Raw genomic sequence first — 56,610 nt, forward strand, 5'->3', positions numbered from 1 at the left:
GCGTGCCCACATCGGCCCAGGCACCCGCGTACACCTCGCCGGTCACTTGCCCCCGGTCCATGGCGGCACGCAACAAGGGCGCCAGTGCCAGTGCCACGCCTTGGGGGTTGCCCGCAGGCACACCGCAATGGGCAAAAAAAGCTTGTTTGTACAGCGCGATGGTGCTGAAGGTGTACTTGCAAGCCGCCGCGCCTTTGGGCAAGTTGAGCACTTGAGCGGTGTCCGACAAACCAAAGTCGCCAGCCAGGTTGTGCTCGGGGTTGGGCACCAGCCACAAATGGGCCAAGGCAGCACTGGCCTCAAAACGCTGCACAGCCTCTGGCGCAAACACAAAATCGGGCGCAAACACATCGCCCGCAACCACCCAGAACACGTCATCAAGCAAAGGCAAGGCCCGCACAATGCCACCCGCCGTCTCCAGCGCCTGGCCAAAGTCTTGGCCTTCGTGCGAATAAGTCATCTGCACCTCGGGCAGGCCAGGCCAGGTGATGCGCTCACCCCATTGCGCCGAAATTTGCTCACCCAACCAGGCCGTGTTGGTCAACTGGCGCACAAAACCGCCCCGTGCGAGCGCCTGCATGGGCCACTGCATGAGGGGCTGGCCGCGCACGCGCAGCAGCGGTTTGGGGGTCACATCGGTCAGGGGACGCATGCGCTCGCCGCGTCCGGCGGCAAGGATCATGGCTTGGGCTGGAGCCGCACCGTTCGGGCGTGTTTGTGCAGAAGTTGAAATCGACATCACGGCATGTTGCCACGCTTTGAGGCGCTCACGAGACAGAACAAGCCCACGGGCTGACCCTAAACTGCTGACCCGCGTCCCACCCACCAGCTCAAGTCCGGTTCAGGGGTGGGGCCGTAGAAAGAGATTGTCATGACACGCCCGCTGCCTCCCGTCATCGCCGCTGCACAAAGCGCATCCCAACGCATGGCCGACCGCCACACCCCCTTTGTCATGAACGACTGGTACGTGGCCGCCTTTGGCCAGGAGATCACGGACCAATTGCTCGCCCGCACGCTGCTGGGCCGTCGTCTGGTTTTTTACCGAACCAGCGCTGGCCAAGTGGTCGCACTCGAAGACCGTTGCCCACACCGCTCCATGCCCCTGTCGGCCGGCACATTGGAACAAGACACCATCGTGTGCGCCTACCACGGACTGCGTTTCAACACCGAGGGCGATTGCATCGAGGTGCCCTCGCAGGCGACGTGTCCCAAAAATGTGGGCATCAGGGCCTACCGCACCCATGAACGCGGGGCCGTGGTCTGGATTTGGATGGGCGAGGTGGAGCAAGCCGACTTGTCCAAGCTGCCCCCACAAGACTGGATGGACAGCGACGACTGGGAGCGTTCACAAGGCTACCTCGGCCTGCAAGCGAGCTATGTGCGCCTGCACGAAAACCTGCTGGACCTGACGCACCTGAGCTTTTTGCACGCCAAAAGTTTTGGCACCCCCGATTACGCCAAAGCCGCGTTCGAAAGTGAAATAGGCCATGGCCAATTTGCCTTGCTGCGCAATGTGGTGCCCACCACCTTGCCCCCGGTGTGGGCCGTGCCCACGGGCTTGACGGGCAAGGGTCAAGCCGCCCGCATCGTGCGCTCGGAGTTCCGCAGCTTGGGGCTGCACGAAGTCTCGGTGACTTTCTACGACTGCCACCTGCTCGAAAACGAACGCCCGCACTACCGCATCCGCACCGCGCACATGCCCACCCCCGAAACCGCCACCAGCACGCACTACTTCATCGTGCACGGGCGCGACTTTGCATTGCAAGACCCGGCCACCACCCGCTTCATGCACGAGCAGTTGTTTGTGGCTTTTCAGGAAGATGTGGACGGCCTGGCCTTGCAGGAACTGGCCTTGGCCAACACACCGGCCGAGGATTTGTACGAATTTTCAGTGGCTGCCGATGCCCCCGCTGTGGCCATGCGCCGCTACGTGCTGGCACGTCAACAAAGCGAAGCCCAAGCCTGAGTCCAGCGCACAGGCTGCAAGCACAGCGCCACTCGATGGACAAACGCTAAAATCTCGGGTTTTCCCGAATTCTTAACCGGAGTTGCCCCCTCATGGCCAATCAACAACAAATGGCGAACGCCATCCGCGCGCTCGCAATGGACGCCGTTCAACAAGCCAACTCCGGTCACCCCGGCGCCCCCATGGGCATGGCCGACATGGCCGTCGCTTTGTGGGGCGATCACCTGCAACACAACCCCAAAAACCCGCACTGGGCCAACCGTGACCGCTTCGTGCTGTCCAACGGCCACGGCTCCATGCTGATCTATTCGGTGCTGCACCTGACCGGCTACAAACTGCCGATCGAAGAGCTCAAGAACTTCCGCACCCTGCACAGCAAAACCGCAGGCCACCCCGAAGTGGGCGTGACCCCCGGCGTGGAAACCACCACCGGCCCGCTGGGCCAAGGCATCACCAACGCCGTGGGCATGGCGCTGGCCGAAAAAATGCTGGCTGCCGAGTTCAACCAAGAAGGCCACGCCATCGTCAACCACCACACCTACGTGTTCTTGGGTGACGGCTGCCTGATGGAAGGCATCAGCCACGAAGCCGTGGCCCTGGCCGGTGCCTGGAAGCTGAACAAACTGATTGCGCTGTACGACGACAACGGCATCTCCATCGACGGCCAAGTGGCCCCTTGGTTCATCGACAACACCCCCCAGCGCTTTGCCGCCTACGGCTGGAACGTGATCGACGCCGTGGACGGCCACGACGCCGCTGCCGTGTCGGCCGCCATTGCCAGTGCCAAACACAGCGCCGACAAGCCCACCCTGATCGTCTGCAAGACCGCCATCGGCAAGGGCTCGCCCAACCGTGCAGGCACCTCCAAAGCCCACGGCGAGCCTTTGGGTGCTGAAGAAATCAAACTCACCCGCGAAGCCCTGGGCTGGACGGCTGAGCCTTTCAAAATCCCCAAAGAGGTCTATGCCGACTGGGATGCCAAAGCCGCAGGCAAAGCCCGCGAAGACGAGTGGAACACCGCCTTTGCCGCATACAAAGCCGCCTTCCCCGCACAAGCCAAAGAGTTTGTGCGCCGCATGAAGGGCGACTTGCCCAAGAACTTCAACCAGGTGGCATTTGACGCCGTGGTCGCCGCCCACACCAAGGGCGAGACCGTGGCCAGCCGCAAGGCCAGCCAGCTGGCCCTGGAAGCCTTCACCGCCGCCCTGCCCGAAATGCTGGGCGGCTCGGCCGACCTGACCGGCTCCAACCTGACCAACACCAAGAGCACCCCCGCCTTCCGCGTGGACCTGGCTGGCGATGTGGTCAAAACCGAAGACGGCAAAATCGGTCGCCACATCAACTATGGCGTGCGCGAATTCGGCATGGCTGCCATCATGAACGGCGTCGCGTTACATGGCGGTTACATCCCCTACGGCGGCACCTTCCTCACGTTTTCAGACTATTCACGCAACGCCATCCGCATGGCCGCGCTGATGAAGCAGCGCGTGATCCACGTCTTCACCCACGACTCCATTGGCCTTGGCGAAGACGGCCCGACCCACCAGTCCATCGAGCACGCCGCCAGTCTGCGCCTGATCCCTGGCCTGGACGTGTGGCGTCCGGCAGACACGGCCGAAACCACCGTGGCATGGGCCGTGGCGCTGCAAAACGCCCACCGCCCATCGGCCCTGCTGTTGTCGCGCCAAAACCTGGCCTACTCACCCAAGAGCGATCTGGGCGACATCAGCCGTGGCGCGTATGTCTTGTCCGAGCCCGAACACGTCGGCATGAAGAAGACCCACGGCGTGATCATCGCCACCGGCTCTGAAGTGCAACTGGCCTTGGCCGCGCAAAAACTGTTGGCCGAACGCAAGATCGGTGTGCGCGTGGTCTCCATGCCCAGCACCAATGTGTTTGACCGCCAAGACGTCGAATACAAACAAAGCGTGTTGCCCAAAGGCCTGCCCCGCGTGGCGGTCGAGATGGGCTCCACCGACGGCTGGTGGAAATACGGCTGCGCCGCTGTGGTCGGCATCGACACCTACGGCGAGTCGGCCCCCGCACCTGTGCTCTTCAAACACTTCGGCTTCACTGCCGAAAACGTGGCCGACACCGTCCACGCTGCGCTGCTCAAGGCCTGATGGACACCCCCATCACGAACCCATGCGGGTTCGTGATGGGGCCAGTCGGCCACTGACCGGCCGGACCGCATCAGCGTCATTTGGCTTGACTAAGTGCACAAGACAGGTCCGGGGATCAGGCCCATGCAAGGGTTTTGATTTCAAATCCGGTTACGTAACGGTTTAGTAACTTATCTCCTGAGGCTCTCACCATGACCATCAAGCTGGGTATCAACGGATTTGGCCGCATCGGCCGTCTGGCTCTTCGCGCCGCCCTCAAACACGGCTACGACGACATCCAGATCGTCGGCATCAACGACCCCAAGCCGTCCGACTACCTGGCCTACATGCTCAAGTACGACAGCGTGCACGGCCGCTTTGACGGCACGGTGGACTTCACCGAAGACACCCTCATCGTCAACGGCAAAAAGATCAAGCTCTCGCACGAGCGCGACGCACACAACCTGCGCTGGGGCGAGATGGGCGTGCACACCGTGCTCGAATGCACCGGCCACTACCTGACCGAACCCACCAGCCAAATGCACCTGGCTGCGGGCGCCAAAAAGGTCGTGATCTCGGCCCCGTCCAAAGACAGCATCCCCATGTTCGTCTATGGTGTGAACCACAAAAAATACGCAGGCGAAGCCATCGTGTCGAATGCGTCATGCACCACCAACTGCCTGGCCCCCGTGGTCAAAGTGCTGCAAGACAAATGGGGCATCAAGCGCGGCCTGATGACCACCGTGCACGCCGCCACCGCCAGCCAAATGACCGTGGACGGCTCGTCCCGCAAAGACTGGCGCGGTGGCCGTGGCATCCTGGAAAACATCATCCCCAGCAGCACGGGTGCCGCCAAGGCCGTGGGCGTGGTCATCCCCGAAATCAAAGGCAAGATCACCGGCATGGCGTTTCGCGTGCCCACGTCAGATGTGTCGGTAATTGACCTGACCGTGGAGCTCAACAGCGACGCCAGCTACGCCGAAATCTGCGCCGAAATGAAAGCGCAAAGCGAAGGCACCCTCAAAGGCGTGCTGGGCTACACCGACGAAAAAGTGGTCTCCACCGACTTCCGTGGCGAATCCTGCGCCAGCGTGTTTGATGCCACGGCCGGCATTGCGCTGGACAAGAGCTTCGTCAAGATCGTGGCTTGGTACGACAACGAATGGGGCTACGCCAAGCAGTGCCTGGAGATGGTGCGGGTGGTGGCCAAGAAGAAGTGAGCTTGACCGCCCACATGAAAAAAGCGCCTTCGGGCGCTTTTTTCATGGCAATGGTTCTCTGCAGGAGCGCCCCCGCCGCGATCAGTCCTGAGTGAAACCTTGGCGGTGTTTGCCGCTGTGCGCTGTTCGTCTATGGCGTGATCCACAAAAAATACGCAGGCGAAGCCATCGTGTCGAATGCGTCATACACCACCAATTGCCTGGTCCCTGTGATCAAAGTGCTGCAAGACAAATGGGGCATCAAGCGCGGCCTGATGACCACCGTGCACGCCGCCACCAATGGGGCTACGCCAAGCAGTGCCTGGAGATGATGCGGGTGATGGCCAAGAAGAAGTGATTCGCGTCAGATCGGGCAGGTGCCTGCGGCTGACTCAACTGCCGCCGCCCCGCCAGGGCTCAGAGGCGCTTCGTTTTGCCACATCGCCCCGAGGGGGAAACGGCATCTGAGTCATGATGTTTCTGCTTAAAGCGCCTTCAGGCGCTTTTTCATGGGCGATTGCTGAGCAACCCATCCGCAGCCTTCTGCGCAAGCATGATCGTCGGCGCATTGGTGTTACTGCTGACAATGCGCGGCATGACCGAGGCGTCCACCACTCGCAGTCCCGGCATGCCGTGTACGCGCATCGGCCATTAGTACCGCGTACGGATGGTCATGCAGGTTCTCGCCCACGCGGGACAAGTCTCGCAGCACCTCGATGCCCAGGCTTTGCGAGACGATTTCAGGGCAGGCCATGAGCGCAGTGCTTGCGGGACAGAGGATTAAGGCACTGGTGGCGGGCGGACTGGCTTCGAGCAGGGCCATTTGCATGCTGGGGTCTTTGTTCAAGCGGATTGCCAACACACAACCGGCCGATCCGCCCCGACGATCACACCATCAAACTCCCTGAAATGCACCGTCCAAAATTTTGTAAAACCAATGCAGTCGCTGGGACCCGTTACGGCTGTCGTGCATGCGTCAAACCCGAGGGCGTCCAAGCCCTCACAATGGCCAAAAATTTTGGGAAACACTATGTTGTCTTTCATTGGTATCTTTGTCCCCGCTTGGCAGAACAGGTTGAACCGATGAACAGCCCAACCGTCGACTCCCGACAAGGTTGGCACGACAAACGCTGGTTGTGGTTGCTAAGCCCTTCGATACCGCTGGCGTTCACGGGCTCTTTGTTGGCCTTTGTCTGGAGCGGTCATTGGTGGTGCATGCTCCTGGCCCCAATGGTCATCCATGTCTTGTTGCCCATGCTCGACCGGGTGCTTGGCGAAGACTTCAGCAACCCACCCGAATCGGCGGTAGCGCAACTCGATCAGGATCAGTTTTACCGGGCCTTGGTGTGGGCCTATGTGCCTGCGCAATTCATCGGCACCGTGTTGGGCGCTTGGATCGCGGCCACTCAGCCGTTGGCCTGGTTGGGCTACGCCGCTTTGGTGTTGACGGTGGGGGCCATCAACGGCATTGGCATTGGCACCGCGCACGAGTTGGGCCACAAGAAAGAAACCCTGGACCGGTGGCTGTCCAAGCTCGCCTTGGCACCCAGTGCATACGGCCACTTTTTTGTAGAGCACAACCGAGGCCACCACAAACGCGTCGCCACCCCTGAAGACCCAGCCAGCGCCCGCATGGGCGAAAGCTTTTGGGCCTTTTTGCCACGCTCGGTGTGGGGCAGCTTGCAATCGGCCTGGGCGTTGGAAAAAGAACGTCTGAACAAACAAGGCCTCAGCGTTTGGCACCGCCAAAACCACAACCTGCAGTCCTGGGGTCTGACGCTGCTCTTGTTTGGAGGACTGGGGGTGTGGCTGGGCTGGACGGTGTGGCCGTTTTTGGTCTTGCAGGCGGTGTATGCCGCATCCATGCTGGAGGTGGTGAACTACGTGGAGCATTACGGCTTGCTGCGCCAGCGCGACGCGTCTGGCCGGTATGTGCGCTGCGAGCCCGAGCATTCATGGAACAGCAACCACCTGGTGGGCAATCTGGTGTTGTACCAGCTGCAAAGGCACTCTGACCACCACGCCCACCCCAGTCGCCGCTACCAGGCGCTGCGGCATTTTGCCTCGGCACCCCAACTGCCGGCGGGTTACGCCACCATGATTTCGGTGGCTTATTGCCCGCCCCTGTGGTTTGCGTGGATGGACGAACGTGTGATGGCCCATTACGGCGGCGACCTGAGCTTGGTGAATGTGCAAGCGTCGGCCCGGCAGAGACTCTTGCGGCGCTGGGCTTGTTGATCTCACCCTCGGGGCGATGGGGGTGTGGTCTGCGAGGGTGATCGCGACGGGGGCGTCGCTCCTACGGGGGGAGTGCCCTGTGTTTTGTGGGAGCCCCGCCCTCGGGGCGATGGTTGGTGGTCTGCGAGGGTGATCGCGACGGGGGCGTCGCTCCTACGGGGAGAGTGCCCTGCATTTTGTGGGAGCCCCGCCCTCGGGGCGATGGGTGTGGTCTGCGAGGCGTGATCGCGACGGGGGCGTCGCTCCTACGGGGGGAGTGCCCTGTGTTTTGTGGGAGCCCCGCCCTCGGGGCGATGGGGGTGGTCTGCGAGGCTTGATCGCGGCGAGGGCGTTGTGCCTACAAAAGAGGGGTCATGCCAAAACAGCGGATTGGGGCGATCAACGCGCTGCCCGGGTGTGGGTCCGGCCTCAGGTTTCCACAAACGCCAGAACGGCCTCCAGCATGCGCTGCACATGGGGTTGTACGCCTGCGGCCACCTCGGGCAAATAGTCGAACGGCCAGCTTTCTTGCATGTAGCTGCATTGCGTCATTTCCAGCTGCACCGCGTGAATGCCTTGTGCCGGGTTGCCGTACTGGCGCGTGATGTGCCCGCCCTTGAAGCGGCCGTTGAGCACCGCCGTGTAGCCCGGTGCTGATTGGCCAATGGCCAGCAGTTGCTCGGCCAATGCCGGGTCGCAGCTGGCACCGTTGGCGGTGCCGAGGTTCAGGTCGGTCAAGCAGCCTTCAAAAAATCGCGGCAACACCGAGCGGATGGAGTGCGCGTCCCACAAGGCGGCGACGCCATGTTGGGCTTTGATGCGGGCCAGCTCTTGCGCCAGTTGCGCGTGATAGGGCTGCCAGACGGCTTCGCGCCGCGCGGCAATCTCGGCCTCGCCCGGCACATCGCTCGGGTCGCGGTACAGCGGCTGGTCGTCGAACAAGTCCACCGGGCACAGGCCCGTCACGCTTTGCCCAGGGTACAGGCTCGCGCCGTCTGGCGGGCGGTTGAGGTCGATCACAAAGCGCGAATGCGTGGCCACCAGCACCGAGGCCCCCAGCGCGTCGGCAAAGTCGTACAGGCGCTCCAGATGCCAGTCGGTGTCGGGCACGCGCTGGGCTTCGTCGGTCAGGCGTGCGGCCAATGCGGGCGGCACATGCGTGCCCACATGCGGCATGGAAATCAGCAAAGGGCGTGTGCCTTGGCGAAAGCGAAAAGGGGGTTCGGTGGTCTGAAAAGTCATGCTTGATGAGGTGACAAGGGTGAATGTTCGGGCAAGGAATCCAAGTGCTGCAAGGCCATGCCATCGACCGCCAAACGGCCTTGGCGCACGACGCTGCAGGCCGGGCGTTGGCCCAGCCAATAGGCGAGTTCTGCCACATCGCCCAAAGGCCACAGCACAAAATTGGCAGGGTACCCGGCTGCAATGCGGCCATGCGTGGCCTGAAGACCCAGCGCCTGCGCCGCATGGCGCGTCACGCCCGCCAAGGCCTCGGGCACTGTGAGGCGAAACAAGGTGCAGGCCATGTTGACCATGAGCAGCAAACTCAAAGCAGGCGAGGTGCCCGGGTTGTGGTCGGTGGACACGGCCATGGGCACGCCAGCAGCACGCAGCGCCGCAATGGGCGGCATGTGCGTGTCACGCAGGGTGAAGTAAGCGCCCGGCAAGAGCACCGCCACCGTGCCCGCTTGCTGCATGGCGGAGATGCCTTCGGCGCTCAGGTGTTCGATGTGGTCACACGACAGCGCCCCGAAACGTGCCGCCAGCGCCGAGCCGCCCATGTCCGACAGTTGCTCAGCGTGCAGCTTGACCGGCAAGCCCAGCGCTTGCGCCGCCTGGAAGACTTGCTCGGTCTGCGCCAGCGTGAAGCCAATGGTTTCGCAAAACACATCCACGGCGTCCACCAGGCCTTCGGCAGCGAGCGCCGGCATCATCTCTTCACACACCAGACGGATGTAGTCGTCGCTGCGCCCGGCGTATTCAGGTGGCAACGCATGGGCCCCCAAAAACGTGGTGCGCACCGTGACGCCAAACACCTCGCCCAGCCGCCGGGCCACACGCAGCTGTTTGCGTTCGTCCTCCAGCCTCAGGCCATACCCCGATTTGATCTCGATGGCGCACACACCTTCGGCGAGCAAAGCCTGCAAACGCGGCACGGCCGCGTCGAACAAGTCGTCTTCGCTGAGAGCGCGAGTGGCCTTGACGCTGGACACAATGCCGCCCCCGGCACGCGCCACCTCTTCGTAACTGGCACCCGCCAAGCGCATGGCAAATTCATTGGCACGCTGCCCGCCGTACACCAGGTGCGTGTGGCAGTCGATCAGGCCCGGCGTGACCCAGGCGCCTTGGCCGTCGTGTGAGGGCAGTGGCCGGTAAGTGTCTGGCAAATCGGCGTGCGCACCCACCCAGGCGATGGCCCCTTGTTCGACCACGATGGCAGCATCGGGCACGCTCAAAGCACCTGCTCCCAAGGCTTCGGGGGCCAGGTGCAGGTGGTGCCAAACGCCGTCGGCGCTGGGCATGGCGGGTGAATCGGGCAGATCGAATCGGTTCAAGGTCATGGTGATTTCAAAATAGGCTTGGACACGGACCTGGTTTTTTGCAGGCACGGTGACCTGCCGCTATCGCCCCGAGGGCGGGGCTCCTACATTTTTTGCAGGCGTGGTGACCTGCCGCCATCGCTCCGAGGGCGGGGCTCCTGCATCACATCGGGTCGCTGTGCACATCACTTGATCATGGGCAGCTTGAGCCCCTGCTTTTTGGCGGTGGCCACAGCCAGCTCGTAACCCGCATCGGCGTGGCGCATCACGCCTGAGGCACTGTCGTTGACCAGCACACGCGCCAGGCGCTCGGCCGCTGCGTCGGTGCCGTCGGCCACGATGACCATGCCCGAGTGTTGTGAATAGCCCATGCCCACGCCGCCGCCGTGGTGCAGGCTGACCCAGCTGGCGCCGCCTGCGGTGTTGAGCAAGGCGTTCAGCAGCGGCCAGTCGCTCACGGCGTCGGTGCCGTCTTTCATGGCTTCGGTCTCGCGGTTGGGGCTGGCCACCGAGCCGGTGTCCAGGTGGTCGCGGCCGATCACGATGGGGGCTTTGAGTTCGCCCGTGCGCACCATCTCGTTGAAGGCCAGACCGGCCAGGTGCCGCTCGCCCAAGCCCAGCCAGCAAATGCGTGCAGGCAGGCCCTGAAAGCTGATGCGTTCACGCGCCATGTCGAGCCAGCGGTGGGTGTGCGTGTTGTTCGGGAACAGTTCCTTGATCTTGGCATCGGTTTTGTAGATGTCTTCGGGGTCACCCGACAAGGCCACCCAGCGGAACGGACCCTTGCCTTCGCAGAACATGGGGCGGATGTAGGCGGGCACAAAGCCAGGGAAATCAAAGGCGTTGCTCACGCCATGGTCAAAGGCCACCTGGCGGATGTTGTTGCCGTAGTCCACCGTGGGGATGCCCATGGTCTGGAAGTCCAGCATGGCTTGCACCTGGGTGGCGCAGCCTTGGGATGCATCGGCCTTCAGGCGGGCGTGTTGTGCAGGGTCGTGTTGGGCGTCTTTCCACTGCGCCACGGTCCAGCCCGGTGGCAAGTAACCGTTGATCAGGTCGTGCGCCGAAGTCTGGTCGGTCACCAGGTCGGGGCGCATGCCACCGGCTTGGGCGCGGCGCACCAGCTCGGGCAAGATCTCAGCCGCGTTGCCCAACAGGGCAATCGAGATCGCCTCTTTGGCGGCGGTGTGGTGTGCGATCAGGGCCAGGGCATCGTCCAGGTCTTTGGCCTGCTTGTCCACATAGCGGGTGCGCAAACGGAAGTCGATGCTGCTTTGCTGGCATTCGATGTTGAGCGAACAGGCCCCGGCCAGTGTGGCCGCCAAGGGCTGCGCGCCGCCCATGCCGCCCAGACCGGCCGTCAAAATCCAGCGGCCGGTCCAGCTGTTGTTGTAATGCTGCCGACCGGCTTCCACAAAGGTCTCGAACGTGCCCTGCACGATACCTTGGGTGCCGATGTAAATCCACGAGCCAGCGGTCATCTGCCCGTACATGAACAGGCCCTTGCGGTCGAGTTCGTTGAAGTGCTCCCAATTGGCCCACTTGGGCACCAGGTTGGAGTTGGCGATCAGCACACGCGGTGCGTTGGCGTGTGTTTTGAACACGCCCACCGGTTTGCCCGATTGAATCAGCAAGGACTCGTCTTCGTTCAGGTCTTTGAGCGAGGCCAGGATCTGGTCAAAGCAGGCCCAGTCGCGGGCGGCGCGGCCAATGCCGCCATACACCACCAGGCTTTGCGGGTTCTCGGCCACTTCGGCGTCCAGGTTGTTCTGGACCATGCGGTAGGCGGCTTCGGTGACCCAGTTTTTGCAAGTGAGCGTGCTGCCACGCGGCGCACGCACCACGCGGGTCGGGTCGAGGCGGGGGTCGATGGAGGGGGTCATGGGGTCTCCTTGAGGGTGAGCAATGGATACATAAAAGGCGTTCAGCGCAGGCCGGGCAAATCAAGGCCCGAGCCGCTTTGCAGCAGGGCACCGCTTTTGACCATGTCGATGGCCGCTTGCATGTCGGGCTGGATGTGGCGGTCGTCGCTCAGATGCGCCACGCGTGTGCGCAGCAAAGCCATGGCGCTGGCCAAGGGCGCACTGGTGTGCAGCGGTGCATGAAAGTCACAGCCCTGGGCCGCGGCCATCCACTCGATGCCGATCACCGCCATGGCGTTGTCGGCCATGGGCAGCAGGCGGCGTGCACCGTGTGCGGCCATGGACACATGGTCTTCCTGGTTAGCCGAGGTCGGGATGGAGTCGACACTGGCCGGGTAGGCGCGTTGTTTGTTTTCAGACACCAAGGCGGCTGCGGTGACCTGCGGGATCATGAAGCCCGAATTGAGCCCTGGCTTGGGTGTGAGGAATGCGGGCAGCCCCGACAGCGCCGGGTCCACCAGCATGGCGATGCGGCGCTCGGCCAGCGAGCCGATTTCGCAAATGGCCATGGCGATCATGTCGGCGGCAAAGGCCACCGGCTCGGCGTGGAAGTTGCCGCCCGACAACGATTCGTCGGTGTCGCTGAAGATCAGCGGGTTGTCGGACACGCCGTTGGCCTCGGTCTCCAGCAACTGGGCGGCGTTGTGCAGCACATCAAAACACGCGCCCATGACCTGCGGCTGGCAGCGCAGGCAATACGGGTCTTGCACGCGTTCGTCGCCTTGCAGGTGCGAGGCGCGGATGGCGCTGCCGCTGAGCAACTGGCGCAAAGCCTCGGCGGTGGCGATCTGCCCCCGGTGCTTGCGCAGGCGGTGGATGCGGGCATCAAAAGGCGCGTCCGATCCCTTGGCTGCATCGGTGGCCAAAGCACCCGTGAGCAGCGCCGACTGGAACAGGCGCTCGGCTTCAAACAAACCGGCCAGTGCGTTGGCGGTGGAAAACTGGGTGCCGTTGAGCAGGGCCAGCCCTTCCTTGGGCCCCAGCGTCACCGGGGCCAGGCCCACGCTGGCCAGCGCCTGTTCGGCCGGCATGCGGCCTTGGGGCGTGTCGGCATCACCCACGCCGATCATCACGGCGGTCATGTGCGCCAGCGGGGCCAGATCGCCCGAGGCCCCAACCGAGCCTTGCCCTGGCACCACCGGGATGATGCCTTGGGTCAGCATGGCTTCGAGCAAGGCCAGTGTGGCCGGGCGAATGCCCGAAGCGCCTTGGGCCAGACTGGCGATTTTGAGCGCCATCATCAAACGCGTGATGGCCACCGGCGTGGCATCGCCCACACCTGCCGCGTGCGAGAGCACGATGTTGCGTTGCAGGGTTTCCAGGTCTTCGGCCGGAATGCGCACGCTGGCCAGCTTGCCAAAGCCGGTGTTGATGCCATACACCGGCTCGCCCTTGGCCACGATGCGGGCCACGCTGTCCGCACTGGCTTGAATCGCCGTGGCACAAGCCGTGTCCAGCACGGGCGTAGCGCCCCGGTAAATGGCGCACCAATCGGCCAAAGGCACCTGGCCGGGAATCAGTTTCAAAAATGGAGGCGTCATGTACTGGGTGCTGAGGGGATGGGTCATGACCGGCTTATTCAGCCGGCCTGTTGAAGTCGTGAGCGAAAGGCCTGTCGCAGGTGTGTTGGTGTAGGAGCCCACCCCGTGGGCGATGGGCGTGGCACACGCCCCTGAAACCATCGCCCACAAGGGGGGCTCCTACAGGAGAGGCAGCACGCGTGAAACGGAGGAAAGAACTGGCAAACATCATGGGCCTTCAGTTTCGTGCAGGCATCAGGTCGATATCGGGTTGCCACTGGCGCTGTACCGGCTGCCCAGCCGGTAGCGGCTGGCCGGGTGCAGGCAGCGCACCAGGGTCACCGGCACGCCTTGCGTCCAGGTGCGGCGCGTGAGCAACAAGCAAGGCTCGGCCGCGTCCATCTGCAGGCGCTGCGCTTGCTCGGGCGTGGGCAGCACCGCATCGACCACATGTTCGATTTCGTCAAAGGGCACGGTGCGCACCAAAAACTCGGACGGCTGCTGCTGCGTGAAATCTTGCTGCGCAAAGTCGGGCACCACCTGCGGGTTGACAAAGCGGTCTTCCAGCTGAATGGGCACACCATCTTCCAGGTGCACACACACCGAATGGAACACCGACTCGCCGGTGCGCACATTCAGGGCGGCGGCCACTTCCAAGGTGGCCGCCACACGTTCGACCACCAGCATTTGGCAGGCGTAGTCGTGGCCGCGTTGGCGGATTTCACTGGCCAGGTTGACGATTTGCAGCAAGTTGGCCTGTGGTTTTTGTTCGGCCACAAAACTGCCCACACCGGCCACGCGCACGATGCGCCCCTGCGTCACCAACTCGCGCAAGGCCCGGTTGACGGTCATGCGCGAGATGCCAAACTGCGCCACCAGTTCGTGCTCGGACGGCAGGCGATCCCCCGGACGCAGGGTGCCGTCCTGTATCTGACGGGCAATGTGGTCCTTGACCTGCTGGAACAAGGCCACTTCGCCCGAGGCCAGCCGCGCCGCACGCGCTTTGTGCGGGCGGTGGGCGGTGGCCTTTTCGTTGGCCTTGTCAGTCGCCGTGTTTGCGGCCAACTGGGCGGGAGAAGGATCCAGGCGGGTCATGAAGGGCGTCGGTTTCAAAGCAGCGCGAAAGCCGACTCAGTGCAGATCGGTGGCCATGGCTTCGGCACGAATTTCTTCGGTCAGCCGCGCCTTGAGGGCCATGAACTCGGGCGAGGTCTTGATCGTGTAATGCCGGGGGTGCGGAAAATCCACCGCCAGCTCGGTCTTGATGCGGCCAGGCCGGGCGCTGAACACCGCCACGCGGTTGGCCATGAAGATGGCTTCGTCGATGTCATGCGTGACGAACAACACGGTTTTTTGGGCGGATTCCCAAATGCCCAAGAGCAGCTCTTGCATCAGCACGCGGGTCTGGTTGTCCAGTGCACCAAAGGGCTCGTCGAGCAACAAAATTTTGGGGTCGTTGGCCAGCGCCCGTGCAATCGCCGTGCGCTGCTGCATGCCGCCCGACAGCTGCTTGGGAAAGTGCTGCTCAAAACCGCGCAAGCCCACTTTGGCGATGAAGTAGTCGGCACGTTCCTTTTGCTCACGCTCGGGCATGCCGCGTTCGCGCAGGCCAAAGCGGATGTTTTGCTCGATGGTCAGCCACGGAAACAGCGTGTAGCTCTGGAACACCATGCCCCGGTCGGCCCCTGGGCCTTGCACCGGTGCACCGTCCAGCAGCACCTGCCCGGTGGTGGGCTGGTCCAGGCCCGCCACAATGCGCAACAAGGTCGACTTGCCGCAGCCCGATGGCCCGAGGATGGTGACGAAATCGTTTTCGCGCACCTCAAAATCCACCGGCGTCAGGGCCTGGGTTGTTTGGCCTTTGGGCGAAACGAAGACGCGCGAGACGCCTTGAATGGACAGTTGGCTGCTCACAGTGAACTCCAGGCAAACAGGCGGCGGTTGAGCGCCTTGAACGCAAAGTCAGACACCAGCCCGATCAGGCCAATGACGATGATGCCGAAGATGATCTGGCCCGTATTCAAGAGCGCCTGGCTGTCGGTGATCATGTGGCCAATGCCCGAGGACGAGCCGATCAACTCGGCCACGATCACATAGGTCCAGGCCCAGCCCAGCACCAGTCGCAAAATTTCAGCAATCTCAGGCGCAGCACCCGGAATCAGCACGCGCTTGACAATGCCCGACGGATTGGCCCCCAAGGTGTAGGCGGCTTCGACCAGGTCACGCCGCGCCGCGCCCACACACACCGCCACCATCAACACGATCTGGAAGACCGAGCCGATGAAGATGACCAGCACTTTTTGCAGCTCGCCAATGCCGGCCCACAAGATCAGCAGGGGAATGAAAGCCGAGGCGGGCAAATAGCGGCAAAAGGACACAAAGGGTTCCAGAAAAGCCTCCACCCCTTTGTGCGCCCCCATGGCAATGCCCAGCGGCACGGCGATCAGGCTGGCCAAAATGAAGCCGGCCAGAACGCGCCAGATGGTCATGGCGATGTCGTGGGCAAAGTTGAACTCGGTGAACAAGAGGATGGCCTCTTGCACCATGGTCACCGGGCTGGCCAAAAAGGTGGGCGACACATAACCGCCCAGCGTGAAAAACGCCCAGACGGCAAAGAACAGGATGAAAAAGCCAATGCCCAGCACCCACCGCGACTGCGCACGCACCGGCTCCAGCGGAGCCAGTGCGCGGCGGCGTGGCCGCACGGTGGTCGGGCGTGTCGAAGTCGGGTGTGTGGTGGCCATGGCTTTACTTGATGAAGCTGGTGTCAAACATGGCGTTGAAGTCGGTCGGTGCCCTGCGGATCACACCGGCCTCCAGCAAGATGGTGGCAGCGTCTTTCATGAAGCTTTGCAGCTCGCCTGCAAAAAACTTCTGGTTGGCGGCTTTGTCTTGCCAGCGCAGGAAAGCTGAGGATTTGGCAAAGGCCTCGCCGGTTTGTTTGACGGCCGCGCCCATGATCTCGTTGGACTTGGCCGGGTCGGCCTTGATCATCTCCAGCGCGTCAAAGTAGGCATTGGCCAGGCTTTGTGCGGCCTTGGGGTTGGCCTTGAGCCACTCGGGGGCGCAGCCCACGGTGTCCATGACCATGGGGTAGTCGAGTGTGGTGGCCAAAATCTTGCCTGCCTGTGGGTTGGCGCGCACGGTGGACAGGTAGGGCTCGTAGGTCATGGCGGCGTCGTTTTGACCGGCCACAAAGGACTGTGCGGCTGCCTGGGGTGACAAGGTGCTGAGCTTGACGTCTTTCAGGCTCATGCCGTTTTTGCTCAGCATCCAGGCCAGGCCAAAGAAAGGCGCGGTGCCGGGGGCGTCCACACCAATGGTCTTGCCCTTGAGGTCGGCAAAGTTGTTGATGTTGCCGCGCACCGCGATGCCGTCTGCACCAAAGGACTTGTCCATCTGGAAAATCTGAACGATGGGCACACCATTGGTGTTCCAGGCCACATGCGTTTCCACTGTGGTGGCCGCGCACTGAATGGCCTTGGAAGCCAGGGCCAGGTGGCGGTCTTTCTGGGGGATCATTTTCAGCTCCACATCCAGGCCGTGTTTCTTGAACAAACCGGCCTTGTCGGCCAGGGTCAGCGGGGCAAAGCCGGTCCAGCCGGACATGCCCAAAGCGAGCTTGACCTCTTGGGCTTGCGTTGAAAAGGCCAGGGTGGCCGCGGTCGCACCGGCCAAGAGCAGCGAGGCGAATTTGACGTTTGACTTGCGCATGAAGGAACTCCTTGTTGTTGATCAAGCCTGCACTTCAGATGCCGCAAATCGGCACCTGAACGCAGGCACACAGCCATCACCGACACCCCATCAAACCTGTATAGACAGGATGGGTCCAAAAAAAATGCTGTTCGCGTGCAGGACACAACATCTTTCCCAACATTCGCACCAGCACTGTGCATCATGAGCCCAGACGCCCCAAAGGGTATCGGGAATTGCACCATCTTGCTGTCTATACAAATAGGTGTTATGGATGACCTTGAAGCACAGCAAGGCGCGTGCCAAGCCAGGTCTGCCAGCAGTTGTGTGGTTGCTTTGACCAGGCAGGAGCGACGCCCCCGTCGCGATAAGCCCCGCAGACCACCACCCATCCCCCCGAGGGCGGGGCTCCCACAAAAACCACCATGGCCCACAGCAGGAGTCGCCCCCCTGCGCGGATCAGACGGCCGCCGCCTTGATCAGGTCCGCAGCTTTTTCGGCCAGCATGATGGTGGGCGCGTTGGTGTTGCCGCTGGGCACGCAGGGCATGACCGAGGCGTCGACCACGCGCAAACCGGGCACGCCGTGCACGCGCAGCTGGGCATCGACCACCGCCAGGGGGTCTGAGCCCATGCGGCAGGTGCCCACGGGGTGGTAGATGGTGTCGGCGTTTTCACGAATCCACTGGGACAGCTGTGCATCGTTGTGCAAACTGGCCGATGCCCGCGATTCCCGGCCATAAGCGCTCAGGGCGGGTGCTTGCAAGATGCGCCGGGCTTGGCGCACGCCTGCGATCATTTGTGCCATGTCGTCGGCATGGGTGAGGAAGCGGGGATCGATCAAGGGCGAGGCGTTGGCATCGGTGCTGGCCAAGCGCACGGTGCCCCGGCTTTGGGGTTGCAGCAAGCACACATGCAGCGAAAAACCGTGGCCCCAACTGGGCGTGCGGCCGTGGTTGACCAGCTTGCCCACCACAAAATGCAGCTGAATGTCGGGTCGGGCTTGTTCGGGTGAGCTTTTAAAAAAGCCGCCCGCCTCGGCAAAATTGGTGGTCAACAGGCCTTTTCGCTGCTGACGCCACTGCCACATGCCTTGCAGAAGGTGCCAGGCCCCCATGGGCGAGACCCCAAACAATTCGGTGTGCGGCGCATCGGCCACCAGCACCACATCGGGGTGGTCGTGCAGGTTTTCGCCCACACCTGGCAAATCGCACTGCGTGGCCACGCCCATGGCCTGCAGGTGGGCCCCCGGGCCGAGTCCAGAGCGCATCAACAAGGCCGGGGACTGAAAAGCCCCCCCACTGACAATGATCTCGCGCCGCGCCCTCAAGCTGCGCTGGCTGCCGCCTTGCAGCACCTGCACTTGCCGGGCCACACCACCTTCGAGCACGATGCGCTGCGCGGTCACACCGGTCATCACCTGCAAATTGGGGCGCTGGCGGTGGGGGGTGAGGTAGGCCTTGGCCGCACTGAAACGTTCCCCGTTTTTGTGTGTCACCTGGTAGAGCCCCACGCCGTCTTGCCTGGCCCCGTTGAAGTCGGGGTTGTGCGCCCAGCCAGCCTGCACACCGGCCTCGACAAAGCGTTTGGAAAAAACGTTGGGGCTTTGCAGTTCGGCCACATTCAGGGGGCCGTTTTGCCCATGCCAGTCATCGCTCAGGCGCTCGTTGTGCTCGGCTTTTCGAAAGTAGGGCAACACATCGGCCCAGCCCCAGCCGGGGTTGCCCATGGCCGCCCAGCGGTCGTAGTCGGCATGCTGGCCTCGGATGTAAACCATCGCGTTGGTGGAGCTGGAGCCACCCAAGGTGCGCCCCCGGGGCTGGTAACCGGTGCGGCCCAGCAAGCCTTCTTGGGGCACGGTGCTCAAGGGCTGGGACACGCTGTTGATCAAGGGCATGGCCGCAATGCCGGCCGGGCAATGGATGAGCGGGCTGGTGTCGGGTGGCCCCGCTTCGAGCAAAGCCACCGTGACCGACGGGTCTTCACTCAGGCGTGCCGCCAGCACACAACCGGCCGAGCCCGCACCGACCACGATGTAGTCAAATTCCATGTGGATTCTCTCCCTGAAAATGGTTGTTTTTGTAGGGTCAGCTCGCTGGCAGGAGACCTCTTTGTGGGCCGTCTGTCACAGTCACGTCGCATAGCCGGGTGACACCTTGTCCGCCAAACGCAGCATGGCTGGCCATTCTTTCCAACCCAGCGGACTTCGTCCCTCGGGGTATTCCCGCAGTGCGGCTTTGTTGAAGCCCAATCTGCTGATTTGTTCGGCCACGCCTTCTGGGGGAAAGTTCAAGTCTTGCCCGCAGGCCATGGCGTCGAGTTGGGCCTGGCAGGCTTTTTCGAGGTGCCACATGCTGCTGAAGGCTTCGGCCACGGTGTAACCGACCACCAGCGTGCCGTGGTTGCGCAAGACCATGACCATTTTGTCGCCCAGGTCGCGGGCCAGTCGCTGGCGCTCGTCCAGTTGCACCGCCAGGCCCTCGGACTCGTGGTAAGCCACCTTGCCGTGGAACATCATGGCGTGCTGGCTCAATGGCAGCAGGCCGCACTTGAGCATCGAGATCGCCATGCCAGCACGGGTGTGCAGGTGCAGCACGCAATGGGCGTCGTCGCGTGCGGTGTGGATGGCGCTGTGGATCACAAAGCCGGCGCGGTGCACATCGTGCGGGCTGTCACCGACCTTCTGGCCATCGCTGTCGATCTTGACCAGGCTGGACGCGGTGATCTCGTCAAATGACCAGCCAAAGGGGTTGATCAAAAAGTGCTCTGTGCCGGGCACGCGCAGCGAAATGTGGGTGTAGATCAGGTCGGTCCAGCCGTGGTGGGCCACCAGCCGGTAGCAAGCGGCCAGGTCGATGCGGGCTTGCCACTCTTGGGGTGACATGTGTGGCGGTGCTGATGGGCGCTGGGCGAGCGCGGTGGCAGGGGTCATGGGGGTGTCACTCCGGTGAGGGTCATGGCTGAGCGGCTTGACCGACAGCTTGACTTTTCACTGTATCAGGGCGGGGCCAAACGGCTGCGCCTTGGGTGACGGCCGTCAGGACTTGGGGGCGTTGCGCAGCAACACGATGTTGCGGTAACCCAACCGGATCAGGCCTTGCTGCTGAAAATGCCGCAGTTGTTGGTTGACGCGTTGGCGCGAGGCCGAGGCCGCTTGCGCCAGGTCGGACTGGCTCACGCGCAGCATCAAGCCGTCAGCCACCTTCACACTGTTGAATTTGGCAATACGCTCCAGCGCAGCCCACACACGTTGCTCCAGGCTGTTCATGCCCTGGTCGGCCAAGGTGTCCAGCAGCTGGTTGATGCGCAAGCCCAAGATGCGCAGCAAATCCACCGCCACCACAGGGTCGCAGCTGATCAGATCGATCAAACGGGTGCGCTCGATGTGCAGCACCTGGGTCTGACCCACCGAGACCAAATCGGCTGGGTAAGTGGTCTCGGCAAACACAGAACTCAAACCCGATATTTCTCCGGGCAACATCCAGCGCAGCAATTGCTCTTCGCCTTCGGGCGTGGTCACGCTCACGCGCAAGCGCCCTGTGACCAGCAGCAAAGCGGTGGAGGTCGGTTGACCACGGCTGAGTACCACCTGCCCGTCGGTCCAGTTGCGCAGCACGCCCACGCTGTGCAGCGCTTGGGCTGAGCGGGGTGTGAGTGCGGCGTTTTCGGCCCAAGCCTGGTTGAAGACATCGGCATCGAGGGCTTGAAACACAGCGCTGCGCTTGCCGCTCTGTGGGGCTTTGGCTGCAGTCTGTTGGCGTGCCTGGGTCATGGTGAGTGAAGGTTTTGTCCGAATTTATTTTGAGTGCTTTCCCCTAAATTGTCACATCAGAAACAATTCGTCATCGCCATGGGGACTTAAATCGGGCATGCCGAGTTTGACGGTGATCAAGCCAGTACCCCAACCCCATGGAGACGACATGACCTTATCTGCCCCCGCCTTGCTGCGCACCGCCCTTGGTGCCCTTGCCCTGTCGCTGAGCGCCAACGCCATGGCGCAAACCCAGACCTTGCGCATCCAGGACTATCCAGGCCTGGGCAACATCATCACCCGTGTGGCGGCAGCCAACGGCTACTGCGAAAAAAACGGCCTCAAGTGCGAACTCAAGACCATTCCTGCAGGCCCCTTGGGCATCCAGACCCTGATGGCGGGCGACATTGACGTGGCCTTTGGCCCGGCCGAAGTGGTCATTCAGGCGGCCAACAAAGGTGCCGACCTCAAGATCATTGGCAACGCAGCGCGTGACAACATCTTCTTTTTGATGGCCGGTGCCCACACCGAAACCCCCAACGCCGCCAAGGGCTACCCCGCCGTGATGGCCGACCTGAAAGGCAAAAAGATTGGCGTCACCGCCCGTGGCTCCGGCGCTGAGTTCCAGTTGCTCGACCTGCTCAAGGGCGCTGGCCTGTCCGGCAGCGACGTGACCATCGTGCCCGTGGGCGCACCCAACACCGCCTTGCCCGCGATTGCCAACAAGCAAATCGACGCCGTGATGTTGTTCGCCCCCATGGACGGTTTCTGCGCTGCCATGAAGGTGTGCCGTGTTCTGGTGGACCCCCGCAAAGGCGAGGGGCCCAAAGAGATCACGCAGCTCAACGGGGCCTCTGGCCCGATGACAGTGCGTGGTGACTTTGCGCAAAAGAACAGCGCCACGCTGGACGCTTTTGCCAAGGCCATGCGCGAGTCCGAAGCCTTCATCCAAAACCCTGCCAACTTTGCGGCCGTGCTCAAGGTGATCAACGACACCTTCAAGATCGAAGGCCCTGCAGGCGCTGCGGCGGTCGAGGCTTCGCTGCGCAACTCGATTGGTGGCTCCCGCTTTGCGCTGGACCCCAAAGCCTTGCAGCATGCGGCCGATTACCTGCACAACACCAAGCAAATCGACAAGAACTTCGACACCAGCAAGATCTTGCAACTGCGCTGAACCGTTGCACCAAGCGACCTGACCCCCTGTTTGCATGAGCGGAGCACCTGAATTGAGCGCAACGTCCCTGGCCATCGCTGCCGATGGCGTGCACCTGAGCTTCGATGGCACCCAGCAGGTGTTGTCCGATGTCACGCTGCACGTCCGTCAAGGCGAATTTGTCTCTTTGGTCGGCCCCAGCGGCTGTGGCAAAACCACGCTGCTGAACCTGGCCGCCGGGCTGGTGGCACACACCGGCAAGGGCAGTTTGACCGTGGGTGGCCAAGCGCCACGCCAAGGCAACCCGCAGGTCGGCTACATGCTGGCCCGCGACAGCCTCATGCCCTGGAAAACCGCTTTGGGCAACGCCATGTTTGGCATGGAAGTGCGCGGTGTACCGCGTGCCCAGGCCGAAGAACGTGCCCGCGCCATGCTGCAAGAAGTCGGTCTGGCGGGTTTTGAAAACGCTTTGCCCAAGGCCCTCTCGCATGGCATGCGCCAGCGCGTGGCCCTGGCCCGCACCTTTGCCATGGGTTCGCCCCTGCTGCTGATGGACGAGCCTTTTGGGGCGCTGGATGCACAAACCAAGCTGCAACTCGAAGACCTGCTGCTGCGCCTGTGCCAGCAGTACAAACAATCGGTGCTGTTCGTCACACACGACCTGTCCGAAGCGGTGGCCGTGTCCGACCGTGTGGTGGTCATGACCTCGCGCCCAGGGCGCATCGTGGCCGACATCCCCATCGACCTGCCCCGCCCGCGCTCCATTCGCGAGCTGCAAAAAGACCCGCATTTCCACGAGCTGTATGCACAGCTGTGGTCGCACCTCGAATCTGGCTGGAGCAAACATGAAGGCTGACACACTGCGCTGGGGCGGTGCCCACATCGTGTTCATCACCGTCTTGTTGGCGCTGGGCGAGTGGCTCACCGTCAACCGCTGGCTGGACCCCACCTTTGTGGGCCAACCCAGTGGCGTCATCAAATTTTTGTGGGACAACATCGCCACGGGCAAGCTCTGGACCGACCTGGGCTGGACCATGGCGGGCACCCTGATTTCGTTTGCCTTGGGCAGCAGCGCGGCCCTGGCCGTGGGCTTGTTGTTTGTGGCTTTTCCGAAGGTGGAGAAATTTCTCGACCCCTACCTCAACGCCATGAACGTCATGCCCCGCATTGCGCTGGCACCGCTGTTCATTTTGTGGTTTGGCCTGGGTCTGGGCTCCAAGATCGCCGTGGGCTGCAGCTTGACCTTTTTCATCGTGTTGTCCAGCACGGTGGCCGGCATTCGCGGCGTGAGTCAAGACCACCTCACCCTGTGCAAAACGCTGGGTGCCAGCCCGGTGACCACCTTTTTTCAGGTCACCTTGCCCGGCGCGGTGCCGGTCATTTTTTCGGGCCTGCGCCTGGGTCTGATCTACGCCATGTTGGGTGTGATCGGTGCCGAGATCATCGCTTCCGAAAAAGGCCTGGGCCAGTCGCTGGCCTATCTGGGCTCGACATTTGAAGTCAATGGCGTGATGGCGCTGCTGCTGGTGCTGGCCCTCTTGGGCGTGGCCGTGGTGCGCACCATGACCTGGCTTGAAAAACGTTTGCTGCACTGGCAATGAGCCGGGCTGCTTTGACACAACAAGGAGATTAATAATGAAATTCCGTCACATCCAGGTGGACCCGATGACGCCCACCATCGGCGGCATGATCAGCGGCGTGGACCTGAACAACACCCGCTCGGAAGATGTTTACGAAGAAATCAAGCAAGCCCTGTGGCAATACGGCGTGGTGTTCTTCCGCAAGCAGGCCTTGAAGCCCGAGGCCTACATCCGTCTGGGCCAGAACTTTGGCGAGATGGAGCAGCACGAGTTCTTCCCGCACATCGAAGGGCACCCCCAAATTCAGCTGATCGCGCACCAGGGCAGCGAAGCCCCCGAGACCGACCGCTGGCACACCGACGTGACCTTCCGCAAGAAGCCCAATATGGTCTCCATCTTGCGCATCACCGACTTGCCTCCTTCGGGTGGTGACACCATGTGGATGCACGGGGGCGCAGCGTATGACGCGCTCAACCCCGGCATGCAGCAGATGCTCGAAGGCCTGCAAGCCGATCATGATTTGCCTTGGCATTTCCGCCGCATCAATGCCAACGAACGTCTGGCCCAAAGGGCTTCCGCCAAGACCGGCATGATGGTGCAGGCCAGTCAGCAAGAGTGCAAGATGATCGAGAACACGCCCACGGTGACGCACCCGGCGGTGATCACGCACCCCTACAACGGCCGCAAGATTTTGTTCGTCAACTCGATCTGGACCAAGCGCCTGCTGGGCATGCACATGGACCTGTCCGAGGCGGTGCTGAACATGCTTTACGAATGGGTCAAAAAGCCCGAATTCATGGTGCGTTTCCGCTGGGAAAAAGACTCGGTCGCCATGTGGGACAACTGCGCCACGCAACACTACGCCGTGTTCGACTACGCGCCGCACTACCGCGCAGGCCAGCGCATGACCTGCGGCAGCTTTGTGCCCACGCTCAACCCCGGTGCCGCCGCCGCAGGTGGCCAGCCGTCGGTCATGCGCCAGCTGCTGGACACCACCCGCATGCAAGCGGCCAGCCCGCGTGAGCAGCAGGCGGTGGAGGCCATCTTCAGCGCCCTGGAAAACGTGGACCTGAACGCCGTGGCCGCTGCAGCCCAGCGCCGTTGAATCAGGAACGCACCCCGTCATGAGTTCAAGCAAGCCCATCGACCTGGCCGACCACGACCTGGCCGCCTTGCAGGAGGCCCGCGACCTGCTGGGCCGCGCCCGGCAAGCCGCTGCCACACTGGCGCTGTGGACGCCCGAAGAGGCCAAACGCGTGGCCAAAGAAGTGGCTGCCGCCTTGCTGCCGCGTGCCGAGTTTTATGCCGAGTGGGCCGTGCGCGAAAGCCGCATCGGCAAAGTGGCCGACAAGATCGCCAAGAACCAGATCGCCTGCACCCTCACGCCCAGCGCTTGGGACAATGTGGCGCTGGGCGGCGTGCGGCGCAACGATGCGCTGCGCATCGTCGAAATCGGCCGGCCCGCCGGCGTGGTGGTGGGCTTGTCCAACTCCACCTCGCCAGTGGCCACCATCATTTTCAAAACCATCTTGTGCCTGATGACGCGCAACGCGCTGGTCATCTCGCCCCACCCTGTGGCCTTGGCTTGCTGCACCGCCGTGACGAATGAGCTGCAAGCCGCGATTGAAAAAGCCGGTGGCCCGGCCCATGCGCTGCAGATTCTGACCCGCCCCACGGTCGAGGCCACGGGGGCGCTGATGCGCGACGCCCGCACCGACGTGATTTTGGCCACCGGTGGCACGCCCATGGTGCGTGCGGCCTATGGCTCGGGCAACCCCGCCATTGGTGTGGGCTCGGGCAATGTGCCGATTTATGTGGATGCCAGTGCCGACATCGAAGCCGCTGCGCAGACGATTGTGGCCGCCAAAAACTTCGACCACGGCAGCCCCTGCTCGGCCCCTTCGGTGCTCATGCTTCACGCCAGCATTGCGCCGCAGATGCAGCAAGCGCTGGCCCGCCAGGGTGCGCATGTGTGCACCGACGCAGAGGCGCTGCAAATCCAGAATTACGCCTTTCCCGGTGGCAAGTTCAACGGCAAGGTGGTGGGCCGCCCGGCGCATGAGATCGCGCAGGCCGCAGGCGTGCAAGTGCCCGTGGATTGCCAGGCCTTGGTGTGCCCCATTGCCAACCCGCAGGCCGGACATGTGCTGCTGAAAGAAAAACTCTCGCCCATTTTGGGCTGTGTGGTGGTGCCGGGCATGGACCAGGCCATCGACGTGGCGCGGCTCATGCTGCAGCACAGCGGCGCAGGCCACACCTCCGGCATCCATTCGGCCAGCGCCGAGCAAGCGGTGGTCTGGGGCGCGGCGCTCGACTATTACCGCGTGGTCGTCAACGGCAGCACCGTGCACGACAGCACCGGTGCCAACACCGGCTTGCCTTACACCTTCACCATTGGCACAGGTTACGCGGGCAAAAGCTCGGTGGACTGCAACGTCGGCCCCGAGCTGCTGGTCAACTGGAAACGTGTGGCCTTTCCGCTGCCGGGTGGTTGGGCCGGGGCCATGGCTTCGGGCGCGGCCTCTGCGGTCGGTGCCCCGCCTTCGCAACTGTCCACCCTCACGCCTGAACTCCAGGCCATGGTCCTGCGCATCGTGCAGGAAGAACTCGAACACCTTCGCTGAAAGTCTGACATGTCCACTTTGCGCAGCTACATTTTCTTGGACCGCTTGCAGCCACAACTGATGTGTTTGCTGGGCTCCACCGCCCGTGGTTTTTTGCCGCGCCACAACGACGCGGCCATGGTGATTGAGGTCGCCCCGGGCATGGACATCGAGTGGCTGACCGACATCGCCTTGAAGCACGACAACGTCAAGCCCGGCAACCTGGTGGTCGAGCGGCAGTTTGGTTATCTGGAGTTCCACGGCCAGTCATCGTCGTCCGTCAAGTCGGCCGGTGCTGCCGTGTTGGATGCCATGGGCGTGAGCGAGAAAAGTGTGCTCAAGCCCGAAATTTTGGCCTCCAAGGTGATTGACCGGGTCGATGGCTACCACGCGTTTTTGATCAACCGCAGCAAGGCCGGCAGCATGCTTTTGCCCGGTGAGTCGCTCTACATCATGGAGATGACGACCTCGTCTTATGCGCTCTTGGTGGCCAACGAGGCCGAAAAAGCCGCCAACGTGAAACTGATCGACTGCCGCTTCATGGGCCCGGCCGGTCGCCTGTACCTGTCGGGCAATGCGTCGGACGTGCGGGCCGCCGCCGCCGTGGCCGAGGCCGTGATCCGCGATGCCGGAGGTGCTGCATGAGCGCAGACGCCTTGCGCGAACAAATTCGGGCGCAGGTGCGCACCGCCCTGGGGGCCAAAGCCACGGGTGCAGACACATCGGTGGCCGCCTTGATGCAGCGCTTCGAAGCCGGGTACGCCGCCGCCAATGCCGAGGCGATCGTGGCTTGTTTTGCCCCCGACGTGGTGTGGACCCTGCCCGACTCTCGGGTGCTCCATGGCCGCGCCGCGTGCCTGGGGTTTTTGAAAGAACGCTTTGCCAGCCCCGCAGGCCCCAAGTTCTCGGATTCACACATGAACGTGCTGGGTCAGACCGTGGTGCAAAACTACAAGGTGAGCGTGCCGCTGCCCGGTGGCCAATCGGTCACCTTGGACGGCACCGATGTCTACCAAATCCGCGATGGCCTGATTGCCCGCAAAGACGCTTACTGGAAGCAGATCGGCGCACCCAAACCAGCAGCCCCTGCCGCTGCGCCAGCGACTGCACCGCAGGGTGTGGTGGTGCCCTTGCGTGTGGGCACAGCTGCCCATGCACAAGCGCTGACCGATCTGTTCAAGCGCCTGGCCGCCAGTCCGGCTCTGTTGCAAGCGGCGCAATCGGGCTTGCTGCGTTTTGACATGCGGGTGGACGAGGCGGCGGTCAAGGCTGTCGCCGCAAGTGCAGCCACACCCACACCCGCCGCTGCGGCAACACCCCCCACGGCACCCGCTGGCACATCGGCCATGGCCGTGACCACCACCATCGACCCGGCCGCCTGCTGTTCGTCCTGCAAGGCGGGCAAGGCCTGCGAGTGCAAGGGCGACACCTGCGGCCTGCACGATCACCCAGCAGACATACCCGAGCTCAAAGGTGTGATCGGCGAGAAACTGCTCAAAACCCTGTCGCCGAGCGTGAAAACCGTTCGGCTGCATCCCAAGGCGGTCCTGACCCCCTTGGGCAAAGAAGCGCTGCGCAAGCGTGGCATCACCATTGACCGTGGAGCAAAAACATGAAAACAGGAACCGTGATCGGCCGCATTGTGGCCAGCAAACGCCTGCCCGAACTGCCGCCAGGCGCTTTGCTGGAGGTGCAACTGGACTACCCCAAAGACGTGGTCGTTTGTTATGACCCCATGGGCTGCGGCATTGGCGAGCGCGTGATGATCACCATCGGCGCACCTGCGGCCTGGTGGTTCGCCCCGGCTCATCCGCGTGTGGTGGCCGATGCACTCATCATCGCCTCGCTCGACAACTACGACACGCCCACACCGATGCGCTGACGCAGCGGTATTTTTTTCCTTCAACCCCTTTCCTCAACCCTTTCTTTTTTAACCCCTCAAGGAGACTCACATGTCACAAGCCATCGGAATGATCGAAACCAAAGGTTATGTTGCTGCATTCGCTGCCGCTGACGCCATGGTCAAAGCCGCCAACGTCAACATCGTTGGCAAAAAAGAAGTCGGTGGCGGCCTGGTCGCCATCATCGTTTCGGGCGACGTGGGTGCCGTCAAGGCCGCCACCGAAGCCGGTGCAGAAGCCGCAGGCGCGATCGGTGAAGTGGTGTCCTGCCACGTCATCCCACGTCCCCACGCCGACGTGTCCAAAGCCTTTGACGGCAACTGATCCGCGAACGCTGTTGACAAGGAGGCCGCATGGCCACAAGCAAAAAAGCCACCACGCCTGTCCAAGCTGCCGCCAAACCACCTGCCAAACCGGCCGCTGAGCTTCGGGTGTACCTGACGCTCACCGACCTGCAACGCCAGTTTTCATCGTGGATGAGTTCGCCCCTGGGCGCACGCGGCTACGTGGCGATGCAGGGCACCCACGCGCTGCTGGTCGAGATCGCCCCCGGGCTGTCCATCCAGCGCGTGATTGACCTGGCCCTGAAAGCCGAGCCCACACTGGAGCCGGGCATTTTGGCGGTGGAGCGCCAGTTTGGTGTGCTGGAGTTGCACAGCAACGACGGCGCGGCCTTGCAGCGTGCAGGCCAGGTCATCCTGGACTGGATGGGGGCCCAAGCCGAAGACCAATTGCGCCCGCAATTGCTCTACAGCGACATTCTGGAAAACGTGACCGATCAGCACGCCGTGCTGATGAACCGCACGCGTCAAGCCAGCATGGTGCTGCCCGGCGACAACATGCTGCTGATGGAGGTGGCCCCAGCCTTGTTTGGTGCCCACATGGCCAACGAAGCCGAAAAAGTCGCCCCCGACCTGACCCTGGTCGAGTGCAGCATGATCGGTGCCAGCGGCCGCATGTACCTCACAGGCAGCATGGCCTCGCTTGAAAAAGCCAAGGCCCATGTGGAGCAATTGTTGTCGGAGATTCCGGGCAGAGGCTGAGTCCTGTCAGCTGTTCGAACGCTTGCCCCGGGCAGGCGCGACGCCCTTGTCGCGATCACGCCCCGCAGCCCTGATGCCTAAAAAAAAGCCGCCTGCCCTTGTGGGGCAGGCGGCTTTTTCACGGGTTAAAACCCGATCACTTGGCCGCAGGCATGGCCTTTTTGGCCGCTTCTGCGTGCGTTTGAGCTTGGGTCATGTGCTCATAGGCCACTTTGGCGTGGGTTTGTGCACCGGTGTGGTCGTTGGCCCCGATGAGTTTGGCCACTTCTTTGTGTGACTTGGCCGCCAACTCAAGGTGTTCGGCCGCTTTGCTGTGGTGTTGCTCTGGTTTGAGCATGGCAGGTGCTGGGGTGCTGGTGGCGGGTGTTTTTGTGTCGAATGTCATGGGAAGTGCTTTCAAAAATGAAGAAGACGCCAAGGTGTGAACCAAGTGCACCTGGTTCACCGGGCCATCTTTGAGCAGGCAAGCTTGGGGGTCTGTTTGTTGGCACACGGTGATGGGGGCATGTGGGGCGCGTGATCAAGTCGCAGTTACAAAACCAGAACAAATCGGTACGCAAGGCGGGTCATGTAACAAAGTTTCATGATTTCGAATAGGATGGTTACATGTCTGGCCTGCCCGTTTCGGTTGGGTCGCCGCCTACACCTCCAACGAAAGAGAGACCCCCATGACCATCAAAATCGGCATCAACGGATTTGGCCGCATTGGCCGCATGGTGCTGCGTGCAGCGGTGCAGAACTTCAACGACGTCGAGATCGTCGGCATCAACGATTTGCTCGAACCCGATTACCTGGCCTACATGCTGCAATACGACAGCGTGCATGGCCGCTTCAAGGGCACGGTGGCCGTGGAGGGCAACACCCTGGTGGTGAACGGCCAACGCATTCGCCTCACACAAGAGCGCGACCCGGCCCATCTGAAGTGGAACGAGGTCGGTGCCGATGTGGTGATCGAAGCCACCGGCCTGTTTCTGGACAAAGACAGTGCGGGCAAGCACCTGGCTGCCGGAGCCAAAAAGGTCGTCATGTCCGCGCCTTCGAAAGACGACACACCCATGTTTGTGTACGGCGTGAACCACGCGTCCTACGCCGGGCAAGCCATCATCAGCAACGCCAGCTGCACCACCAACTGCCTGGCCCCCATCACCAAAGTGCTGCACGACAAGTGGGGCATCAAACGTGGCCTGATGACCACGGTGCACGCCGCCACCGCCACCCAAAAAACCGTGGACAGCCCCAGCAACAAAGACTGGCGCGGCGGTCGCGGCATTCTGGAAAACATCATCCCCAGCAGCACCGGCGCGGCCAAGGCGGTGGGCGTGGTGATCCCGGCCATCCAGGGCAAGTTGACGGGCATGGCATTTCGTGTGCCCACCTCGGACGTGTCGGTGGTGGACCTGACGGCCGAGCTGGAAACACCAGCCACCTATGCCGAAATTTGCGCCGAGATGAAAGCGCAAAGCGAAGGCGCTTTGAAGGGCGTGCTGGGTTACACCAACGACAAAGTGGTGTCGACCGACTTCAGGGGCGAGGTGTGCACCAGCGTGTTTGACGCCGATGCGGGCATGGCCCTGGACAGCACCTTCATCAAGGTGGTGGCCTGGTACGACAACGAGTGGGGTTACTCGAACAAATGCCTGGAGATGGCGCGGGTGGTGGGGCAAAGGGTGGGGCAGGGGGTAGGGCAGGGGGTGGAAGGCTGAGCTGGCCATAGGACGAGGGTCACCGGGAAAACGTGGTCTTGACAGGCCACGCGGGTCCACCCAAAGTGGGCGGCTGTTCTCACGACACGGGCCTGCCCATGAACACCTCCCAGCACGCGCACATTGCCACCGTGGTCAGCGTGGCCACGCAGGGTGCCGCCTTGGCCGCGACGGGCCATGAACAGCTGATTCGCGACTCCTGGTTCCGTTGTGTGCACGAGCACCAGCTGGACCCCACCCGCATGCAAGAAGCCATCATCTTGCCGCACGCCCGTTTGCGCGAACACCAAGACCAGATGGAGGCGTTTTTGCACATCGCCCGTCACGGGCTGGAGACGCTTTACTCCAAGGTGGCCGGGCTGGGTTATGTGGTGTTGCTGACCGATGCCAAGGGCGTGACGGTGGATTTTTTGGGTGATTTGGTGTTTGAGCCTAGCCTTCGCAAAGCCGGGCTGTACCTGGGGGCGGACTGGAGCGAGCAGCACGCGGGCACTTGCGGCGTGGGCACCTGCATCAGCACCGGGCAGGCACTCACGGTGCACCTGAACGACCATTTTGATGCCACACACATTCCTTTGACCTGCACCTCGGCACCCGTTTACGACAGCCGTGGCCAGCTCAGTGCGGTGCTGGATATTTCGCAGCTCAGCTCGGCCCAGCCCAAATCGAGCCAGCACCTGGCATTGCAGCTGGTGCAGATGTATGCACACGACATTGAGAACGCCGCTTTTTTGTACCGACATCGGCGCGACTGGATTTTGCGCCTGTCCAGTGCGCCGCAGTTTCTGGATGTGCAACCCGAATACCTGCTGGCGTTGGATGTTCAGGGCCGTGTGGTGGGTCACAACCGACGCGCCCAACTCGGCCTCAGAGCCGACCCCGCGCAGCCCTTGCTGGGCACCCGCTTTGAGCGCCTGTTTGATTTGCCTTTTGCCGATCTGGGTCGTTATGTGCAAACGCGGCCATCGGATCAGCGTGCGGTCATGCATTCGGGGGGACGGCAATTGCTGTTTTTGTCAGCCACTCCACCGCCCAAGCTGCCCAACAGCCAGAGCCAGCGCGACACAGCGGTGCCCCCTGCTTTGGCGGCCCTCTCGGCGGGTGATCCCCCTTTGGAGCGACAAATCGAGCGCGTGGCCCGCTTGGTCAATTCGCCCATCAGTTTGTTGATCACCGGTGAAACCGGCTCGGGCAAGGAGTACTTTGCCAAGGCGGTGCACGCCAGCAGCGAACGCCGGCAGCAGCCCTTTGTGGCGGTCAATTGCGCTGCCATTCCTGAAGCCCTGATCGAGAGCGAGCTGTTCGGGCATTTGCCCGGCAGCTTCTCGGGCGCTTCCTCCAAAGGCAAACGGGGACTGATTCCCGAAGCCGATGGGGGCACCTTGTTTCTGGACGAAATCGGGGACATGCCGCTGGGCTTGCAGGCCCGGCTGTTGCGTGTGTTGTCCGAGCGAGAGGTCTTGCCGGTGGGGGCCACACGGGCCGTGCCGGTCAATGTGCGGGTGATCGCCGCCACCCACGCGCCGCTGGAGACCTGGGTGCGGGCCGGGCGTTTTCGGGACGACCTGTATTACCGCTTGAACGGGGCGCACATCATGCTGCCGCCCTTGCGCGAGCGATCCGATCTGAGCGCCATGATCGACCGTCTGCTGCCAGGGCGCACGCTGGCCCTCGAAGCCCGGCAGTGCCTGTTGCAGCACCGCTGGCCAGGCAACCTGCGTGAACTGCGCAATGTGCTCGATTACGCCTGCAGCATGTGCCAGCAGGGCCCCATAGGCCTGGACGATTTGCCCGAACTGCTGGGCAGCCACGAGATCCGGCAAGCTTACCCCGACACCCCAAACGAGCTGGCCCCCAGCGGGGATGCCAGCTTGTTGCAAGCACTTCGCTTGTCGCAATGGAACGTGAGCGCCGTCGCCCGCAGCCTGAACGTCTCGCGCATGACGCTGTACCGCCGCATGAAGCGGGCGGGCATCGTGGCCCCACATCGACAGGCGGGGTGAGTGCAGCCTGTGACACCTGTCACAGGTTCTGGCGTGACAGGTGATGCGCTGTGACATCCGGGTAGACCCCGGGTCATTTTTGATTTCTTGTGGTCTGACAAGGACTTGCAAGTGGCGACCGATCTGGCACGGCACTTGATTGTTCCCCTGCACCGCACCATGTCGAGTGCGGCACTACCAGGAGAGAAACCCATGAGTGACAAGACCCCCTCGCAGAGGGCGCAAGATTGGCTATCGGGCTTTGAGAATGCCCTGAGCCAAGGCCAGACGGCACAAGCCACGGCCCTGTTTGACACCGACTGCTACTGGCGGGATCTGGTGTCGTTCACCTGGAACATTTGCACCCAGGAAGGTCAAAGTGCCATCGAGGCCATGCTGCAAGCGCGGCTGGCCGATGTGCAGCCCTCGAACTTTGCACTCGAAGGCGAGGCCACCGAGGCCGATGGCGTGGTCGATGCCTGGTTCACATTTGAAACCGGTGTCTCGCGCGGGCGTGGTCACCTGCGGCTCAAGGCCACGGCCCAAGGCGATAAGGCTTGGACGCTCTTGACCACCATGACCGAGCTCAAAGGCTTTGAGGAAAAAAAGGGCAGCCGCCGCGTCAAGGGGGCCGAACACGGGGCGCAAGTGGGCCGCAAAAGCTGGCTGGAGCGACGCCAGGATGAAGAGGCCCGCTTGGGCTACGACGAGCAGCCGCATGTGCTGATCGTCGGGGGCGGGCAGGGGGGCATCATGCTGGCGGCCCGGCTGCGGCGTCTGGGTGTGCCGACCATCGTGGTCGAGCGCAATGAAAAAGCCGGTGACAGCTGGCGCAAGCGCTACAAAACCCTGTGCCTGCACGACCCGGTTTGGTACGACCACCTGCCCTACATGCCTTTCCCCGACGACTGGCCGGTGTTTGCCCCCAAGGACAAGGTGGGTGACTGGCTGGAGATGTACACCAAGGTCATGGAGATCAACTACTGGGGATCGACCACCGCCAAAAAGGCCACATTCAACGAAGCCAAGGGTGAGTGGGAAGTCGTGGTGGACCGGGCTGGCCAAGAGGTGGTGTTGCGCCCCAAAGAGCTGGTGTTTGCGCTGGGCGTGTCGGGTTATGCCAACGTGCCCAAGATTGCGGGCGCTGACAGCTTTTTGGGCGACCAGCACCATTCCAGCAAGCACCCTGGCCCCGAGGCCTACAAAGGCAAAAAAGCGGTGGTGTTGGGCTCCAACAATTCGGCGCACGACATCTGCGCGGCCCTGTGGGAAAACGGGGCCGATGTGACCATGGTGCAGCGCAGCAGCACACACATTGCGCCTTCGGAGTCGCTCATGGAGCTGGCGCTGGGTGGGCTCTACAGCGAAGAGGCGGTGCAAAGCGGCATTGACCACCACAAGGCCGATTTGGTGTTCGCCAGCGTGCCCTATCAGATCATGCACACCTTCCACATTCCGGTGTATGACGAGATGAAAAAGCGCGATGCCGACCTGTATGGTCGGCTGGAGAAGGCGGGCTTCATGCTGGACTTTGGCGACGATGGCTCGGGCCTGTTCATGAAGTACCTGCGCCGGGGCTCGGGTTATTACATCGATGTGGGTGCGAGCGAGCTGGTGGCCAACGGCAGTGTCAAACTCAAAAGCCACAACAACATCGAGCGCATCAACCCCAAGAGCGTGACCCTGACCGATGGCACCGAGCTGGAGGCCGATTTGCTGGTGTACGCCACGGGTTATGGCTCGATGAACCACTGGCTGGCCGACCTGATCTCACCCGAAGTGGCTGACCGTGTGGGCAAGGTCTGGGGCTTGGGTTCGGGCACCACCAAAGACCCTGGCCCTTGGGAAGGCGAGCTGCGCAACATGTGGAAACCCACACAACAAAAACAGCTGTGGATCCATGGCGGCAACCTGCACCAAAGCCGCCATTACTCACAGTTCCTGTCGCTGCAACTGAAGGCGCGTTACGAAGGCCTGGACACGCCGGTGTACAAGCCTGCGCCTGTGCATCACTTGCGCTGAAACGGGCGCTGCAACGCGCGCTGATGCTGCGCTGATCGGCACCACTGCCTGCACGTTGTCCGGTGTGCAGGTGGGGTGCCGATCCCTTTTCTCAGCCCCGGCCCCTCAAATAAGCGAGCGCCGAAAACTGCGCGGCTTGCTCGATCACCTCGCCAGCCGCCAACATGCGGTCTTCGCGGAACTTGGTGCTGACGATTTGCACGCCCACGGGCAAGCCGTTCACCACCCCGGTGGGCACCGACAGGCCGGGCAAGCCCAGTGTGGCGGTGCTCAGCAAGGGCGCTTGCGCCAGCAGGATTTGAGCGGTGCGTTCGGCCGAGCGCTGGTCGTCGTCGATGGGGAATTGCCGCTCCCAGGAGTTGGGCATGAGCAGCACCGGGTACCGCTCCAAAAACACCGCCCAGTCGCGGGCGATGTTGAAGCGCCGGGTCATGGCTTCCAGATATTGATCGCGGTCCCACACGGGGTTGATGGCCATGTAGTGGCTGAGCGCCTTGCGCAACGCATCGTCGCCATGTTCGCGCATGAAAGGCTCACCGCCTCGGCGCATGTCGTTCATGACCATGTGGAACTGCATGGCCGAGACCTCGGCAAAGTGCGGGGGCTCGACCTCTTCAACCGTGTAGCCAGCCGCTTCCAACCAGCGGGCGGCCTGGTCCACCGCTGCGCTCACAGTCGGGTCAACGGCCGAATGCGCCCAGTTGCGAAACACCGCCACGCGGCATGGCTGCTGGGCATCGGCAAATTCCAGTGGGGCGGGTACCCATTGTGGGTCCAGCGGTGTGCCTTGCGCCATGACCTGCAGCGCCAGCCGTGCATCGGCCACCGTGCGGGTCAGTGGCCCTTGCACCGACATTTGCTGGTTGCTGATGATGCGGTTGGGGGCGCTGGCCTTGTAAGACGGCACCCGGCCCACGGTGGTGCGCAAGCCCACCACACCACAGGCCCAGGCCGGATAGCGGATCGAGCCGCCGTAGTCGTTGCCGTGCGCGATCGCGCCCATGCCCAAAGCGGTGGCCACGGCTGCACCGCCGCTGGAGCCACCGGGTGTGACGCCCGCGTCAAACGGGTTGAGTGTGCGGCCATGCAGGTCGTTGTCGGTGAACCAGCGCAGCGAAAACGCGGGCGCGTTGTTGCGGCCCACCACAATGGCCCCCGCCTCGCGCAGGGACTGGACCAGCGGCGAGTCGCTGCTGGCGATGTTGTCTTTGAAGTCATGCACACCTTCGTCGGTGGCCTCGCCCTGCACGTCGATGTTGATCTTGATGGTGACCGGCACACCGTGCAACGGCCCCATAACATCGCCCCGGGTTTGTGCGGCGTCGGCCGCATCGGCGGCTTGCAAAGCTTTGTCGGGCGAGACACTGGCCAGGGCGTTGACCTGTGGGTTGACCTCGGCAATGCGGGCCAACACGCTTTCGGTGGCGGCGCGTGCGGTGGTCTCGCGGCGGGCGATGCGAGCGGCCAGTTCGGTGGCGCTCAGTTGCCAAAGTGTGGTGGCCATGGTGTTCAGTCTTTCAAATAGCGTTGTGTGAGCAAGGCCCAGAAGGCAGCGCCCACGGGCAAGATGTCGTCGTTGAAGTCGTAACCCGGGTTGTGCACCATGCAGGCGTGGGCGACTGCGCTGTCACCCGTGCCCTCGCCCGCACCGTTGCCGATCATGAAATAACTGCCCGGGCAGTGCTCCAGCATGAAGGCAAAGTCTTCACTGCCCGTGAGCGGGCGGCCTTGGCGCGTGACGCGTTCTGCCCCCAGCAGCTCGGTACCCACCTGGCGGGCCAACTCGGTCTCTGCGGGCGTGTTCACCAGCACGGGGTAGTCGCGCTTGTAGTCGATGTGCGCTTGCACACCCAGGCTTTGGGCTTGCGCCGTGACCAGACTGGTGATTCGTTCTTGCAGCAGGTTGCGCACTTCGCGGTCGAGCGAGCGCACGCTCAGCTCCAGCCGGGCGCTGGCAGGAATCACGTTGTTGGCCTTGCCCGCCACCAGCGAACCCACGGTGATCACGGCGGTGTGCTGCGGGTCCACATTGCGCGAGACGATGGTTTGCAGCGTCATGACAATGGCCGCTGCCGCCACGATCGGGTCTTGTGCGCGGTGCGGCATGGCCCCGTGCCCGCCCACGCCCGTGAGGGTGATGGTCACGTCGTCGCTCGACGCCATGGCCGGGCCATCGATGAAGACCAGCTGCCCCGCAGGCACGCCGGGCATGTTGTGCGCGGCAAAAATGGCATCGCATGGAAAGCGCTCAAACAGGCCTTCTTCGATCATGATCTTCGCGCCGCCCGGGTGCTCTTCGGCGGGTTGAAAAATCAGGTTCAGCGTGCCCGAAAACTCGACCTCTTGGGCAATGTATTGCGCCGCCGCCATCAGCATGGCGCTGTGCCCATCGTGGCCACAGGCGTGCATCACGCCCGCGTGCACGCTGCAGTGCGCCAAGTCATTGGCCTCGTGAATGGGCAGCGCGTCCATGTCGGCCCGCAAGCCCAGGCGTTTGTGGCCGCTGCCGCGCTGCAACTGAGCCACCAGCCCGGTGGTCGCCAGGCCCCGCGTGACGCTGTAGCCCCAGCTTTGCAACTGCTCGGCCAACAGCTCAGACGTGCGGAACTCTTTCAGGCCCAGTTCGGGGTGGCGGTGCAAATCGCGGCGCAGCGCCACAAAAGGGGCCGCACGCTGTTGCAGGGCGTGCAACACGCTCATTGGGCTTCGAGCTTGATCGATTTGGCGATGCCCTGGTACAGCTTGACCTCATCGGCATAGACCTGATCGGTCTGGTCCAGACGCAAAGCTTCACCCACTTCCTGGCCCATGGCGGTCATGGTGTTGCGGAAATCGGCGTCGAACATGACCTTGGTCAGCGCCCGGTGCAAGGCTTCGACGACGGGCTCAGGCGTGCCTTTTTTCACGTAGTAGCCACTGCCAATCGTGTAGTGAAAACCTTTGAGCTCTTTGGCTTGGTCCACCGAGGGCACCTCCGGAATCAGGCGCTGCGGCTGGGGTGACAAGGCGGCAATGAATTTGATCTTGCCTTCTTTGGCCATGTGAACATGAGGTGCGCCGTAAGGGGTGATGAACAGTTCAATCTGGCCACCCATCAAATCCTGCGTGATGGGGCCACCACCTTTGTAGGGCACATGCAGCATTTCAGCGCCGATCTTCTTGGCCATTTCTTCGCCCAGCAAATGGTAGAAGCTGCCGATGCCCACGCTGGCGTAATTGACCGGTTTGCCCGCTTTGGCGCGTTTGACGATCTCGGCCACCATCTCTTGCGGGGTGTTGCCCGGGAAGTTCTTGCTGGCGACGATGGCCATGGGGGCCATGGCCATGCGCTGGATCAGGCGAAAGTCATCGGGCTTGTGCTTGACGGCCTTCATGGCCAAGGGGGCGAGGATGAGTTCGTTGGGCGAGCCTTGGAAAAGGTAGTAGCCGTCTGCGGGGGCGTTGAGCACTTTTTGCGCCGCAATAGCCCCACCCGCGCCGCCCAGGTTTTCGATGATGACGGGCTGCTTGAGCTCGGCCGCCAGGGGCACGTTGATCTTGCGCGCGATGATGTCCGACAGGCCGCCTGCCGGGTAGGGCACCATCAGGTTGATGGGCTTGTTGGGGAAGTTTTGTGCCAGAGCGGGGGCGCTGGCCGCCATGGCCAGGCTCAGCAGCAGGCCCAGGGGTTTGAGCAGTTTCATGCGGGTCTCCATCGTCAAAATGATGGCGCGATGCTAGACCTGACAGGGGACAACTGAAAGACTGTTAATTATTTTCATGACAACCCATGGTTGTCACTGGATTAAACTGCCTGACCATGAAACTGCACCAACTCCAGGCCTTGGTGGCCGCCGTCGAACACGGCAGCATCCGCGCCGCCGCCCGCGAATTGCACCTGACGCAGGCGGCCCTGACCAAGTCTTTGCGCCAGCTGGAAGAAGACACGGGCGTGGCCTTGTTGATTCGCAAATCACGGGGCATCGTGCTGACCGACGCGGGCCAGCGCCTGCACGCCCGCGCCCAGCTGGTGATGCGCCAAATGGCCTTGGCGCAAGACGAGTTGCAGCAGGCCCAGGGCGACCAAGAGGGCACGGTGCGTGTGGCGCTCACGCCTTACCTCATGCTCACGGTGTTGGGCGAGGCGTTTTTGTGGTTTCGCAAACGCTACCCACGCATCCAGCTGCGCTTGATTGAAGGCCTGGTGGCGCGGGTGTTGCCGGGTTTGCGTGACGGCACGGTGGACTTCGCCATCGTGGCCGACAGCGGCGACGTGACGCCGCAAGAGTTTCAGTGCACCCGCTTGCAAAAAGACCAGCAAAAACTGGTGGTGCGGGCGGGGCACCCGGTGTTGCTGCAGCCCACTGCTGCCAAGCTGGCAGCGTTGGAGTGGGTCATGCCGGGGCCGTTTTCGCAAGGGCTGGACGAGGGGCTGCTGGCCATGTTTTCACAAGGGGGTGTGGCCCCGCCCAGCCAAATCACCCGCTGCGACGCCATGGCCGCCATGGCTTTGATCCGCCAATCGGACGCCATGAGCGTGATGCCCGCCCCCTTGCTGGCCCAACCCGAGGGACATGGTTTGGTGGAGTTGTCATTGCGCAGCATGCGCCCACCGGACATCGAGCTGGTCTTGCTGTCCCCACCCGATGTGCCGCTGACCCCCGCAGCGGCTTATTTGGCGCGTTGCCTGACGGATGCCATCGCTGCGCGGGGCCCCACTTGACGACCCGCATGATCCCGCAGGACCGATGTCCCCGTTGCGATGCCTTGGCAAGCACGCCTTGTCTTTTGGAGGGTGGGGCTGCTGCAAGTGTAATTGCGGTGCATGAACTGCACCTTTGCATTATTTGTAAATGTATTTTTGAATAGGCATCAAGGCTTGAGTATGAATAATGATGGGCCATTTATTGGCTTTGAAGAACTGACCCAAAGTTTCGAGCGCTTTACAAGGCCTTGCCTATAATCAATTCACCACCTGTTTCAGGTCTGCATTCTTTTCATGTGCACCTTCATTTGAATTCATGAAAGCCGTTTCCACTTCCGCTTTGCACATCCGGTTCATGAAAAAACATGAATTGGCCCATGGCATTGAATGGGCCGCCTATGAGGGCTGGAATCCTGGCTTGAACGACAGTGAAACATTTTTTGACACAGATCCACAAGGGTTTTTGTTGGCAGAAATCGATCAAGAACCTGTGGGCATGATTTCTTGTGTGCGGTACGGGCTTGATTTTGGTTTTATTGGATTTTTTATCGTGACGCCAGCTTTTCGTGGGCGCGGCCATGGCCTGGCTTTGTGGCAGGCGGCGGTCGCTCACCTGGGTGGGCGTCTGATAGGACTCGATGGTGTCGTGGCCCAACAGGCCAATTACCGAAAAAGCGGCTTTGTGTGGGCCCACAACAATTTGCGAATGCAGGGCATGACAACCACCAAGGGGCCAGTCCACAAAGGCGTTGTGGCCTTAGAAACCGTCCATGCTGAGCAAGTTGTGCAATACGATGCGGCCATGTTTCCTGGCGAGCGAGGCACTTTTGTGCGGCGCTGGATCCAACAGCAGGGCAGCGTAGCCCTGGGTTTTTGGCATCACCATCACTTACTGGGTTACGGTGTGATCCGGCCATGCCGAGTGGGGTTCAAAGTAGGTCCTTTGTTCGCGGATGACTCAACGGTGGCCAATGAATTATTCAACGCCCTCATGAGTCGCGTTCCTGCAGGGGAGCAGGTTCAATTGGATATTTCTGAAGATTCTGAGCCTGCGCGTGAGTTGGCCCGTTTTTGGGGCATGCAAGCGGTTTTTCAAACTGCGCGCATGTATACGGGCTTGATGCCAGTCTTTGATCAACACCGTCAGTTTGGTGTCACCACATTTGAACTGGGTTAATGCATCAGATTTGATTTTTACGAAGCCATGGTCAATATTTTATTATTCATTTTTGCTTTTTTGACCCCATGGGGGGTCATGGCTGAGGTTCTTCCAGACGCCGCCACGCTGGAAATCAAACTCAATACAAAACCACAAACGGTCAGGGTCTCTGAACCGCATTTGTCCCAAAACGGCAAGCAGGTCATCAGAAGCTATCGCGGCTGGCCAGCGGTGCAGGTCCTTGATCTGCTGTTGGGGGCTCACTGGCGTGCCCCGGGTGTCGAAGTTGAGTTTCGTGCGTTGGATGGCTATGTGTCGCGAATCCCGTCTGAACGGTTCTTGAAGTTCGAGGCCTTTTTGACCTATGAGCATGTCGGTCATCGTCGCTTCGTGGTTGACAATCTGGAGCAAAACGAACGTGATGTCGCCTTGGGTCCCTACTATTTGGTCTGGAACAACATTCGCCATCCCGAGTTGCTGCCTGAGGGGGGAACTTATTGGCCCTATCAGGTCAAGCAAATTCTTTCATCGACAGCTTTCAAGACCGCTTTGTTGCCTCCAGGCTTACCGGCCAGTTTGTCTGGCTCTGCGGCCATTGCGCAGAAATATTGCCTCAGCTGCCACAAAGTCAACGGTTTTGGTGGAGACAAGTGGCCTGGCAATTTGGCCTTGCAGGCACGCCAATTCCAGGCTGATGACTTTGTTCGTTGGGTGATTTCGCCAGGTGCCGTCAAGCCTGGAACCACCATGCCTGGCTTGCCGATATCTTTGCCGCAGGTTGAGCGTGAGCGCTTGGCCCAATTGCTTCACGGGTATTTGACACAGGTGCCGGTGAGCCCGGAATCTGCCGTCAAGTAGTTCATCGAGCCTTTGGAGGGCCGACGCTCGCCATGGCGATCCCTCGCCCAGCGCAAATGCCCTGATCGCCCACAGGGTCCCGCAGGGTGGGGGTTTACACAGCGCAGCTTGCTGACAGGGCGCTGCACGGCATGGCGCGGGCATGGCGCAAAGTGCCAAACAGGTTCTTCGGGTCTTGCATGGACGGGATCAGGTCCAGTCGTTGGCCGTAACCCAGTGCCAACGCGGCATCGTGCATGAAGCGCAGCGCAGAAAAGTCTTCAAGGGCAAAGCCCACCGAGTCGAAAACGGTGATTTGCTGCGCACTGTCACGGCCAACGCAGCGCTGGCTGAGCACTTCCCACAGCTCGGTCACGGCAAAGTCAGGCGGCATTTGCTGAATGTCGCCCTCCATGCGGGTTTGCAGTGCGTACTCCACAAACACTTTGGCCGCACGCAGCACGCCCGCAGACAGCTCGGTTTTGCCCGGGCAGTCGCCGCCCACCGCGTTGATGTGCATGCCCGGCTCCAGCATGTCCGCGCTGAGGATGGTGGCGCAGGTTTTGTCGGCGGTGATCGTGGTGACGATGTCGGCTCCTTGAACCGCATGGGCGGTGCTGGGGCACACCACCAACTTCAAGCCGCTGCCACTCAAATTGCTGACCAGTTTGGCGGTGGCTTGCGGGTCAATGTCGTATAGGCGCAAGGTGGTGACGCCCACCAAGTGCTGAAACGCCAGCGCCTGGAACTCGCTTTGTGCGCCGTTGCCAATCAGGGCCATCACCCGGCTGTCGGGTCGCGCCAAGGTTTTGGCGGCCAAAGCCGAGGTGGCGGCGGTGCGCAGGGCGGTGGTCAGGGTCAGCTCGCTGATCAAGGTGGGGGCACCTGTTTGCACATCGGCCAGCAGCCCAAAAGCCATGACGGTGGGCAGGCCCAGGGCGGTGTTGCCGGGGTGGCCGTTGACGTATTTGAAGCTGTAGGCCTGGGCGTTGGAGATCGGCATCAACTCGATCACGCCGTGATGTGAGTGGTGGGCCACGCGGGGTGATTTGTCAAAGTCGTGCCAACGCAAAAAGTCGGCTTGGATGTGGTCAGCGATGCAGGCCATGCAATTGTTCAAGCCCAAGTGTTGGACCATGGCCACGGCATCGGGGGCGCTCAGGTAAAGCGGGGACTGGAATTCGGTACGGACGGGGCGGTTTTGTACTTGAGCGTTTTGGGCGTGGTTCATGCGCGGGTTCTGTGGGTCCTTCAGACCCTGTTGATCGAGGAAGCAGTTTCTTGGATCGCGATGCCAATGTAAATGGTTATAAATGTGCTGTTTTGTTGGTTATATTGCCAAAATGTCAAGTTGCAGTGACAATTTGGCACATGGATGACATCGACCAAAGCCTGATCGGCCTGCTGCGGCAAAACGCCCGCCTGAACATTGCCGACCTGGCCCACAAGCTCGGGGTGTCTCGCGGCACCGTGAACAACCGCCTGCGCAAACTCGAAGACAGCCAGGTCATCGTGGGCTACACCATCAAGCTGCGCCCCGAGGCCGAGACCGAGCGCATCAAGGCCTGGATGGGCGTGCTGGTCGAAGGCAACACCACGCGCCAGGTGATTGCGAGTTTGTTGGGCGAGCCTGGCGTGGCCGCCCTGCACGACACCAATGGCCGCTGGGATTTGCTGGCCGAAATCGAGGCCACTTCGATGAAAGAGCTGTCGCAGGTGCTGGAGCGCATCCGCCTGATCAGCGGCATCCGCAGCACCGAAACCAACATCCACCTGGCGACTTACCGTTGACGCTGTTTGCGTCAGAGTTGAGCTGACGCATTCCCTTCAAGAAGGCGTGGTTCGTTGCGGCAGCTGTTCATGGCTTGCCTCGCAGCGCTGGCAGGTTTTGCCAGCGGTTTTGTGCTTTTCGGCCATTTGAGAATGCGCGCTTGTGCCCTTACCCTGAAGTCCGATGAAAAGCCTGTGCATGCGCCTGTTGTCGGGTGCCGTGGGCTTTGCACAAGGAGACACACATGAACCCGCACGGATTCCCGGTTGACCGCAGGCAGGCTTTGGTGGCCCTGTCGGCCATGGCGGTGGGCAGCGCGGCGCTGGCTCAAAGCCGCCCCACAGACGCTTTCCCGACCAAGCCAATCCAGCTGGTGCTGCCCTTTCCACCCGGGGGCTCGATGGACCCGATCTTTCGCACCTTGGCCGAGGCTGCGTCCAAAGAGCTCGGCCAAAGCGTGGTGCTGATGCACAAGCCCGGTGCGGGCGGTGTCATGGGCACGGCGGCGCTGGCGAGCATGCCCGAGTCGGACGGCTACACGGTGGCCGTGATGCACAACTCGGTGATCCGCGCACCTCTGGTGCAAAAGGTCAACTTCGACCCGCTTAAAGACTTCACTTACTTGATTGGCCTGTTCAACCTGACCACCGGCATTTGCGTGGCCGCCGATGCCCCTTGGCAAACGCTGGGCGATTTGCTGGCCGATGCCAAGAAGCGCCCGGGTGCCATCAGCTGGGGCACGGTGGGGGCGATCAGCATCAACCGCATCGTGGCCGAGCGCTTGGCCAAAATGGCAGGCACTTCGTTCAACATGGTGCCTTTCAAGGGCGGTGGAGAAGCCTTCACCGCCTTGATCGGGCGGCACTTGGACGTGTACGGCGACCCCGGCTTTGGCGCACAGGTGCGCGGCGGCAAAGCGCGGCTTTTGGCCACATTCACGCAAGAGCCCCTGAAAGGCTACCCGGGTGTGCCGACCGTCAAGGCGGCGGGCTTTGACATCACCATCGACTCGCCCATGGGCCTGGTCGCGCCCAAGAACCTGCCGCCCGCCATCGCGACCAAGCTGGCAGCGGCTTTTCGCAAGGCCTCGGCCGACGCGGTGCACCAAATCCAGTTGGAGAACTTTGACATGCAGCCCAACCTGATGACGGGCGAGGCCTACACCGCCTACGCCCGTACGGCCTTCGAGCGCGACGCCAAGATGCTCAAGGACATGGGCTTCAAGCTGGACTGAAAGCACCGCCATGAACCCCGTCATCTCTGACGACCCGCTGGCGATTTTTGCGAAGACGCCGTTCACGCGCCTGATCGGCATGCGGCGTGATTTCTCCGAAGGCGGCAAGGCACAAATTTCGCTTGATCCGCACGCCGACTTGGGCAATGTGATCGGCGCAGTACACGGCGGCGTGGTGGTCACGCTGCTCGATGTGGTCATGGCCAGCGCATCGGTCTCGCAGGTCGATTTTCAAAAGACCGTGGTCACACTGAACCTGGACACCTGCTTTTTGGAGCCCGGGCGTGGCCCGCTGACGGCGCATGGCGAAGTGGTCAGCTGCGACGACGATGTGGCTTGGTGCCAAGCCAAGGTGTGCGACGCCCAAGGCCGCGTGGTGGCCAAAGCGCAGGGCTCGTTCCGTTACTTGCCCAGACCCCAATGAAACCATCGCGTTCAATTTGGCACTCAAGGAAACTGCATGAGCCTTCCCCATGAATCCCCGGCCCTCTTGAGCCGCAGTGCGGTGATGAACCTGCTGGATGAGGCCATGGTTCAAGCAGCTTTGGCCCGAGTCAACGGCGGCAGCGCTGACAAGCAGCCGGTGCGTTCGGTGGTGGCCGTGGACCTGCACATGTCGTTCATGCGCCCGGCCGCAGGCCAAGCCATGGCCACGGCCCAGGTGGTCGGCGGCGGCAAGACCATGGTGTTTTGCGAAGCGCAGCTGTGCAACACCGAGGGCGACGTGTTGGCCCAGGCCCTCGGCACCTACCGGGCACAAACATCCTGACGCGGCCCCAGGTTCACCGTTGTTGAGGTCTGTGACCGGTCACAATCGGCACCCTGCTGACGATGGCGTATTGACCCCACTTTCTCCCATGCACACCCTTGAACAACTGCGCAGCGGCGCTTTGGCGGGCACGCGCCGCCTCGATCTGTCTTGCGGCCTGACTGAGTTGCCCCACGAGGTTTTTGACCTGGCCGACACGCTGGAGGTGCTCAACCTGAGCGGCAACCGGCTGCGCGATTTGCCACACCAGCTGAGCCAGTTGCACAAGATGCAGGTGCTGTTTGCCTCAGACAACGACTTCACCGCGCTGCCCGAAGTGTTGGGCGATTGCCCGGCATTGCACATGGTCGGCTTCAAGGCCAACCGCATTGCCCATGTGCCTGCCGCCGCGCTGCCGCCCGCTTTGCGTTGGTTGACGCTGACCGACAACGCCATCGGCCATTTGCCCAGCGAATTGGGCCAGCGCCCGGCCCTACAAAAGTTGATGCTGGCGGGCAACCAACTCACCGCACTGCCCGACAGCCTGCAGGCGGCACACCGACTGGAATTGCTGCGCGTATCGGCCAACCGCCTGAGCAAGGTGCCCGGCTGGCTGACCGAATTGCCGCGCCTGTCCTGGTTGGCCTTGGCGGGCAATGCGCTGGGCTGGGTTTGTCCCGCAGGGTCTGACTTGCCAAGCATCGCCTGGCCCGATCTGACGCACGGCCCGCTGCTGGGCGAGGGGGCTTCGGGCCACATTTACCAAGTGCAGGCCACGGGCTGGTCGCAAGCTTTGGCGCTCAAGCTGTTCAAAGGGGCTGTCACCAGCGACGGTTTGCCCCAAGACGAGCTGGCCGCCTGCCTGGCGGCGGGGCAGTACCCCAGCCTGACCACCCCGGTGGCACGGCTCACGGACCACCCCACGCAGGCGCAGGGTTTGTTGATGCCACTCATCCCGGCCGCACACATCAATCTGGCCGGTCCGCCCAGCTTGCAAAGCTGCACGCGGGATGTGTACCCACCGGGCTTTCAACTCTCATCCGCGTTGGCCCTTGGCATTGCCCACGATGTGGCCCATGCGCTGGCGCACTTGCACCTGCGTGGTGTGATGCACGGCGACTTGTATGCCCACAACATCCTGATCGACCCGGTGCATGGCCAAGCCCAGCTGGGCGACTTTGGCGCGGCCACGCGATTGCCCATGGACACACCCGAGCTGCAACAAAGTCTGCTGGCGCTGGAGGTGCGGGCTTTGGGGTGTTTGCTGGAAGAACTGGTCCTTGCGGTGCAGCACCCATCAACAGCCCCTGCCACGACAACTTGGGGTCAAAAGGCTGGCTCGTCCTCAACAGCCGATGATTCATCAGCCGACGCAGCCGTCCCAACCCTGCAAGCACTGGCCCGTGCCTGCCTGTCAGATCAGCCGCGCCATCGGCCCACTGCGGTGGAGGTGGCGCAAGCCCTCCAAACCCTCAAGACTTGACGATCGTGACCTGATTCAGCTGGGCCTGCGCCTTGACCAGCGAGGGCACCATCTCGCTGCCGTAGCCCAAAGCCACGGCCGTGTTCAGGGCCTGGTGCACGCTGGTGCCAATCATGGAGGGCACCTTCACGCTCTCGGTCAGGTGTGAGTAATAACGCAAATCCTTGGCCGCATTGTTCAGCTCGAACTTCATCGCGCCGTAGTCGCCCTGCAGGGTTTTGCTCATCAGCTGGAACAGGCCCGAATTGACGCCCCCGGCCGAGATGACCTGCACCAATTGGTTCAGGTCCACGCCCGCCTTGGCCCCCACCGCAAAGGCCTCTGCTGTGGCGGTGCAAATGGCTTGCGCCACAAAGTTGTTGAGCAGCTTGATGACGTGGCCCGATCCCATCCCGCCGACATGGAACACGTTTTCGCTGTAAGCGCGAATCACCGGCTCGATGCGGGCGAAGACTTCAGGCGACGCGCCCACCATGGAGTTGAGCTTGCCCGCCTCGGCCTCGATGGGCGTGCGTGTGAGCGGCGCGTCCACATAAATCACGCCCTGCTCAGCGCAGAGTGCCGCCAGGCGGCGGGTGGACTCGGGTTCGCTGGTGGAGGTGTCGATGACGATCAGGCCCGCGCGTGCCTGGGACAACAAGCCGCCCGGCCCAGCCACCACCGCCTCGACCTGGGGAGAGCCGGTCACACAAATGAGCACCGCATCGCAAGCCGCCAAGTCGGCATAACTGCCCACCTGGCGGGCACCTGCGGCCAACAGGTCCTGCACGGGCGCGGTGCGCTGGTGGACCGAAATCGACAAGTCAAACCCTTTGGCCCGGATGTTCTTGGCCATGCCATGGCCCATCAAACCCGAAGCGCCGACAAATCCGATGTGTTGCATGTGAGTCTCTGGTGTGTGGTGAATGAACGGTCATTCTGGGAGAAAGTACAGGGTGGGGCTGTCGCCTGTGCAGCCGGGGACGGCCCTCAGTGCGCCTGAAATCAAGCGTTCAGGTCAGCACTTGCAATCCGTGTTTTTGCACAATGTCCAGCAGCTTCAAGGCCATGCCGCTGGGCTGCTTGTTGCCGGTTTCCCATTTTTGAATCGTGGATTCACTGGTGTTGAGGTACAGGGCGAAGACCGGTTGACTCACATGCTCACGCTCACGCAATTGTTTGATTTGATCGGGTGCCAGCAAGGGGGGCGTGACCAAGCAAGAAGCATCAAATTGACGCATGGTGGCCTTGTCGATCCCGCCGACTTTGAGCAAGGCTTTGGCCGATGCGTGGGCTGCCTGCAGTGCATCGCTTTTGTATTTGGGTTTAGGCTTCATGACAAATCTCCAGAAAATCACCTTCATCCAGCAGTTGCTGGAGTTGCGTTGAGGTCAGTCCTTTGTAGGCTTTGACCAGTGTGCGAAAAGTCATCAGTTCCCTCGCATCAATGTTGTCGCGGTCTTTTTTTGCAAACAGGAACTCATAGATCCAGAATTGACCGCAGTGCGCCAAGATGATGGAGCGATGTCGGTTTTCATCCAATCGTTTTTTGTAAACACCACCACCCAAATCGACCATTTGACCTTGGCCGATCTGTGTCACAGCTTTGCACAATTGCGCATCTGAAATTTTGGCCTTGCGTGCTTGTTAGTGAAACCATGCCGTCTTGAAAGTACGTGTCATTTGGTGTCCGCTCCCTGCTTAAAGTGTAGCACCAGGTGAGGTAATTGAGGTGGCTCAATGGCACTCACAAGGCCAGCGCCGTCGTGTTCTTGACCTCTTCCATCACCGCGTAGGTGCGCGTCTCGCGCACGCCGGGCAGTTGCCACAGCACGGTGCCGGCAAATTCGCGGTAGGCGTTCATGTCGGCGGCGCGGGTCTTGAGCAGGTAGTCAAAGCCCCCGGCCACCATGTGGCACTCCATGATTTCGGGGCGCACTTGCACCGCCGCCTTGAACTGCTCGAACACATTGGGGCTGGTGCGGTCGAGCAAGATTTCCACAAACACCATCATCCCCGCGCCCAGTTTGAGCGGGTTCAGACGCGCCTCGTAGCCCAGGATGAAGCCCTCGCGCGTCAGGCGCTGCACCCGCGCCAGCACCGCCGTGGGCGACAGGGCCACGCCTTCGGCGAGCTTGAGGTTGCTGATGCGGCCGTCGCGTTGCAGCAGATCCAGGATGCGGCGGTCGGTGCGGTCGATGTCCGGGGTTTCGGTGGGCATGGTGATTTTTATCCGGCTGATCTGATTAGATTTGGTGAAATATTCATCAAGTTTTCCGGATGATAGCGATTCATGCCCCTTGGCGGTCATTGTCGGGGCTGAAGCCACCGACCTACGAAGACAGGTTCTTGTAGGTCGGCGGCTTCAGCCCCGACATGACGCCAGCATCAAGTGCATCGAATCTGCAAGGCCACCACCATGAACGCACCCATGACCCCAAACACGCTGCCCACGGGCGCCCACTTCACCCCCGGCGGCCCGCTGCCCGAGCGCAGCGCCCTGCGCGAAGCCATCGCCCGCGCCACCCGCTTGCCTGAAGCGCAGGCCCTGGCCCCCTTGCTGGCCGCTGCCCGCATGAGCGGCCCCCAAGCCGAACGCACCGACGCGCTGGCCCGTCAGCTGGTGAGGGGCATGCGCGAAGGCCCACAACTGGGCGGGCGCGCCGCACGCGTGCAAAGCCTGATGCAGACCTACGCGCTGTCCAGCGAAGAAGGCGTGGCCCTGATGTGCCTGGCCGAGGCGCTGCTGCGCATCCCCGATGCGGCCACGCGCGACGCGCTGATCCGCGACAAGATTGGCCAGGGCGACTGGCAGCAACATGTGGGGCGCAGCCCTTCGCTGTTTGTGAACGCTGCGTCGTGGGGCCTGCTGCTCACGGGCAAGCTGGTGGCCACGCACAGCGAGGGCGCGCTGCTGGCCTCGCTCACCCGGCTGATCGGCAAAAGCGGCGAGCCGCTGATCCGCCAGGGTGTGCAACTGGCCATGCAGATGCTGGGCGAGCAGTTTGTGACGGGCGAGACGATTGACGAGGCCCTGCACCGCGCCCGCGCCATGGAAGCGCAAGGCTTTCGCTACTCGTATGACATGCTGGGTGAAGCGGCCCTGACCGAAGCCGACGCGCAGCGTTACATGCAGGCCTATGAAAACGCGATCCACGCGATTGGCAAGGCATCCAACGGCCAAGGCGTGGTGAACGGCCCGGGCATCTCGATCAAGCTGTCGGCCCTGCACCCGCGCTACAGCCGCGCCCAGCACCAGCGCGTGATGGATGAACTGTTTCCGCGTGTGTTGAAGCTCACCGAATTGGCGATGCACTACGACATTGGCCTCAACATCGACGCCGAAGAGGTGGACCGTTTGGACATCTCGCTCGACCTGCTCGAAGCGCTGTGCCTGGCCCCCAGTTTGCAGGGCTGGCACGGGATCGGGTTTGTGATCCAGGCCTACCAAAAGCGCTGCCCCTTGGTGATCGACTTTGTGGTGGACTTGGCGCGCCGCACAGGCCACCGGCTGATGGTGCGTCTGGTCAAAGGCGCGTATTGGGACAGCGAAATCAAACGCGCCCAACTCGACGGGCAAAGCGACTACCCGGTCTACACCCGCAAGCACCACACCGACGTGTCGTACCTGGCCTGCGCCCAAAAACTGCTGGTCGCGCCCGATGTGGTGTACCCCCAATTTGCCACGCACAATGCGCACACGCTGGCGGCCATCGTGAGCATGGCCCAGGACATGCACGGCGACTACACACCCGGCCAGTACGAGTTTCAGTGCCTGCACGGCATGGGCGAGCCGCTGTACCGGCAGGTGGTCGGGCGAGCGAGCGCCGCCGGGCCGTCCCAAGGCGCGAGCACCCCCTCGGGGGGCAGCGGGCTACACGAAGTGAGCCTGCGTGGGGGCCAACAGTTCTCGCGGCCTTGCCGCATCTACGCCCCGGTGGGCACACATGAAACCCTGCTGGCTTATCTGGTGCGCCGTTTACTGGAAAACGGGGCCAACAGTTCATTCGTGAACCGCATGGGCGACGCGAGTGTGTCCATCAGCGATCTGGTGCATGACCCGGTGGCACGCACCGAAGAAGATGCCCTGCGCGAAGACAGCAGCCCCGGCCAGCCCCACCCGCAAATCGCGCTGCCCGCTCAGTTGTATGGCGCGGCCCGCCGCAATTCCAGCGGCCCGGACTTGGCGCACGAACCCACGCTGCGCCAACTGGCCGCAGACATGCAAGCGCAGGTGCAGCCTGTCGCGGTGACGCCACTGACCGCAACACCTGCCGCAGGGGGTACCATACACACCCTGCGCAACCCCGCCGACCACAGCGACGTGCTGGGCACAGTGCACTACGCCAGCCCGGCCGATGTGGAGAAAGCTCTTCAAGCCGCCAGCGAAGCCGTGCCCGGTTGGGCGACCACGCCACCCGCACAACGCGCCGTCTTGCTGGAGCACGCGGCCGATCTGCTGCAAGCCGATGCACCCCGTGTGATGGCCTTGTTGGTGCGCGAAGCAGGCAAGACCTGGGGCCACGCCGTGGCCGAGCTGCGCGAAGCGGTGGACTTTTTGCGTTACTACGCCGCACAGGTACGCCGCGACTTTGACCCCAGCACCCACACACCGCTGGGCCCGGTGCTGTGCATCAGCCCGTGGAATTTTCCGCTGGCGATTTTTGTGGGACAGGTGGCCGCCGCACTGGCCGCAGGCAATCCGGTGTTGGCCAAACCGGCCGAAGCCACCCCCGCCATCGCCGCCTTGGCCGTGCAAACACTGTGGGCTGCGGGGGTGCCACCAGCTGCTGTGCAGTTGCTGCCAGGCCGGGGCGCTGAAGTGGGCATGCAACTGGTGCGCGACGCCCGCGTGCAAGGCGTGCTGTTCACCGGCTCCACCGAGACCGCCCGCGTGCTGCAAGCAGCGCTGGCCGAGCGCCTGAACGCGCATGGCCAGCCTGTGCCGCTGATCGCCGAGACTGGCGGCCAAAACTGCATGGTGGTCGATTCGTCGGCCCTGCTGGAGCAAGTGGTGACCGACGCCATGGCTTCAGCCTTTGAGGCGGCCGGTCAGCGCTGCTCAGCCCTGCGCGTGCTGTGCGTACAGGACGATGTGGCCGACCGCCTGATCGCCATGCTGCAAGGCGCGATGGCCGAAATTCGCATGGGCGCGCCCGCGCATCTGGCGGTGGACATGGGGCCGGTGATCGACGAGCGGGCACGCGCAGGCATCGAAGCGCATGTGCAAGCCATGCAGCAGCGCGGCTGCCGAGTGCACCGCATCAGCGCCAACGCGCTGAACGCATCGCCCACCGTAGGCGCCCACCCCGTGGGCGATCAAACACCTGTCGGGGCTGAAGCCACCGACCTACAGACATCCCGTAGGTCGGCAACTTCAGGTCCGACGTTGCAGGCTTTGGCGCGGGCCCTTGTCGGGGCTGAAGCCTCCGACCTGCAGACATCCCGTAGGTCGGCACCTTCAGGTCCGACGTTGCAGGCTTTGGCGCAGGCCCATGTCGGGGCTGAAGCCTCCGACCTGCAGACATCCCGTAGGTCGGCACCTTCAGGTCCGACGTTGCAGGCTTTGGCGCAGGCCCATGTCGGGGCTGAAGCCACCGACCTACAGACATCCCGTAGGTCGGCACCTTCAGGTCCGACGTTGCAGGCTTTGGCGCAGGCCCATGTCGGGGCTGAAGCCGCCGACCTACAGACACACGGCTTTGTAGGAGCCCACCCCGTGGGCGATCAGACGCCTGTCGGGGCTGAAGCCACCGACCTACAGACACACGGCTTTGTAGGAGCCAGCCCTGCTGGCGATCAGACGCCTGTAGGCCACAAGCCATCGCTTGCAGGGCAAGCCCCCACAGAATCCATGCAAAGCGCAACACCCGAAAGGACAAAAAATGCCAACACCTTGCCCCTAGGCACCTACGTGCAGCCCACGCTGATCGAAATCGACCGCATCGCCCAGCTGGAGCGCGAAGTGTTTGGTCCGGTGCTGCACATCGTGCGTTATGCCCGCAGTGAACTGCCCGAGCTGCTGCAAAGCATCCACGCCACCGGCTACGCGCTCACGCTGGGCGTGCACTCGCGCATCGAAGAGACCATCGCGCAAGTCATTGACCACAGTCAGGCGGGCAATGTCTACGTGAACCGCAACATGGTGGGCGCGGTGGTGGGTGTGCAGCCCTTTGGCGGCGAAGGCCTGTCGGGCACTGGCCCCAAGGCGGGTGGGCCGCTTTACCTTTTGCGATTGTTGGCGCGTTGCCCGCCCGATGCCGCCTTGCGCAGCGTGCAGGCCAGCGGTGCGGCATCGCTGCCCCAGGTCACGCCTGCGCTGCAAGCCCTGCACGACTGGGCGGTGGCGCAAGGCCGTTTGCCGCTGGCGCATGTGTGTGCGCAATTTGCCGCGACCAGCCCGGCGGGTCTGCAAGCCACCCTGAGCGGCCCCACCGGCGAGCGCAACATCTACCGTGTGCAAGCCCGTGCACGGGTGCTGTGCCTGACGGGCGAACAGCCCGGGGCCGATGCCGACCGGCTGACGCAATTGGCCGCCGTGCTGGCCGTGGGCAGCCGCGCCGTGTGGCCCCTGTCCGCGCAGGCGCAGCACGCACAGCTGCCTGCTGCGGTGCAAAGCCAGGTGATGCTGGAAGAGATCGCCAACGGCCACCCGGTAGACGCCGCCTTGCTGCACGGCGACGCAGCCACTACCTTGCACTGGCAAGCGCAGCTGGCGCAGCGCCCGGGGGCCATCGTCACGCTCACGGCCTTGCGTCCGGGCGATGCCGCCGTGCCGCTGGCTCGCCTGGTGAGCGAGCGCAGCATCAGCACCAACACCGCCGCTGCGGGGGGCAACGCCAGTTTGATGACACTCAACATGTGATGTCCATGGATGCGGCCCTGTGAAGTTTGAAGTGAACGGCTTGTATGGGGCGCAGCGGTCAGCGCTGCCATCTGGGTGGGAGCCCCGCCGCCTGGGCGATGGGGGGTGTTCTGCGAGGCTTTTTCGCGGCGAGGGCACCGCTTCTGCAAAAAAGCGTTGATACAAACATCATCAGGATGTAGCCATCAAGCATGCACAAGGCCCTGTTTGTAAGATACTTTGCTTAAATCATGGAAGCTTATGCAAACCACATCTTCTGACTATTACGGCAACGTCAACCCCACTTTGTTGGGGGTGGTCGATCCCTTGGCACAGCGCGTGGCCGAGTTTGGCTGCGGCGCTGGGGCTTTGGCCCGAGCGGTGCGTCAGCGCTGCAACGCTCGCGTGCACTATGTGGGTGTTGAGCTGATGGCCGACGAATTGGCCAAAGCGCACGAAGTGCTGGATGTGGCCTTGGTGCGCAACCTTGATCAAACACCCAACTGGTCGGTCGATGCCGAGTTGATGGCGGCGCTGCCCCATGGCAGCTTTGACCATGTGATTTTTGGTGATGTGCTCGAGCACCTGTACCACCCTGACCGTGTGTTTCAGCAAGCCGTGGCCTGTTTGCGCCCGGGGGGCAGTGCCTTGGTGTGCATTCCCAACGTGCAGCATTGGAGCGTCATGGCCCAGCTGTTGCGTGGGCATTGGCCACAACAAGATGCAGGTTTGTTTGATCGCACCCACATCCGCTGGTTTGCCTTGACCGACATGGTGCAGCTGCTGCAGCGGGCGGGTTTGGTGGTTGAACAAGTCGTGCCCCGCGTTTTCAAGCCTGAAAACGGGCAAGCTTTGTTGCAAGCGCTGCAACCGGCGGCGCACTTGCTGGGGGTGGACCCTCAACAGTTCATGCAGCGCAGCCTGCCCTTGCAATACGTGTTGGTGGGGCGTCGACCTGCGGTTTGAAGGCTTGGGTGTTCAACCCTGCGCGATCAACTGTGCAAAGCGGGCCAAGTCCACATTCCCGCCGCTGACGATGATGCCCACGCGTTGCCCCTGGAGCTGCTTGGCCGCTTGACATGCTGCTGCCAGCGACAAACAGCCCGTGGGCTCGACCACCATCTTCATGCGCTCGGCATAAAAGCGCATGGCCTCGATCAGCTGTGCATCGGTGACGGTGTGCACGTCGTCGACCAGACGGCGAATGATCTCGAAGGTGATCTCACCGACCATGGGGGTTTGCGCACCGTCGGCAATGGTGACCGGGGTGGCAATGCGCACGCGTTGGCCTTGACGCAAGGATTGCTGGACGTCATTGCCCGCTTCGGGCTCCACGCCATAGATTTTGCAGGCGGGTGACAGGGCCTTGGCCGACAAGGCGCTGCCGCTGAGCAAGCCACCGCCGCCCAAACACACAAACAAGGCATCCAACTCGCCCACCTCCTGGAACAACTCCAAGGCAGCGGTGCCTTGGCCACTCAACACGTCGGGGTGGTCAAACGGCGGGATGAAGCGACGTCCTTGTGCGGCGGCAATGCCTTGCGCGATGGCCAAGGCATCGTCTTTGTAGCGGTCGTAGCCCACGACCTGTGCCCCATAGCCACGCGTGGCGGCCAGCTTGGCAGGTGAGGCGTCGTGCGGCATGACGATGGTGGCGGGGATGTCCAAAATTTGCGCCGACAAAGCCACCGCTTGGGCGTGGTTGCCTGATGAGTACGCCACGACCCCACCCCGGCGCTCAGACGGTGACAGCCGAGACAAGGCGTTAAAGCCCCCCCGAAACTTGAAGGCCCCCATGCGCTGGAAGTTTTCGCATTTGATGAAAGCCTGCGCCCCCAACTGCGCATTGAGTGTGCGCGATTGCAGCACCGGCGTGCGGTGGGCGTGACCCTGCAGCCGAGCGGCAGCTGCCAGAACGTCGTCAAAAGTGGGCAAGGTCATGGCGTCCATCGTGGGGCTTTCTGAGTGGGGGGCACAAAAGCGCGCATGTTGACACGGTCGCTCGATCTGTGCAAACCCGCGTGTCGGCGATCAGCCCCCCAGGTGCAAGAGCTGTTGGGCCTGAAATTGAAGTTGCTCGTTTTTATGGGCATAACCCAGTGGGTTGGCCACCACGCGACAGCCCTTGTGGATGTAGTCACTGGCGCAATGCAAATGGCCGTGCAACCACAGCTGCGCTTGGGGCAGCCAATGGTCCAGCGCATTGCAAAACCCCGCAGTGCCGGGCACTTTGCCGTAGCGTGGGTCGGCGCTGTGCAGGCTCGGGGCAAAGTGCGTCACAACCACGGTGGGGCCATCAAAAGGGGTGGCCAGCGCCTGGCTCAGCCAGTCTTGGCATTGCAGGGCGTGCTCGCGCATTTCTTCGGCCAGCCAAGGCAGGCCGTGGCGTGTGGTCTGGGTTTTGCGCAGGTAATAGTTGGCCGCACGAAAAGCTTTGTCGCGGGCCTTCAGGTGGCGTGTGTACTGGCTGTTGGGGTGGCTGAAATGCGCGGGTATTTTGTCGGGCAAGGCCTGCCCCGCCAAGGGTCCCAGCGCGTCAAAGTCGGTCCACAGCGTGGTGCCCACAAAGCGCACGCCGCCCATTTGGAGCACTTGGCGCTCCAGCCAAGTGATGCCCAGCCGTGCGCAGGTCTCTTGCAGGCGCTCGTGGGCCTCGTCGAAGTCGAGTCCGTCGTATTCGTGGTTGCCCGGCACAAACAGCACCGGTGTGGGCCAGCCATGCAAGGGTGAAAACCGTTGCAGCCCAAAGTCGGCATCGCCCGCACTGCGCAATGCCGAATGGGCCTGGTAAGAACCAATGTCTCCGGCCAAGACCAAGACATCTGCCAACGGGGCCGGGCGGGGCATGAAGTCGAGGTTGGATTCGAGGTGCAGGTCAGACAGCAGCTGAATGTTCATGTCAGGTCCTTGGCTGAGAATGCGGCCTGTGCCACTTGCAGCAGTTGCCCGCGCAACCATTGGTGCGCACTGTCGTG

General features: G+C 62.4%; 50 protein-coding genes and 3 pseudogenes (2 of these 53 running past the window's edge). 28 read left to right on the forward strand and 25 right to left on the reverse strand.

Translation table 11 applies throughout. The features are described 5' to 3' along the window. A protein-coding gene (locus B9Z48_RS02700; protein WP_089956298.1) for a sugar phosphate nucleotidyltransferase crosses the window boundary here: on the reverse strand, positions 1-682 show its 5' portion. It extends 26 nt beyond the left edge of the window; the window shows 682 of its 708 coding nt (coding positions 1-682); it begins with the start codon at positions 680-682; the stop codon falls past the left edge of the window. 189 nt (positions 683-871) lie between these two features. Between B9Z48_RS02700 and B9Z48_RS02705 the strand changes: the two genes are divergently transcribed. From B9Z48_RS02705 to B9Z48_RS02720, 4 genes and pseudogenes are all read left to right on the forward strand, one after another. Further along, complete coding sequence (locus B9Z48_RS02705; protein WP_108377038.1) at positions 872-1,966, forward strand: aromatic ring-hydroxylating dioxygenase subunit alpha; 1,095 nt, start codon at positions 872-874, stop codon at positions 1,964-1,966. A 92-nt stretch (positions 1,967-2,058) separates the two neighbouring features. Further along, complete coding sequence (tkt, locus tag B9Z48_RS02710; RefSeq protein ID WP_108377039.1) at positions 2,059-4,089, forward strand: transketolase; 2,031 nt, start codon at positions 2,059-2,061, stop codon at positions 4,087-4,089. A 191-nt stretch (positions 4,090-4,280) separates the two neighbouring features. Beyond that, a complete protein-coding gene (gap, locus tag B9Z48_RS02715) occupies positions 4,281-5,288 on the forward strand; it encodes a type I glyceraldehyde-3-phosphate dehydrogenase (protein ID WP_108377040.1) in 1,008 nt (335 codons plus the stop codon). 122 nt (positions 5,289-5,410) lie between these two features. Then, positions 5,411-5,566, forward strand: a pseudogene (locus B9Z48_RS02720) (type I glyceraldehyde-3-phosphate dehydrogenase); the annotation flags it as partial. A 208-nt stretch (positions 5,567-5,774) separates the two neighbouring features. Here B9Z48_RS02720 and B9Z48_RS02725 read toward each other — a convergent pair. Further along, positions 5,775-5,912 (reverse strand): annotated as a pseudogene (locus B9Z48_RS02725) (GMC oxidoreductase); the annotation flags it as partial. A 438-nt stretch (positions 5,913-6,350) separates the two neighbouring features. Between B9Z48_RS02725 and B9Z48_RS02730 the strand changes: the two are divergent. Beyond that, positions 6,351-7,505 (forward strand): alkane 1-monooxygenase, encoded by a 1,155-nt coding sequence (locus tag B9Z48_RS02730; protein WP_108377041.1) that lies wholly within the window; start codon positions 6,351-6,353, stop codon positions 7,503-7,505. A gap of 408 nt (positions 7,506-7,913) precedes the next feature. On the opposite strand, the gene hutG is transcribed toward B9Z48_RS02730, so the two are convergent. The 11 genes from hutG to B9Z48_RS02785 all read right to left on the reverse strand — a co-directional run bounded on the left by hutG (position 7,914) and on the right by B9Z48_RS02785 (position 20,930). Next, a complete protein-coding gene (gene hutG, locus B9Z48_RS02735) occupies positions 7,914-8,726 on the reverse strand; it encodes an N-formylglutamate deformylase (protein ID WP_108377042.1) in 813 nt (270 codons plus the stop codon). Then, entirely contained in the window at positions 8,723-10,045 is a 1,323-nt protein-coding gene (hutI, locus tag B9Z48_RS02740) for an imidazolonepropionase (RefSeq protein ID WP_108377043.1), read from the reverse strand. Before hutI ends, hutG begins: the two co-directional genes overlap by 4 nt. A gap of 164 nt (positions 10,046-10,209) precedes the next feature. Further along, positions 10,210-11,907 (reverse strand): urocanate hydratase, encoded by a 1,698-nt coding sequence (hutU, locus tag B9Z48_RS02745; RefSeq protein ID WP_108377044.1) that lies wholly within the window; start codon positions 11,905-11,907, stop codon positions 10,210-10,212. Between the two features lie 41 nt (positions 11,908-11,948). Then, positions 11,949-13,514: a histidine ammonia-lyase gene (gene hutH, locus B9Z48_RS02750; protein ID WP_233260998.1), complete on the reverse strand. Its 1,566-nt coding sequence runs from the start codon at positions 13,512-13,514 to the stop codon at positions 11,949-11,951. A gap of 207 nt (positions 13,515-13,721) precedes the next feature. Then, positions 13,722-14,561 carry a histidine utilization repressor gene (gene hutC, locus B9Z48_RS02755; protein WP_108377045.1) on the reverse strand — a complete coding sequence of 280 codons (840 nt, stop codon included), beginning with the start codon at positions 14,559-14,561 and terminating at the stop codon, positions 13,722-13,724. Between the two features lie 36 nt (positions 14,562-14,597). Then, a complete protein-coding gene (locus tag B9Z48_RS02760; protein ID WP_108377046.1) occupies positions 14,598-15,380 on the reverse strand; it encodes an ABC transporter ATP-binding protein in 783 nt (260 codons plus the stop codon). Next, the gene (locus tag B9Z48_RS02765) at positions 15,377-16,210 is read right to left on the reverse strand and encodes an ABC transporter permease (RefSeq protein WP_108377047.1); all 834 of its coding nucleotides are present in this window, start codon (positions 16,208-16,210) and stop codon (positions 15,377-15,379) included. Before B9Z48_RS02765 ends, B9Z48_RS02760 begins: the two co-directional genes overlap by 4 nt. A gap of 4 nt (positions 16,211-16,214) precedes the next feature. Beyond that, the gene (locus B9Z48_RS02770; RefSeq protein ID WP_108377048.1) at positions 16,215-17,180 is read right to left on the reverse strand and encodes an ABC transporter substrate-binding protein; all 966 of its coding nucleotides are present in this window, start codon (positions 17,178-17,180) and stop codon (positions 16,215-16,217) included. A gap of 438 nt (positions 17,181-17,618) precedes the next feature. After that, positions 17,619-19,208, reverse strand: a complete 1,590-nt coding sequence (locus tag B9Z48_RS02775) for a GMC family oxidoreductase (RefSeq protein ID WP_108377049.1) — start codon at positions 19,206-19,208, stop codon at positions 17,619-17,621. A gap of 81 nt (positions 19,209-19,289) precedes the next feature. Continuing rightward, the gene (locus B9Z48_RS02780) at positions 19,290-20,090 is read right to left on the reverse strand and encodes a class II aldolase/adducin family protein (RefSeq protein ID WP_108377050.1); all 801 of its coding nucleotides are present in this window, start codon (positions 20,088-20,090) and stop codon (positions 19,290-19,292) included. A gap of 105 nt (positions 20,091-20,195) precedes the next feature. Then, a complete protein-coding gene (locus tag B9Z48_RS02785) occupies positions 20,196-20,930 on the reverse strand; it encodes a Crp/Fnr family transcriptional regulator (protein WP_108377051.1) in 735 nt (244 codons plus the stop codon). Between the two features lie 148 nt (positions 20,931-21,078). Between B9Z48_RS02785 and B9Z48_RS02790 the strand changes: the two genes are divergently transcribed. The 10 genes from B9Z48_RS02790 (at position 21,079) to B9Z48_RS02835 (ending at position 29,189) form a co-directional block, all read left to right on the forward strand. Next, positions 21,079-22,083, forward strand: coding sequence for an ABC transporter substrate-binding protein (locus B9Z48_RS02790; RefSeq protein ID WP_233260999.1), 1,005 nt, complete (start codon positions 21,079-21,081; stop codon positions 22,081-22,083). A gap of 34 nt (positions 22,084-22,117) precedes the next feature. Beyond that, positions 22,118-22,918 (forward strand): ABC transporter ATP-binding protein, encoded by an 801-nt coding sequence (locus B9Z48_RS02795; RefSeq protein WP_108377052.1) that lies wholly within the window; start codon positions 22,118-22,120, stop codon positions 22,916-22,918. Next, entirely contained in the window at positions 22,908-23,663 is a 756-nt protein-coding gene (locus B9Z48_RS02800) for an ABC transporter permease (RefSeq protein ID WP_108377053.1), read from the forward strand. The genes B9Z48_RS02795 and B9Z48_RS02800 overlap by 11 nt, the downstream gene beginning before the upstream one ends. Before the next feature lie 34 nt (positions 23,664-23,697). Further along, positions 23,698-24,747: a TauD/TfdA family dioxygenase gene (locus tag B9Z48_RS02805; RefSeq protein ID WP_108377054.1), complete on the forward strand. Its 1,050-nt coding sequence runs from the start codon at positions 23,698-23,700 to the stop codon at positions 24,745-24,747. A 19-nt stretch (positions 24,748-24,766) separates the two neighbouring features. Then, complete coding sequence (locus B9Z48_RS02810; RefSeq protein WP_108377055.1) at positions 24,767-26,266, forward strand: aldehyde dehydrogenase family protein; 1,500 nt, start codon at positions 24,767-24,769, stop codon at positions 26,264-26,266. Between the two features lie 9 nt (positions 26,267-26,275). Then, positions 26,276-26,890 carry a BMC domain-containing protein gene (locus tag B9Z48_RS02815; protein ID WP_089955580.1) on the forward strand — a complete coding sequence of 205 codons (615 nt, stop codon included), beginning with the start codon at positions 26,276-26,278 and terminating at the stop codon, positions 26,888-26,890. Next, positions 26,887-27,861 (forward strand): nuclear transport factor 2 family protein, encoded by a 975-nt coding sequence (locus B9Z48_RS02820; protein ID WP_108377056.1) that lies wholly within the window; start codon positions 26,887-26,889, stop codon positions 27,859-27,861. Before B9Z48_RS02815 ends, B9Z48_RS02820 begins: the two co-directional genes overlap by 4 nt. Further along, complete coding sequence (locus B9Z48_RS02825) at positions 27,858-28,127, forward strand: EutN/CcmL family microcompartment protein (RefSeq protein WP_053168998.1); 270 nt, start codon at positions 27,858-27,860, stop codon at positions 28,125-28,127. The genes B9Z48_RS02820 and B9Z48_RS02825 overlap by 4 nt, the downstream gene beginning before the upstream one ends. 70 nt (positions 28,128-28,197) lie before the next feature. Continuing rightward, a complete protein-coding gene (locus B9Z48_RS02830) occupies positions 28,198-28,470 on the forward strand; it encodes a BMC domain-containing protein (RefSeq protein ID WP_089955588.1) in 273 nt (90 codons plus the stop codon). Between the two features lie 29 nt (positions 28,471-28,499). Continuing rightward, positions 28,500-29,189 carry a microcompartment protein gene (locus B9Z48_RS02835; RefSeq protein WP_108377057.1) on the forward strand — a complete coding sequence of 230 codons (690 nt, stop codon included), beginning with the start codon at positions 28,500-28,502 and terminating at the stop codon, positions 29,187-29,189. A 136-nt stretch (positions 29,190-29,325) separates the two neighbouring features. On the opposite strand, the gene B9Z48_RS02840 is transcribed toward B9Z48_RS02835, so the two are convergent. Beyond that, positions 29,326-29,574 carry a hypothetical protein gene (locus tag B9Z48_RS02840; RefSeq protein ID WP_199233437.1) on the reverse strand — a complete coding sequence of 83 codons (249 nt, stop codon included), beginning with the start codon at positions 29,572-29,574 and terminating at the stop codon, positions 29,326-29,328. Positions 29,575-29,857: 283 nt separating this feature from the next. On the opposite strand from B9Z48_RS02840, the gene gap (B9Z48_RS02845) reads away from it, so the two are divergent. The 3 genes from gap (B9Z48_RS02845) (at position 29,858) to B9Z48_RS02855 (ending at position 34,896) form a co-directional block, all read left to right on the forward strand. Next, positions 29,858-30,892, forward strand: a complete 1,035-nt coding sequence (gene gap, locus B9Z48_RS02845; protein WP_108377058.1) for a type I glyceraldehyde-3-phosphate dehydrogenase — start codon at positions 29,858-29,860, stop codon at positions 30,890-30,892. Between the two features lie 98 nt (positions 30,893-30,990). Then, positions 30,991-32,895 carry a sigma-54-dependent Fis family transcriptional regulator gene (locus tag B9Z48_RS02850; protein ID WP_108377193.1) on the forward strand — a complete coding sequence of 635 codons (1,905 nt, stop codon included), beginning with the start codon at positions 30,991-30,993 and terminating at the stop codon, positions 32,893-32,895. A 192-nt stretch (positions 32,896-33,087) separates the two neighbouring features. After that, positions 33,088-34,896, forward strand: a complete 1,809-nt coding sequence (locus B9Z48_RS02855) for an NAD(P)/FAD-dependent oxidoreductase (protein WP_108377194.1) — start codon at positions 33,088-33,090, stop codon at positions 34,894-34,896. Positions 34,897-34,987: 91 nt separating this feature from the next. Here B9Z48_RS02855 and B9Z48_RS02860 read toward each other — a convergent pair whose 3' ends face one another. The 3 genes from B9Z48_RS02860 to B9Z48_RS02870 are packed head-to-tail and all read right to left on the reverse strand — an operon-like array spanning position 34,988 to position 38,579. Beyond that, positions 34,988-36,400, reverse strand: coding sequence for an amidase family protein (locus B9Z48_RS02860; protein WP_108377059.1), 1,413 nt, complete (start codon positions 36,398-36,400; stop codon positions 34,988-34,990). A 5-nt stretch (positions 36,401-36,405) separates the two neighbouring features. Further along, positions 36,406-37,596, reverse strand: a complete 1,191-nt coding sequence (locus B9Z48_RS02865) for a M20 aminoacylase family protein (RefSeq protein WP_108377060.1) — start codon at positions 37,594-37,596, stop codon at positions 36,406-36,408. Next, entirely contained in the window at positions 37,593-38,579 is a 987-nt protein-coding gene (locus B9Z48_RS02870; protein ID WP_158273196.1) for a tripartite tricarboxylate transporter substrate binding protein, read from the reverse strand. Before B9Z48_RS02870 ends, B9Z48_RS02865 begins: the two co-directional genes overlap by 4 nt. Positions 38,580-38,695: 116 nt before the next feature. Between B9Z48_RS02870 and B9Z48_RS02875 the strand changes: the two genes are divergently transcribed. The 3 genes from B9Z48_RS02875 to B9Z48_RS02885 all read left to right on the forward strand — a co-directional run bounded on the left by B9Z48_RS02875 (position 38,696) and on the right by B9Z48_RS02885 (position 41,597). Then, positions 38,696-39,598: a LysR substrate-binding domain-containing protein gene (locus B9Z48_RS02875; protein WP_158273197.1), complete on the forward strand. Its 903-nt coding sequence runs from the start codon at positions 38,696-38,698 to the stop codon at positions 39,596-39,598. A gap of 298 nt (positions 39,599-39,896) precedes the next feature. After that, complete coding sequence (locus B9Z48_RS02880) at positions 39,897-40,757, forward strand: GNAT family N-acetyltransferase (protein WP_108377063.1); 861 nt, start codon at positions 39,897-39,899, stop codon at positions 40,755-40,757. Between the two features lie 78 nt (positions 40,758-40,835). Continuing rightward, the gene (locus B9Z48_RS02885; protein ID WP_146186222.1) at positions 40,836-41,597 is read left to right on the forward strand and encodes a cytochrome c family protein; all 762 of its coding nucleotides are present in this window, start codon (positions 40,836-40,838) and stop codon (positions 41,595-41,597) included. A gap of 94 nt (positions 41,598-41,691) precedes the next feature. On the opposite strand, the gene B9Z48_RS02890 is transcribed toward B9Z48_RS02885, so the two are convergent. Continuing rightward, positions 41,692-42,807, reverse strand: coding sequence for an ornithine cyclodeaminase (locus B9Z48_RS02890; protein WP_108377065.1), 1,116 nt, complete (start codon positions 42,805-42,807; stop codon positions 41,692-41,694). A 140-nt stretch (positions 42,808-42,947) separates the two neighbouring features. On the opposite strand from B9Z48_RS02890, the gene B9Z48_RS02895 reads away from it, so the two are divergent. From B9Z48_RS02895 to B9Z48_RS02915, 5 genes are all read left to right on the forward strand, one after another. After that, entirely contained in the window at positions 42,948-43,367 is a 420-nt protein-coding gene (locus B9Z48_RS02895) for an Lrp/AsnC family transcriptional regulator (protein WP_108377066.1), read from the forward strand. Positions 43,368-43,591: 224 nt separating this feature from the next. Next, entirely contained in the window at positions 43,592-44,581 is a 990-nt protein-coding gene (locus B9Z48_RS02900; protein ID WP_089955624.1) for a tripartite tricarboxylate transporter substrate binding protein, read from the forward strand. Between the two features lie 10 nt (positions 44,582-44,591). Next, the gene (locus B9Z48_RS02905) at positions 44,592-45,005 is read left to right on the forward strand and encodes a PaaI family thioesterase (RefSeq protein ID WP_089955629.1); all 414 of its coding nucleotides are present in this window, start codon (positions 44,592-44,594) and stop codon (positions 45,003-45,005) included. A gap of 36 nt (positions 45,006-45,041) precedes the next feature. Then, positions 45,042-45,350 carry a PaaI family thioesterase gene (locus B9Z48_RS02910; protein ID WP_089955636.1) on the forward strand — a complete coding sequence of 103 codons (309 nt, stop codon included), beginning with the start codon at positions 45,042-45,044 and terminating at the stop codon, positions 45,348-45,350. Between the two features lie 88 nt (positions 45,351-45,438). Then, complete coding sequence (locus B9Z48_RS02915) at positions 45,439-46,812, forward strand: leucine-rich repeat-containing protein kinase family protein (protein WP_089955639.1); 1,374 nt, start codon at positions 45,439-45,441, stop codon at positions 46,810-46,812. Here B9Z48_RS02915 and B9Z48_RS02920 read toward each other — a convergent pair. From B9Z48_RS02920 to B9Z48_RS02935, 4 genes and pseudogenes are all read right to left on the reverse strand, one after another. Beyond that, positions 46,802-47,695 (reverse strand): NAD(P)-dependent oxidoreductase, encoded by an 894-nt coding sequence (locus B9Z48_RS02920; RefSeq protein ID WP_089955642.1) that lies wholly within the window; start codon positions 47,693-47,695, stop codon positions 46,802-46,804. The genes B9Z48_RS02915 and B9Z48_RS02920 overlap by 11 nt on opposite strands. A 109-nt stretch (positions 47,696-47,804) precedes the next feature. Further along, entirely contained in the window at positions 47,805-48,128 is a 324-nt protein-coding gene (locus tag B9Z48_RS02925) for a DNA-binding transcriptional regulator (protein WP_089955646.1), read from the reverse strand. Further along, positions 48,118-48,423, reverse strand: a pseudogene (locus B9Z48_RS02930) (type II toxin-antitoxin system RelE/ParE family toxin); the annotation flags it as partial. The pseudogene B9Z48_RS02930 and the gene B9Z48_RS02925, both read right to left, overlap by 11 nt. 115 nt (positions 48,424-48,538) lie before the next feature. Continuing rightward, a complete protein-coding gene (locus tag B9Z48_RS02935) occupies positions 48,539-49,012 on the reverse strand; it encodes an Lrp/AsnC ligand binding domain-containing protein (RefSeq protein ID WP_089956317.1) in 474 nt (157 codons plus the stop codon). A gap of 210 nt (positions 49,013-49,222) precedes the next feature. Here B9Z48_RS02935 and B9Z48_RS21760 point away from each other — a divergent pair, with 210 nt between their 5' ends. Beyond that, positions 49,223-53,656, forward strand: a complete 4,434-nt coding sequence (locus tag B9Z48_RS21760) for a proline dehydrogenase family protein (protein WP_233261012.1) — start codon at positions 49,223-49,225, stop codon at positions 53,654-53,656. A gap of 240 nt (positions 53,657-53,896) precedes the next feature. Further along, the gene (locus B9Z48_RS02950; protein ID WP_108377067.1) at positions 53,897-54,601 is read left to right on the forward strand and encodes a bifunctional 2-polyprenyl-6-hydroxyphenol methylase/3-demethylubiquinol 3-O-methyltransferase UbiG; all 705 of its coding nucleotides are present in this window, start codon (positions 53,897-53,899) and stop codon (positions 54,599-54,601) included. Between the two features lie 12 nt (positions 54,602-54,613). On the opposite strand, the gene B9Z48_RS02955 is transcribed toward B9Z48_RS02950, so the two are convergent. The 3 genes from B9Z48_RS02955 to B9Z48_RS02965 all read right to left on the reverse strand — a co-directional run. Continuing rightward, complete coding sequence (locus B9Z48_RS02955) at positions 54,614-55,576, reverse strand: threo-3-hydroxy-L-aspartate ammonia-lyase (RefSeq protein ID WP_108377195.1); 963 nt, start codon at positions 55,574-55,576, stop codon at positions 54,614-54,616. A gap of 90 nt (positions 55,577-55,666) precedes the next feature. Further along, positions 55,667-56,533, reverse strand: a complete 867-nt coding sequence (locus B9Z48_RS02960; RefSeq protein ID WP_108377068.1) for a metallophosphoesterase — start codon at positions 56,531-56,533, stop codon at positions 55,667-55,669. Continuing rightward, positions 56,530-56,610 carry the final stretch of a LysR family transcriptional regulator gene (locus tag B9Z48_RS02965; protein WP_108377069.1) on the reverse strand. Its footprint extends 897 nt past the window's final position, so only the last 81 of its 978 coding nucleotides appear in the window; its start codon lies beyond the right edge, outside the window; the stop codon is at positions 56,530-56,532. The genes B9Z48_RS02960 and B9Z48_RS02965 overlap by 4 nt, the downstream gene beginning before the upstream one ends.

The sequence above is a fragment of the Limnohabitans sp. WS1 genome (assembly GCF_003063265.1).
Taxonomy (GTDB): Bacteria; Pseudomonadota; Gammaproteobacteria; order Burkholderiales; family Burkholderiaceae_C; genus Limnohabitans_A.

Coding starts and splice junctions, on each gene's coding strand:
- B9Z48_RS02705 (WP_108377038.1), top strand. CDS start 872: ATGACACGCCCGCTGCCTCCCGTCATCGCCGCTGCACAAAGCGCATCC.
- tkt (WP_108377039.1), top strand. CDS start 2,059: ATGGCCAATCAACAACAAATGGCGAACGCCATCCGCGCGCTCGCAATG.
- gap (WP_108377040.1), top strand. CDS start 4,281: ATGACCATCAAGCTGGGTATCAACGGATTTGGCCGCATCGGCCGTCTG.
- B9Z48_RS02730 (WP_108377041.1), top strand. CDS start 6,351: ATGAACAGCCCAACCGTCGACTCCCGACAAGGTTGGCACGACAAACGC.
- hutG (WP_108377042.1), bottom strand. CDS start 8,726: ATGACTTTTCAGACCACCGAACCCCCTTTTCGCTTTCGCCAAGGCACA.
- hutI (WP_108377043.1), bottom strand. CDS start 10,045: ATGACCTTGAACCGATTCGATCTGCCCGATTCACCCGCCATGCCCAGC.
- hutU (WP_108377044.1), bottom strand. CDS start 11,907: ATGACCCCCTCCATCGACCCCCGCCTCGACCCGACCCGCGTGGTGCGT.
- hutH (WP_233260998.1), bottom strand. CDS start 13,514: ATGACCCATCCCCTCAGCACCCAGTACATGACGCCTCCATTTTTGAAA.
- hutC (WP_108377045.1), bottom strand. CDS start 14,561: ATGACCCGCCTGGATCCTTCTCCCGCCCAGTTGGCCGCAAACACGGCG.
- B9Z48_RS02765 (WP_108377047.1), bottom strand. CDS start 16,210: ATGGCCACCACACACCCGACTTCGACACGCCCGACCACCGTGCGGCCA.
- B9Z48_RS02770 (WP_108377048.1), bottom strand. CDS start 17,180: ATGCGCAAGTCAAACGTCAAATTCGCCTCGCTGCTCTTGGCCGGTGCG.
- B9Z48_RS02775 (WP_108377049.1), bottom strand. CDS start 19,208: ATGGAATTTGACTACATCGTGGTCGGTGCGGGCTCGGCCGGTTGTGTG.
- B9Z48_RS02780 (WP_108377050.1), bottom strand. CDS start 20,090: ATGACCCCTGCCACCGCGCTCGCCCAGCGCCCATCAGCACCGCCACAC.
- B9Z48_RS02785 (WP_108377051.1), bottom strand. CDS start 20,930: ATGACCCAGGCACGCCAACAGACTGCAGCCAAAGCCCCACAGAGCGGC.
- B9Z48_RS02790 (WP_233260999.1), top strand. CDS start 21,079: ATGACCTTATCTGCCCCCGCCTTGCTGCGCACCGCCCTTGGTGCCCTT.
- B9Z48_RS02795 (WP_108377052.1), top strand. CDS start 22,118: ATGAGCGGAGCACCTGAATTGAGCGCAACGTCCCTGGCCATCGCTGCC.
- B9Z48_RS02800 (WP_108377053.1), top strand. CDS start 22,908: ATGAAGGCTGACACACTGCGCTGGGGCGGTGCCCACATCGTGTTCATC.
- B9Z48_RS02805 (WP_108377054.1), top strand. CDS start 23,698: ATGAAATTCCGTCACATCCAGGTGGACCCGATGACGCCCACCATCGGC.
- B9Z48_RS02810 (WP_108377055.1), top strand. CDS start 24,767: ATGAGTTCAAGCAAGCCCATCGACCTGGCCGACCACGACCTGGCCGCC.
- B9Z48_RS02815 (WP_089955580.1), top strand. CDS start 26,276: ATGTCCACTTTGCGCAGCTACATTTTCTTGGACCGCTTGCAGCCACAA.
- B9Z48_RS02820 (WP_108377056.1), top strand. CDS start 26,887: ATGAGCGCAGACGCCTTGCGCGAACAAATTCGGGCGCAGGTGCGCACC.
- B9Z48_RS02825 (WP_053168998.1), top strand. CDS start 27,858: ATGAAAACAGGAACCGTGATCGGCCGCATTGTGGCCAGCAAACGCCTG.
- B9Z48_RS02830 (WP_089955588.1), top strand. CDS start 28,198: ATGTCACAAGCCATCGGAATGATCGAAACCAAAGGTTATGTTGCTGCA.
- B9Z48_RS02835 (WP_108377057.1), top strand. CDS start 28,500: ATGGCCACAAGCAAAAAAGCCACCACGCCTGTCCAAGCTGCCGCCAAA.
- B9Z48_RS02840 (WP_199233437.1), bottom strand. CDS start 29,574: ATGACATTCGACACAAAAACACCCGCCACCAGCACCCCAGCACCTGCC.
- gap (WP_108377058.1), top strand. CDS start 29,858: ATGACCATCAAAATCGGCATCAACGGATTTGGCCGCATTGGCCGCATG.
- B9Z48_RS02850 (WP_108377193.1), top strand. CDS start 30,991: ATGAACACCTCCCAGCACGCGCACATTGCCACCGTGGTCAGCGTGGCC.
- B9Z48_RS02855 (WP_108377194.1), top strand. CDS start 33,088: ATGAGTGACAAGACCCCCTCGCAGAGGGCGCAAGATTGGCTATCGGGC.
- B9Z48_RS02860 (WP_108377059.1), bottom strand. CDS start 36,400: ATGGCCACCACACTTTGGCAACTGAGCGCCACCGAACTGGCCGCTCGC.
- B9Z48_RS02865 (WP_108377060.1), bottom strand. CDS start 37,596: ATGAGCGTGTTGCACGCCCTGCAACAGCGTGCGGCCCCTTTTGTGGCG.
- B9Z48_RS02870 (WP_158273196.1), bottom strand. CDS start 38,579: ATGAAACTGCTCAAACCCCTGGGCCTGCTGCTGAGCCTGGCCATGGCG.
- B9Z48_RS02875 (WP_158273197.1), top strand. CDS start 38,696: ATGAAACTGCACCAACTCCAGGCCTTGGTGGCCGCCGTCGAACACGGC.
- B9Z48_RS02880 (WP_108377063.1), top strand. CDS start 39,897: ATGAAAGCCGTTTCCACTTCCGCTTTGCACATCCGGTTCATGAAAAAA.
- B9Z48_RS02885 (WP_146186222.1), top strand. CDS start 40,836: ATGGCTGAGGTTCTTCCAGACGCCGCCACGCTGGAAATCAAACTCAAT.
- B9Z48_RS02890 (WP_108377065.1), bottom strand. CDS start 42,807: ATGAACCACGCCCAAAACGCTCAAGTACAAAACCGCCCCGTCCGTACC.
- B9Z48_RS02895 (WP_108377066.1), top strand. CDS start 42,948: ATGGATGACATCGACCAAAGCCTGATCGGCCTGCTGCGGCAAAACGCC.
- B9Z48_RS02900 (WP_089955624.1), top strand. CDS start 43,592: ATGAACCCGCACGGATTCCCGGTTGACCGCAGGCAGGCTTTGGTGGCC.
- B9Z48_RS02905 (WP_089955629.1), top strand. CDS start 44,592: ATGAACCCCGTCATCTCTGACGACCCGCTGGCGATTTTTGCGAAGACG.
- B9Z48_RS02910 (WP_089955636.1), top strand. CDS start 45,042: ATGAGCCTTCCCCATGAATCCCCGGCCCTCTTGAGCCGCAGTGCGGTG.
- B9Z48_RS02915 (WP_089955639.1), top strand. CDS start 45,439: ATGCACACCCTTGAACAACTGCGCAGCGGCGCTTTGGCGGGCACGCGC.
- B9Z48_RS02920 (WP_089955642.1), bottom strand. CDS start 47,695: ATGCAACACATCGGATTTGTCGGCGCTTCGGGTTTGATGGGCCATGGC.
- B9Z48_RS02925 (WP_089955646.1), bottom strand. CDS start 48,128: ATGAAGCCTAAACCCAAATACAAAAGCGATGCACTGCAGGCAGCCCAC.
- B9Z48_RS02935 (WP_089956317.1), bottom strand. CDS start 49,012: ATGCCCACCGAAACCCCGGACATCGACCGCACCGACCGCCGCATCCTG.
- B9Z48_RS21760 (WP_233261012.1), top strand. CDS start 49,223: ATGACCCCAAACACGCTGCCCACGGGCGCCCACTTCACCCCCGGCGGC.
- B9Z48_RS02950 (WP_108377067.1), top strand. CDS start 53,897: ATGCAAACCACATCTTCTGACTATTACGGCAACGTCAACCCCACTTTG.
- B9Z48_RS02955 (WP_108377195.1), bottom strand. CDS start 55,576: ATGACCTTGCCCACTTTTGACGACGTTCTGGCAGCTGCCGCTCGGCTG.
- B9Z48_RS02960 (WP_108377068.1), bottom strand. CDS start 56,533: ATGAACATTCAGCTGCTGTCTGACCTGCACCTCGAATCCAACCTCGAC.